This window comes from Pseudomonas sp. DVZ6 (assembly GCF_024259445.1).
Lineage (GTDB): Bacteria > Pseudomonadota > Gammaproteobacteria > Pseudomonadales > Pseudomonadaceae > Aquipseudomonas > Aquipseudomonas peradeniyensis.
The window spans coordinates 168332-223537 of sequence record NZ_JANCLM010000002.1; the positions used below are offsets into that span (position 1 = coordinate 168332).

56 protein-coding genes (2 of these 56 only partly in view) are annotated in these 55206 nt (G+C 65.5%); 30 read left to right on the top strand and 26 right to left on the bottom strand.

The window, feature by feature from the left end; all coding sequences use genetic code 11:
• Positions 1–339 carry the 3' portion of an START domain-containing protein gene (locus NMG10_RS02140; protein ID WP_203646493.1) on the top strand. 267 nt of this gene lie to the left of the window's left edge, so 339 of the gene's 606 nt are visible here — the last part of the coding sequence; its start codon lies beyond the left edge, outside the window; it ends in the stop codon at positions 337–339.
• A gap of 3 nt (positions 340–342) precedes the next feature.
• Here the strand turns inward: NMG10_RS02140 and NMG10_RS02145 are convergent, their stop codons facing one another.
• The 5 genes from NMG10_RS02145 to NMG10_RS02165 form a co-directional block, all read right to left on the bottom strand.
• Positions 343–1851 (bottom strand): MDR family MFS transporter, encoded by a 1509-nt coding sequence (locus NMG10_RS02145; protein WP_234561173.1) that lies wholly within the window; start codon positions 1849–1851, stop codon positions 343–345.
• Positions 1841–2977 (bottom strand): HlyD family secretion protein, encoded by a 1137-nt coding sequence (locus NMG10_RS02150; protein WP_254463711.1) that lies wholly within the window; start codon positions 2975–2977, stop codon positions 1841–1843. The genes NMG10_RS02145 and NMG10_RS02150 overlap by 11 nt, the downstream gene beginning before the upstream one ends.
• A 240-nt stretch (positions 2978–3217) precedes the next feature.
• Positions 3218–4090, bottom strand: a complete 873-nt coding sequence (locus tag NMG10_RS02155; RefSeq protein ID WP_254463713.1) for an alpha/beta fold hydrolase — start codon at positions 4088–4090, stop codon at positions 3218–3220.
• A gap of 18 nt (positions 4091–4108) precedes the next feature.
• A complete protein-coding gene (locus tag NMG10_RS02160; protein WP_203646499.1) occupies positions 4109–4729 on the bottom strand; it encodes a LysE family translocator in 621 nt (206 codons plus the stop codon).
• A 444-nt stretch (positions 4730–5173) separates the two neighbouring features.
• Positions 5174–5608, bottom strand: a complete 435-nt coding sequence (locus tag NMG10_RS02165) for a general secretion pathway protein GspC (RefSeq protein WP_234561170.1) — start codon at positions 5606–5608, stop codon at positions 5174–5176.
• A 115-nt stretch (positions 5609–5723) separates the two neighbouring features.
• On the opposite strand from NMG10_RS02165, the gene NMG10_RS02170 reads away from it, so the two are divergent.
• Together NMG10_RS02170 and NMG10_RS02175 are read left to right on the top strand one after the other, a co-directional pair.
• Entirely contained in the window at positions 5724–6158 is a 435-nt protein-coding gene (locus NMG10_RS02170; RefSeq protein ID WP_254463715.1) for a GspH/FimT family pseudopilin, read from the top strand.
• Positions 6155–6748 (top strand): type II secretion system protein J, encoded by a 594-nt coding sequence (locus NMG10_RS02175; protein WP_232856253.1) that lies wholly within the window; start codon positions 6155–6157, stop codon positions 6746–6748. The genes NMG10_RS02170 and NMG10_RS02175 overlap by 4 nt, the downstream gene beginning before the upstream one ends.
• On the opposite strand, the gene NMG10_RS02180 is transcribed toward NMG10_RS02175, so the two are convergent.
• The 3 genes from NMG10_RS02180 to NMG10_RS02190 are packed head-to-tail and all read right to left on the bottom strand — an operon-like array spanning position 6741 to position 8856.
• Positions 6741–7643, bottom strand: coding sequence for a FecR family protein (locus tag NMG10_RS02180; protein WP_254463717.1), 903 nt, complete (start codon positions 7641–7643; stop codon positions 6741–6743). The two genes, NMG10_RS02175 and NMG10_RS02180, sit on opposite strands and share 8 nt — an antisense overlap.
• A 29-nt stretch (positions 7644–7672) precedes the next feature.
• A complete protein-coding gene (locus NMG10_RS02185) occupies positions 7673–8215 on the bottom strand; it encodes an RNA polymerase sigma factor (RefSeq protein ID WP_254463719.1) in 543 nt (180 codons plus the stop codon).
• Entirely contained in the window at positions 8212–8856 is a 645-nt protein-coding gene (locus NMG10_RS02190; RefSeq protein ID WP_254463721.1) for an STN domain-containing protein, read from the bottom strand. The genes NMG10_RS02185 and NMG10_RS02190 overlap by 4 nt, the downstream gene beginning before the upstream one ends.
• A gap of 160 nt (positions 8857–9016) precedes the next feature.
• On the opposite strand from NMG10_RS02190, the gene NMG10_RS02195 reads away from it, so the two are divergent.
• Positions 9017–9331 (top strand): hypothetical protein, encoded by a 315-nt coding sequence (locus tag NMG10_RS02195; protein ID WP_232856256.1) that lies wholly within the window; start codon positions 9017–9019, stop codon positions 9329–9331.
• A gap of 73 nt (positions 9332–9404) precedes the next feature.
• Here NMG10_RS02195 and cobF read toward each other — a convergent pair whose 3' ends face one another.
• Complete coding sequence (gene cobF, locus NMG10_RS02200) at positions 9405–10157, bottom strand: precorrin-6A synthase (deacetylating) (RefSeq protein ID WP_254463723.1); 753 nt, start codon at positions 10155–10157, stop codon at positions 9405–9407.
• A gap of 64 nt (positions 10158–10221) precedes the next feature.
• Positions 10222–11511 (bottom strand): OprD family porin, encoded by a 1290-nt coding sequence (locus tag NMG10_RS02205; RefSeq protein ID WP_254463725.1) that lies wholly within the window; start codon positions 11509–11511, stop codon positions 10222–10224.
• Between the two features lie 346 nt (positions 11512–11857).
• Between NMG10_RS02205 and NMG10_RS02210 the strand changes: the two genes are divergently transcribed.
• From NMG10_RS02210 to NMG10_RS02220, 3 genes are all read left to right on the top strand, one after another.
• Complete coding sequence (locus NMG10_RS02210; RefSeq protein WP_186713382.1) at positions 11858–12214, top strand: histone-like nucleoid-structuring protein, MvaT/MvaU family; 357 nt, start codon at positions 11858–11860, stop codon at positions 12212–12214.
• A gap of 206 nt (positions 12215–12420) precedes the next feature.
• Positions 12421–12948: a lactoylglutathione lyase gene (gene gloA / locus NMG10_RS02215; RefSeq protein ID WP_254463726.1), complete on the top strand. Its 528-nt coding sequence runs from the start codon at positions 12421–12423 to the stop codon at positions 12946–12948.
• Between the two features lie 97 nt (positions 12949–13045).
• On the top strand, positions 13046–13291 hold the full coding sequence (locus NMG10_RS02220; RefSeq protein WP_203646509.1) for a hypothetical protein: 246 nt from the start codon (positions 13046–13048) through the stop codon (positions 13289–13291).
• Between the two features lie 115 nt (positions 13292–13406).
• On the opposite strand, the gene mnxG is transcribed toward NMG10_RS02220, so the two are convergent.
• The gene (gene mnxG, locus NMG10_RS02225; protein ID WP_254463728.1) at positions 13407–19256 is read right to left on the bottom strand and encodes a manganese-oxidizing multicopper oxidase MnxG; all 5850 of its coding nucleotides are present in this window, start codon (positions 19254–19256) and stop codon (positions 13407–13409) included.
• Positions 19257–20098: 842 nt separating this feature from the next.
• Here mnxG and NMG10_RS02230 point away from each other — a divergent pair.
• The 11 genes from NMG10_RS02230 to NMG10_RS02280 all read left to right on the top strand — a co-directional run bounded on the left by NMG10_RS02230 (position 20099) and on the right by NMG10_RS02280 (position 34607).
• On the top strand, positions 20099–21160 hold the full coding sequence (locus NMG10_RS02230; RefSeq protein ID WP_234561164.1) for a 3-deoxy-7-phosphoheptulonate synthase: 1062 nt from the start codon (positions 20099–20101) through the stop codon (positions 21158–21160).
• A gap of 79 nt (positions 21161–21239) precedes the next feature.
• The gene (locus tag NMG10_RS02235) at positions 21240–21521 is read left to right on the top strand and encodes a peptidylprolyl isomerase (protein ID WP_232857613.1); all 282 of its coding nucleotides are present in this window, start codon (positions 21240–21242) and stop codon (positions 21519–21521) included.
• Positions 21522–21534: 13 nt separating this feature from the next.
• Positions 21535–23460 (top strand): extracellular solute-binding protein, encoded by a 1926-nt coding sequence (locus tag NMG10_RS02240; protein WP_254463730.1) that lies wholly within the window; start codon positions 21535–21537, stop codon positions 23458–23460.
• Positions 23457–24515 (top strand): microcin C ABC transporter permease YejB, encoded by a 1059-nt coding sequence (locus tag NMG10_RS02245; RefSeq protein ID WP_028688956.1) that lies wholly within the window; start codon positions 23457–23459, stop codon positions 24513–24515. Before NMG10_RS02240 ends, NMG10_RS02245 begins: the two co-directional genes overlap by 4 nt.
• Positions 24515–25531 carry an ABC transporter permease gene (locus NMG10_RS02250; protein ID WP_232857615.1) on the top strand — a complete coding sequence of 339 codons (1017 nt, stop codon included), beginning with the start codon at positions 24515–24517 and terminating at the stop codon, positions 25529–25531. Before NMG10_RS02245 ends, NMG10_RS02250 begins: the two co-directional genes overlap by 1 nt.
• A gap of 162 nt (positions 25532–25693) precedes the next feature.
• Positions 25694–27079, top strand: coding sequence for a sigma-54-dependent Fis family transcriptional regulator (locus NMG10_RS02255; RefSeq protein WP_232857617.1), 1386 nt, complete (start codon positions 25694–25696; stop codon positions 27077–27079).
• Positions 27080–27357: 278 nt separating this feature from the next.
• Positions 27358–28749 (top strand): GntP family permease, encoded by a 1392-nt coding sequence (locus NMG10_RS02260; protein ID WP_203646518.1) that lies wholly within the window; start codon positions 27358–27360, stop codon positions 28747–28749.
• Between the two features lie 11 nt (positions 28750–28760).
• Positions 28761–29531, top strand: coding sequence for a 3-hydroxybutyrate dehydrogenase (gene hbdH, locus NMG10_RS02265; protein WP_254463732.1), 771 nt, complete (start codon positions 28761–28763; stop codon positions 29529–29531).
• 212 nt (positions 29532–29743) lie between these two features.
• Positions 29744–31693: an acetoacetate--CoA ligase gene (locus NMG10_RS02270; protein WP_232857621.1), complete on the top strand. Its 1950-nt coding sequence runs from the start codon at positions 29744–29746 to the stop codon at positions 31691–31693.
• 88 nt (positions 31694–31781) lie between these two features.
• Positions 31782–32057, top strand: a complete 276-nt coding sequence (locus NMG10_RS02275) for a peptidylprolyl isomerase (protein ID WP_008095636.1) — start codon at positions 31782–31784, stop codon at positions 32055–32057.
• A gap of 120 nt (positions 32058–32177) precedes the next feature.
• A complete protein-coding gene (locus NMG10_RS02280) occupies positions 32178–34607 on the top strand; it encodes an autotransporter outer membrane beta-barrel domain-containing protein (protein WP_254463734.1) in 2430 nt (809 codons plus the stop codon).
• Here the strand turns inward: NMG10_RS02280 and NMG10_RS02285 are convergent.
• Positions 34604–35227, bottom strand: a complete 624-nt coding sequence (locus tag NMG10_RS02285; RefSeq protein ID WP_232857624.1) for a LysE family translocator — start codon at positions 35225–35227, stop codon at positions 34604–34606. The two genes, NMG10_RS02280 and NMG10_RS02285, sit on opposite strands and share 4 nt — an antisense overlap.
• 136 nt (positions 35228–35363) lie before the next feature.
• Between NMG10_RS02285 and NMG10_RS02290 the strand changes: the two genes are divergently transcribed.
• Together NMG10_RS02290 and NMG10_RS02295 are read left to right on the top strand one after the other, a co-directional pair.
• Entirely contained in the window at positions 35364–36179 is an 816-nt protein-coding gene (locus NMG10_RS02290) for an AraC family transcriptional regulator (RefSeq protein WP_254463735.1), read from the top strand.
• Positions 36180–36242: 63 nt separating this feature from the next.
• On the top strand, positions 36243–36863 hold the full coding sequence (locus NMG10_RS02295; protein ID WP_254463737.1) for a LysE family translocator: 621 nt from the start codon (positions 36243–36245) through the stop codon (positions 36861–36863).
• On the opposite strand, the gene NMG10_RS02300 is transcribed toward NMG10_RS02295, so the two are convergent.
• The gene (locus tag NMG10_RS02300; RefSeq protein ID WP_254463739.1) at positions 36841–37536 is read right to left on the bottom strand and encodes a metallophosphoesterase; all 696 of its coding nucleotides are present in this window, start codon (positions 37534–37536) and stop codon (positions 36841–36843) included. The genes NMG10_RS02295 and NMG10_RS02300 overlap by 23 nt on opposite strands.
• A 74-nt stretch (positions 37537–37610) precedes the next feature.
• Between NMG10_RS02300 and NMG10_RS02305 the strand changes: the two genes are divergently transcribed.
• Positions 37611–38117 carry a DUF3016 domain-containing protein gene (locus tag NMG10_RS02305; protein WP_254463741.1) on the top strand — a complete coding sequence of 169 codons (507 nt, stop codon included), beginning with the start codon at positions 37611–37613 and terminating at the stop codon, positions 38115–38117.
• Positions 38118–38120: 3 nt separating this feature from the next.
• Here the strand turns inward: NMG10_RS02305 and NMG10_RS02310 are convergent, their stop codons facing one another.
• Complete coding sequence (locus NMG10_RS02310; protein ID WP_254463742.1) at positions 38121–38645, bottom strand: DUF2867 domain-containing protein; 525 nt, start codon at positions 38643–38645, stop codon at positions 38121–38123.
• A 141-nt stretch (positions 38646–38786) separates the two neighbouring features.
• On the opposite strand from NMG10_RS02310, the gene NMG10_RS02315 reads away from it, so the two are divergent.
• Complete coding sequence (locus tag NMG10_RS02315) at positions 38787–39029, top strand: hypothetical protein (protein ID WP_203646606.1); 243 nt, start codon at positions 38787–38789, stop codon at positions 39027–39029.
• A 3-nt stretch (positions 39030–39032) separates the two neighbouring features.
• On the opposite strand, the gene NMG10_RS02320 is transcribed toward NMG10_RS02315, so the two are convergent.
• Entirely contained in the window at positions 39033–39533 is a 501-nt protein-coding gene (locus NMG10_RS02320) for a methylated-DNA--[protein]-cysteine S-methyltransferase (protein ID WP_254463744.1), read from the bottom strand.
• A 150-nt stretch (positions 39534–39683) separates the two neighbouring features.
• On the opposite strand from NMG10_RS02320, the gene NMG10_RS02325 reads away from it, so the two are divergent.
• Positions 39684–40193, top strand: a complete 510-nt coding sequence (locus NMG10_RS02325) for a GNAT family N-acetyltransferase (RefSeq protein WP_254463746.1) — start codon at positions 39684–39686, stop codon at positions 40191–40193.
• Here NMG10_RS02325 and fos read toward each other — a convergent pair.
• The 7 genes from fos to NMG10_RS02360 form a co-directional block, all read right to left on the bottom strand.
• Entirely contained in the window at positions 40184–40594 is a 411-nt protein-coding gene (gene fos / locus NMG10_RS02330; protein ID WP_254463748.1) for a fosfomycin resistance glutathione transferase, read from the bottom strand. The genes NMG10_RS02325 and fos overlap by 10 nt on opposite strands.
• A gap of 79 nt (positions 40595–40673) precedes the next feature.
• Positions 40674–41021 carry a hypothetical protein gene (locus NMG10_RS02335; protein ID WP_232857654.1) on the bottom strand — a complete coding sequence of 116 codons (348 nt, stop codon included), beginning with the start codon at positions 41019–41021 and terminating at the stop codon, positions 40674–40676.
• A gap of 137 nt (positions 41022–41158) precedes the next feature.
• Entirely contained in the window at positions 41159–41698 is a 540-nt protein-coding gene (locus NMG10_RS02340) for a GNAT family N-acetyltransferase (protein ID WP_203646612.1), read from the bottom strand.
• 166 nt (positions 41699–41864) lie between these two features.
• Positions 41865–42035 (bottom strand): hypothetical protein, encoded by a 171-nt coding sequence (locus NMG10_RS02345; RefSeq protein WP_254463751.1) that lies wholly within the window; start codon positions 42033–42035, stop codon positions 41865–41867.
• Between the two features lie 91 nt (positions 42036–42126).
• Positions 42127–42324, bottom strand: a complete 198-nt coding sequence (locus NMG10_RS02350) for a hypothetical protein (protein WP_203646616.1) — start codon at positions 42322–42324, stop codon at positions 42127–42129.
• Between the two features lie 847 nt (positions 42325–43171).
• Positions 43172–43588 carry a hypothetical protein gene (locus NMG10_RS02355; RefSeq protein ID WP_254463752.1) on the bottom strand — a complete coding sequence of 139 codons (417 nt, stop codon included), beginning with the start codon at positions 43586–43588 and terminating at the stop codon, positions 43172–43174.
• Positions 43589–43699: 111 nt separating this feature from the next.
• Positions 43700–44416 carry a hypothetical protein gene (locus NMG10_RS02360; protein ID WP_254463754.1) on the bottom strand — a complete coding sequence of 239 codons (717 nt, stop codon included), beginning with the start codon at positions 44414–44416 and terminating at the stop codon, positions 43700–43702.
• Positions 44417–44896: 480 nt separating this feature from the next.
• Here NMG10_RS02360 and NMG10_RS02365 point away from each other — a divergent pair, with 480 nt between their 5' ends.
• Positions 44897–45562, top strand: a complete 666-nt coding sequence (locus NMG10_RS02365; protein WP_254463756.1) for an SOS response-associated peptidase — start codon at positions 44897–44899, stop codon at positions 45560–45562.
• 24 nt (positions 45563–45586) lie between these two features.
• On the opposite strand, the gene NMG10_RS02370 is transcribed toward NMG10_RS02365, so the two are convergent.
• Entirely contained in the window at positions 45587–45943 is a 357-nt protein-coding gene (locus NMG10_RS02370) for a VOC family protein (protein ID WP_254463758.1), read from the bottom strand.
• Between the two features lie 301 nt (positions 45944–46244).
• Here NMG10_RS02370 and NMG10_RS02375 point away from each other — a divergent pair, with 301 nt between their 5' ends.
• From NMG10_RS02375 to NMG10_RS02385, 3 genes are all read left to right on the top strand, one after another.
• Positions 46245–46520: a hypothetical protein gene (locus NMG10_RS02375; RefSeq protein WP_110738875.1), complete on the top strand. Its 276-nt coding sequence runs from the start codon at positions 46245–46247 to the stop codon at positions 46518–46520.
• 592 nt (positions 46521–47112) lie between these two features.
• Positions 47113–48699 (top strand): ABC-F family ATPase, encoded by a 1587-nt coding sequence (locus tag NMG10_RS02380; RefSeq protein WP_232857669.1) that lies wholly within the window; start codon positions 47113–47115, stop codon positions 48697–48699.
• Between the two features lie 357 nt (positions 48700–49056).
• Positions 49057–50223: an MFS transporter gene (locus tag NMG10_RS02385; RefSeq protein WP_203646628.1), complete on the top strand. Its 1167-nt coding sequence runs from the start codon at positions 49057–49059 to the stop codon at positions 50221–50223.
• Here NMG10_RS02385 and NMG10_RS02390 read toward each other — a convergent pair.
• Positions 50182–51231 (bottom strand): dienelactone hydrolase, encoded by a 1050-nt coding sequence (locus tag NMG10_RS02390; protein WP_203646630.1) that lies wholly within the window; start codon positions 51229–51231, stop codon positions 50182–50184. The two genes, NMG10_RS02385 and NMG10_RS02390, sit on opposite strands and share 42 nt — an antisense overlap.
• Positions 51232–51379: 148 nt before the next feature.
• Complete coding sequence (locus NMG10_RS02395; RefSeq protein ID WP_062363121.1) at positions 51380–51991, bottom strand: FMN-dependent NADH-azoreductase; 612 nt, start codon at positions 51989–51991, stop codon at positions 51380–51382.
• A gap of 133 nt (positions 51992–52124) precedes the next feature.
• Between NMG10_RS02395 and NMG10_RS02400 the strand changes: the two genes are divergently transcribed.
• Both NMG10_RS02400 and NMG10_RS02405 read left to right on the top strand, forming a co-directional pair.
• The gene (locus NMG10_RS02400; protein ID WP_232857674.1) at positions 52125–53027 is read left to right on the top strand and encodes a LysR substrate-binding domain-containing protein; all 903 of its coding nucleotides are present in this window, start codon (positions 52125–52127) and stop codon (positions 53025–53027) included.
• Positions 53020–53397 carry an MmcQ/YjbR family DNA-binding protein gene (locus NMG10_RS02405; RefSeq protein WP_232857676.1) on the top strand — a complete coding sequence of 126 codons (378 nt, stop codon included), beginning with the start codon at positions 53020–53022 and terminating at the stop codon, positions 53395–53397. The genes NMG10_RS02400 and NMG10_RS02405 overlap by 8 nt, the downstream gene beginning before the upstream one ends.
• A gap of 327 nt (positions 53398–53724) precedes the next feature.
• Here the strand turns inward: NMG10_RS02405 and NMG10_RS02410 are convergent, their stop codons facing one another.
• On the bottom strand, positions 53725–54147 hold the full coding sequence (locus NMG10_RS02410) for a VOC family protein (protein ID WP_203646423.1): 423 nt from the start codon (positions 54145–54147) through the stop codon (positions 53725–53727).
• Positions 54148–54369: 222 nt separating this feature from the next.
• Between NMG10_RS02410 and NMG10_RS02415 the strand changes: the two genes are divergently transcribed.
• Positions 54370–55206, top strand: the 5' portion of a protein-coding gene (locus NMG10_RS02415) for a DUF6543 domain-containing protein (protein WP_254463759.1). Its footprint extends 4164 nt past the window's final position; the window shows 837 of its 5001 coding nt (coding positions 1–837); its start codon is at positions 54370–54372; the stop codon falls past the right edge of the window.

Genomic DNA, 55206 nt, shown 5'->3' on the forward strand with positions numbered 1-55206 from the left:
ACCACCTGGGTCTACCTCACCACCGCCCTGCCCTGGCCGGCCAAGCCCCGCGACATGGTGCTCAAGGTACGCACCGAGCGCCTTGACGACGACACCCTGGTCCGCCACCTGAGCGCCGAACCCGGGCGGGTGCCGGCAACACCTGGGCTGATCCGCGTGCGCCGGCTCAGCGGCGAGTGGATCATGCGCCCGCTGGGCGAGCGCGAGACCGAGGTCACCTATCAGCTGCGCGCCGACCCGGCCGGCGATGTGCCGGGCTGGCTGGCCAACCGCTTCGTCGTCGATGCGCCGATGGTCACCCTGAAGACCCTGCGGGCGGTGGCCGAGCGTCAGCCGTAATCGCTAGCGACTGCGCAGCAGCAGGGACGCCAGCGCACAACCGAGCAACGCCACGCACGACAGGTAGAACGCATCCGAGTAGGCCATCAGGTAGGCCTGCTCGCGCACGCTCTGGTCGATCAATGCCAACGTCTGCATCACCTGCGGCGACTGCGGGTCGACCATGCCGCCGGGCAGGCGTTGCTGCAGCGCTCCGTCGAACAGCGTCAGCCCTTCGCCCACTCGCACCGAATGAAAGCGCTCGCGCTGCGACACCAGTTGCGTCAGCAGCGCCGTGCCCAGCGCACCACCAAGGTTGCGCAGCATCGAGATAAGCGCCGAGGCGGAGCCTGCCTGGGCCTTGTCCAGGCCCTTCACCGCCAGCACCGACAACGCCACCATGATCAACGGCTGGCCGATGCCGCGCACCACCGTCGAGGGGATGATCACGTTGCTGCCCGAGTCCACCGTCAGCGTCGACCCCAGCCAGCAGCCCAGGGCCATGATGGCGAAGCCGCTGGCCACCAGCAGCTTGGCATTGAGCCAGCGCATCAGCCGTGGCAGCAACGGCGCCAGCAGTAGTTGGACCATGCCGTAGGCGATCAGGCTCTTGCCGATCTCGCTGGCGCTGTAGCCCTGCACCAGCGACAGGTAGTTGGGCACCAGGAACACCAGGCCGAAGGTGGCCGCGCCGAACACTGCCATGGCCAGGCTCGACACGCCGAAGTTGTAGCTACCCAGCAGACGCAGGTTGATGAATGGTCGCGCGCCCCACAGTTGGCGCTGGATGAACAGCGCCAGGGCGATCACCGCGACGAGGCTGAAGCCGACGATGAAGCGCGATTCGAACCAATCCTTGCGCCCGCCCTCCTCCAGCACCACCTGCAACGCCCCCAGCCCCAGCGCCATGGCGACGATGCCCAGCCAGTCCGCCTGGCGCAAGGCGCTGCGATCACCGGCCTGGCCCTTGATCGACCAGGCCACCGCCGCCAGCAGGGCCATGCCCGGTGGCAGTTGCAGCAGGAAGATCCAGCGCCAGGAGTACATGTCGGTGAGCCAGCCACCGATCGACGGCCCGGCGGCCTGGGCCACGCTGTTGGACAGGCTGAACAGTGCCATGCCCAGCGCCAGGCGGCTGGCCGGCAGCTCGGTGATGATCAGCTGCATCGATAGCGGGATCAGCACCGCGCCGGAGGCGCCCTGGATCACCCGCAGGCTGATCATCGCCTCCAGGCTGCCGGCCATGGCGCAGCTCACCGAACTGACCAGGAACACCGCCGAGCCCACCAGCATGACCCGGCGCAGGGAGAACACCTGCACCAGCCAGGCCGTCAGCGGGATCATGCTGATCTCGGCCACCAGGTAGGCGGTGGATATCCACGAACCCTCCTCGAAGCTGGCCCCCAGCGCGCCCTCGATCTCGGGCAAGGCGGCGCTGGTGACATGCACGTTCATGCCGGCCATGAAGCAACCGAACAGGCCACCGATCACCGCCACCCAGGCGCGCAGCGAGACTTTGTCCTCAGCGCTCATGGCGGGCCTGCCGGGTGTCGACGGTGGCAATCACCGACATGCCGGGCAGCAGTCGTGGGCTGTCGTCGGCCTCCGGGTCGAGGTGGATGCGCACCGGAAAGCGCTGGACGATCTTGGTGAAGTTGCCGGTGGCGTTGTCCGGCGGCAGCAGCGCGAACACTGCGCCGGAGCCTGGGGAGACGCTGTCCACCGTGCCGCGCCAGTGCTGGCCGAAGGTGTCCACCTCAAGGGTCACCGGCTGGCCGGGGCGCATCTGCGCCAGCTGGGTTTCCTTGAAGTTGGCCACCACGTAGGCCTGTGCCACCGGCACCACCGCCAGCAGCGGCAGGCCGGGGGTGACGTACTGCTGCTGACGCACCTTGCGCTGGCCGACCACGCCGTCGAACGGCGCGCGGATCTCAGTGTCGGCCAGGGCGCTGCGGGCCAGATCGGCCTCGGCGCGGGCCTGGTCGAGGTCGGCCTGGCGTTGCAGCAGTTCGGCTTCCAGTTGCTTGCCCTGCTGTTCCAGCATCGCCTTGCGTGCATGCTGGCGGGCCAGTTCGGCGTCGGCGGCGCGCTGCATGGCCTGGGCCTGGATGCGGGTGGCGCGGGCCTGCTCCATGCGCTGCACACTGGCCGCCTGCCATTGCGCCAGGTGCTGGTAACGCTGCCAGTCGGCCTCGGCCCGCTGCGCCTCGCCGCGGCTGCCACCGCGTTCGGCGTCGGCGCGGGCGATGGCGTGGGCCTGCTCGTCCTGCTCGGCGACGAAGGCGCGCAGGCGCATGCGCTGCACCTGCAGCGCCGCCTCGCTCACTGCCAGCTGCGCCTCGGCCTTGCGCAGGCGGTCGCGAAAGTCTCGTTCGTCCAGGCGCACCAACAGGTCGCCGGCCTTGACCGTGGCGTTGTCCGCCACCGCCACCTCGGCCACATAGCCACTGACCCGGGCACTGATCGGCGCCCAGTCGGCGCGCACGTAAGCGTCGTCGGTCTGCTCCAGGTAACGGCCGTCAAGCCACCAGTAGCCGCCATAGGCCGCCACCAGCAGCCCCAGTCCCCCGGCCAGGCCGAAGCGCAGCAGGCGCTGACGACGCCGGGCGCGGGTTTGCTCGAGGGTGTGCTGGGGATCTGGGCTGACCGCCTGGTTCATGCTGGGCTCCATCCGTTGGGGGGGAGCGACAGGGTACGGAATCTGAGATTGTCGTTCGCTCGCGAATCGGCAAGCAATCGTCGCGAAATAGACAGCAGATCAGCGAATAGAGGTCCTGTAGGAGCGGCCTTGTGCCGCGAAAGGGCCGCAAGGCGGCCCCGGCGATCTTTGCGTACAGGCTGACATCCTGGAGCCGTTGCACGGCCCTTTTGCGGCGCAAGGCCGCTCCTACAGGAATGCTCAATCCTGCAGGAACGCCAGCACCTGCTCCGTGGCCATCGGCGGGTCTTCCTGCATGAAACAGTGCCCACCGGCCACCTGCTGCGCGCTCACCTGGGCATTGAGCCCCGCCAGGCGCTGTACCGAATGTGGCACGAAGGGATAGGTCTGCTCGCCGTACAGGATCCGCGTCGGCGTCTGGATACTGCCCAGGTGCTGCCACATGCGCTCTGGGAACGAACTGAAGATCTCCACCTCACGGCTGGGCCGGCACTTGAGTACCACGCCTTCGCCGCAATCGCCGATGGCGTGTTCCACATAGGCCTGCAAGGCGGCGTCGGCCCAGCCCTTGAAGATCCCGCGCCCTTGCAGCGAGGCCTGCGCCGCCTCGCGGTCGGGCCAGTGGCTGCGGCGGGTGGCGGCCTTGCGCGCCAGGGCGTGGCGCCGGTGCAGGCCGACCATGGCGGCGGCGCCCATTACCCCGATCATGCGCCGGCTGAACAGCACCGGATCCAGCAGCACGGCGCGCTGGAACAATTTCGGCTCGCTGGCCAGGATCAGCCCGGTGAGCACGCCGCCGAAACTGTGGCCCAGGGCGTAACGCGGGACATCGCCATACTCGCCGCGCCCGGCCTCGAACGCCTCCACCGCCAGAGCCGCGCTGCGGTTCCAACCGCAAAAGGCGCCGCCGTGGTCACTGTCGCCATGGCCCTGCACATCGCTCAGCCACAGGTCGAAATGCTCGCCCAGGCGCATGAGCATCGGTTGGTAAACCAGGCTGCAGAAGCCGTTGCCATGCAGAAAGTGCAGCAGCGGCTTGCCGCTGGCGGGGGTTCGCCATCCACGCAGGCTAAAGCCTTCTGCGCATTCATGGGACCAGGGAATCAACTCCATCGACGGCACTCATCGGCTCTATGAAAACGCCGATTCTACAAACAGCAGCGGATACAGTGAAATCACCAGCAGCACGGCCATCAGGACATTGAACAGCACCACCGCGCGCGGATTGCGCAGCAAGTTGCGCAAGGCGCTGCCGAACATCACCCAGACACCGACACTGGGCAGGTTCACCAGGGCGAACACGGTGGCGATGACGATCACGTTGAATACGTAACCCTGGGCCGGCGTATAGGTGGTGATCGCCCCGATCGCCATCACCCAGGCCTTCGGGTTGACCCACTGGAACGCCGCGGCGCCCCAGAACCCGAGCGGCTTGCGGCTGGCGGCGCTGTCGCCGGACATCGGCCCGGAGGTGGCGATCTTCCAGGCCAGGTACAGCAGGTACGCCGCGCCCGCGTAGCGCAGGATGCTGTACAGCGGCGGCCAGGCCTTGAACACCTCGCCCAGCCCGAGGCCCACCGCCAACACCATCACCATGAAACCGACACTGATGCCCAGGGCGTGGGGAATGGTGCGGCGCACGCCGAAGTTGACCCCCGAGGCCAGCAGCATGGTGTTGTTCGGACCGGGGGTGATGGAAGAGACGAAGGCGAACAGGACGAACGCACTGAGCAGATCGAGGGAGGCAAGCATGGCGGCGGTTTCCGGCTTTTCTGATTATCGAAAGGCCACAGTAGCGGAGGGTTGGGGGGAATGACCGGTACAGTTGGGAGAAATTGAGTGGATACACATTTCTGAGCTGGTTGTATGGCCTCCGGGTGCATGCCTTCAGGCTTGTATCGTCCTTGAGATCGAGCGCCGCCCGCGCGGCGCATCGCGGCACAAGGCCGCTCCCACATCTGTTTCGGGCCAGTTTTTCCTGTGCCATTACCTGGTCCGCCCTGTTAGTACGACGCGGTTTCAGCGTGGTCGCTACCGCTGCCCCACATGTCTCAAGACATGCACCAAGGCGGGCAACCATGGCCTTACAGGTTAGGCACGTTGCAACAGATGTGGGAGCGGGCTTGTCCCGCGATGCGCCGCGCGGGCGGCGCTCGATCTCATAGGCGCTGCAAGTCTTCCGACAAACCACCAGCTCTATTGATCGCGAGGCGCCTCGCCCCAGAACGACGCCTGCGTGAGCACCGGCACCTCGACGCGGCTGCGCTGACCGCCGCGCTCGATCACCAGGCCGCGGCCTTCGATGGCGACCAGGCGCACCCCACGGGCCAGCTCCTCGCCGCTGCGCACGGCACGTGCCGGGGCACCGTCGACACTGACGATGGCCACCGCGCCCTGGCTGCCGGCCATCACGCCGCTGACCTGGATCTGCACCTGCAACGGCAGGTCGGCAAACCAGCGCCCGGCCGGTGTTTCACTCGGTACCTGGGCCTCAGCCGGCTGCTGCAAGGCCCCGCCCGGCGAAGGCTTCAGCAGCAGGCTGGCCCAGGTTGCCAGGCCGGCGATAAGGGCCAACACCCCCAGCCCCTGCAACAGCAGGCCGGGGGAAAGGTTGGGAAGGGCAATACGCATGGTCACGCGCTCCTTGTGTGCCTGCGACCGAGCATACCGACCTATTCTCACGGTTTTGTTTCACACGGCGATCATCTTGCGCAGGCAATCTGCCTGGCAGGACAAGGAGCGCCCCGTGAACGGACAACGTGGTTTCACCCTGATCGAACTGATGGTGGTGCTGGTGATCGTCGGTATCGCCAGCGCCGCCATCAGCCTGAACATCCGCCCCGACCCGGGCAAGCACCTGCGCGCCGACGCCGAGCGCCTGGCACGCCTGCTTGAACTGGCGCAGAGCGAGGTCCAGGCCGACGGCCAGCCGCTGCGCTGGCAAAGCGATCGCGACGGTTACCGATTCGTGCGCGCCGATGGCCAGATGCTCGTCGATGGCCCGCTCAAGCCGCGCCGCTGGCAGGCCGAGGCGGTCAAGGTGCAAAGCGAGCCCCGTGGCGCGGTGTGGCTCGACGGCGAGTGGATCGGCACGCCGCTGACCCTGCGCCTGCGTAGCGGCGCGCTGCGGGTGGAACTGGCGCGCAACGCCGCCGGCCAGGTGCGGGTGAGCCAGCCATGAACCGGCAAACAGGCTTCACCCTGATCGAAGTGATGATCGCCATCCTGCTGATGGCGGTGGTCAGCCTGATCGCCTGGCGTGGGCTGGACAGCGTCAGCCGCGCCGACCGCCATGTGCGTGAGGCCAGCGAAGACCAACAGGCGATCCTGCGAGTGTTCCAGCAACTGGAGCGCGACCTGGCCCTGCGCGCCACCGTCGAACTGGTCGAGCCGCCTCTGCCCGGCCGCGAACCGCCCGGGAAACCGTTGCTGCCTGCGGTGCGCGCCCGTGCCGATCGACTTGAACTGGTGCGCTCCGGCGCCGTCTCCGGCAGCGGCTTGCAACGGGTTCGCTGGTACCTGCGCGACGGTACCCTGTACCGCGCAGCCGCGCCCCTGCGCGAGCGCTTTCCACTGCCCGCGCCCAAGGCCGCGGTGGCTGTACTGGACAACGTCAGCGCCTTCGACCTGCGCAGCTGGCAAGCCAAGGGCGGCTGGCGCTCACCGGCCAGCGAGGCCGACGACAACCCCGCCGGACTTGAGGTACGCCTGACCCGGCGCGGCCCCCAAGGCGAGGAGCGTTACCGCCAGGTGCTGGGCCCGTTCAACTGACCAGCACCACGCCGCCCGGCAACTCCAGGCAGCGTGCGCCATAGGCGACGCGGATCAGTTCGGCGGCCTGGCGCAACTGGTCGAAACTGAACCGCGCCTGTACCCGCCGGCGCCCCAGCGTGGGGTTGAGCAGCACCAGGCGTCCCGGGCGGTAGCGGTTGATCTCGTCGATCACCCGGGCCAACGGCGCGTCGCGGAACACCAGCATGCGCTCACGCCAGGCCATCACCTGGCCCGGGTCGAACGACTCCGGCATACCGATGCCTTGCGCGCCATAGCGCAGTTGGCGACCCGCCGGGAGCACCTCTACCCGATCATGGACGGCCACGCGCAACTCACCGCCCAGACAGGTGACGCAGACCCCCTCATCGTCCTCGCGCACGTTGAACCGGGCCTGCTCGGTGCTGATCACCCCATCCTGCGCCCGCACCTGAAGGGGCTGGCCGGCCTGCACCTCGATCTCGCCGGCGAGCAGGGCGATACCCTCGGCCTCGCGGCTGACCCGGGTGCGCACGTTCAGCTCAAGCTCGATCCCGGGCGTCAGCACTACCCGTTGCTGCTCGCCGATATCGGTGGCAAACGCCGGTGCCGGCGCCATGGCCTCCTCTAGCAGGCCGCCACGCCAGGCCAGCAGCGCCACCGACGCCGCCAGCGCGCCGCCCAGCAACGCCCGGCGACCGAGCAGCGGCGCGCCCTGCCCGGCTTGTCGTGCTGCTGGGCCGAGCAGGTGCCAGAGCTGGCGGGCCTGGGCAAAGGCCTCGGCATGCGCCGGGCTGCGCGCGCACCACTGGCGCAGGGCTTGGGCATCGGCCTGGGTGGCCTGGCCGGACGTCAGCCGCAGCAGCCAGTCCTGGGCCTGGCGCTGCAAGTCGGAATCGGGCGGAATCTGGGACATGGGGCTCACATGAAGAGGTCGACTATCGTTCAAGACGGTTTTCCCGCGCCGGGACCGAACCGCTGAAACACTTTTCTGTCCAGGCGCATCGCGCAATGCCCCAGCGCCGCCTTGAGTTCCTTCTCCACCGTGCGCGTGGAGATGCCGAAGCGCTGGGAGATTTCCAGGTGCGAGGCTTCCTCCAGGCGGGCTGCGATGAAGATCCGACGACGCCGGGCCGGCAGCTCGTAGAGGGCGCCCAGCAGGTTCTGGATCTCGCGCTGGCCGCCGACGATGCGCGCCGGGTCCTGGTCTTCGGCCACCTGCAGCAGCGCTTCGATCTCGGCGCCAGTGAGCAGCCGGGCGTCGGCCTCGCGGCGGTCGGCGGCGACGTTCAGGGCCATGCGGTACAGGTAGGCGCCGGGACGCTGCAGGTCGTGCGTCGCATCCATGCGGTCCACCCGCAGGTAGGTTTCCTGCAGCACGTCGTTGGCCAGGTCGTCAGAACCGAGCCGGCGCCTAAGGCGTACCCTGAAGGCGTCGTAGGAGGTCAGAAACAGCTTGACCAGCGCACTGTCCCGAGATTTGTTCATGCCGCCGCAGCTCCTTGCGAAAGTGGGCAATCCATAGGTTCCGGACGCAACAGCAGGGTCAGCGGCTGCGCCAGGGATGTCGGCGGCGCCTGTTCCAGGCGCACCGTGCGCAGGCGCTCGACCAGCGCGGCGTCGCGGGCGAAGTCGCCGGTCGAGGCCAGCAGGCGGCTCTGCACCAGTTGGCCGCCGGCATCGATCCACACCTGCAAGGCCGCCCGGTAAGCGCCTGGCCGGGTCAGCGGCGAGGCGCACAGGGCGCGTTCGACCGCGTGTTGCAGCGCCAGCGCATAACTGCCCGACGACAGGCCGCCGTTGCGCCCACGCCCAGCCGTGCCGCGCAGGCGCAGCGGTTGCAGGGTGAAGCCGCCGCCACTGTAGTGCGCCTGCAAGCCGGTGCCCTGCAACAGTCGCTGCAGGCCTTCACGTGCCGGGTAACGGCCCAGGACCTGGCTGGAGCGCTGACCGGCGAGCAACGCCTGGTCGACCAGCACCGCCAGGCCGCTCTGCCGAGCGAAGCTGTCCAGCGCCCGGTCCAGCGCCTGGGCCGGGATATCCAGGGTCAGCAGTGGCTGGCCACGCAGACCGGGGGCCGCCAGCAACCAGGCCAGCATCAGCGCGCCGACCACGAGCAATGCACGCACAGATATCCGGGCCTCCTTGCTGGCCGCCGTCGCCGGGGAAACGTCATCCTGGGGCCTGTGTATGACGCTGTGGTGACAGCCTGCGGCAACCAAAACTTCACCTCGATTGCGGCCTGCGAGGGCTAGACTGCGCCGAGGAACGATTGCCCGGAGACCCGCCATGGCCCGCCTGACCCTGACTGCCCTGCCCTTGCTGCTGACCTGCGCCCTGCCGGCCTACGCGGAACCGCCCAAGGGCGGCCAGGGTTGCATCGATGTGCAGGTGGGCCAGTCACGGGCCCTGGCCTATGACTGCCTGACCCAGCAGCTGCAAGGCACTGATCCGCGCGCCGCCAAAGGGCTGCGCGAACAGCTGGATCCGGCGCGGCAGATGCAGCGCAAGGCGCCGAACCAGATGGGGTTGGCGACGCCGGCGGCGACGTCGACGCGCATGGGTAATAGTTTTGGCAGTTCGGTGGTGCCGCAGCGGCCCTGATGGGGTTGGCGGTGGATCGGCGGCGCTCGATCTCATAGGCGCTGCAACTCTCCTGTCAAACATCAACCAACCACTACTCCCCCTCCCTGCGCAACAGATAGGTATCCATGATCCACCCCTTGCGCCGCCGCGCTTCCTCGCGCAACTGCACGATGCGCGCCTTCACCGCCAGCAACGGCCCGCTGACCAGCAGCTCGTCCGGCGTGCCCAGGTAGGCGCCCCAATAGATCACCAGTTGCGGGTCGTCCAGGGCAGCAAAGGCGCACTGGCCGTCGAGCATCACCAGCACGTTGTCGATCCGCGCCTGTTCGCCCAGGCGTCGACCCGGCAGCACGGTCAGCGGCTCGCCGATGCGGTTGAGAGGGATCTGGTGGCGGGCGGCCAGGGCCTGGATGCTGCTGATGCCGGGAATCACCTGCAAGGCCAGCGCCACGCCTCGTTGGCGCACCAGGTCGAGAATGCGCAAGGTACTGTCGTACAGCCCGGGCTCGCCCCAGAGCAGGAAGGCGCCGATGTCATCGGCGCCCAGTTCATCTTCGATCAAGCGGGCATACAGCGCGGCGCGCTGGACGTGCCAGTCCTGCACGGCACCGACATAGTCCAGCGCCCGGCCGTCCCGGCGCGGGTCTTCGACCTGCACCAGCCGGTAGCCGCCCTCGGGCCGGTAGCGCTCGAGGATGGCCCGGCGCAGGCGCACCAGTTCATCCTTGTCGCTGCCCTTGTAGAGGACGAAGAACACCGTGGCGCGGCGCAATGCCTCCACCGCCTCATAGGTGACCTGGCGCGGATCGCCCGGCCCGATGCCGATCAGAAGAAGCTGTTTCATCGCCTGCCCTGCCTGGTTGCCGATGGTCATTGTCGACCGACCACCGGCCCTTTGGCAAAGCGGCTCAGAAGATCGAGAAGTTGTAGCTGACGATGACCCGGGTCTCGTCCATGTCACGCGCCCACTTCTCGTAGTTGCTGCGGTAGGTGGAGTTGCGCAGGCGCACGCTGACGTCCTTGAAGGTGCCGGACTGCACCTGGTACTTCAGCTCGCTGTCGCGTTCCCATTCCTTGCCTTCGGCATTGCTGCCCGGGACCTTGACGTTGTTGCCGTTGATGTAGCGGGTGAAGAAGGTCAGGCCGGGCACGCCCAGGGCCTTGAAGTCGTAGTCGTAGCGCACCTGCCAGGAGCGTTCCTGGGCGGCGGCGAAGTCGTTGACCTGGGCGTAGTTGACCAGGTACGGGTTGGTACCGTCGAGGTACGGCATGGCGCTGTCGCCGTACATGCGCTGCCAGCCGGCGCTGAGCTTGTGGCCACCGAGGCTGTAGCCGAGCATGCCGCTGAAGGCACGGTGGTCGATGTGCCCGGCGCGGGCGTTGCCGATATCGTCGCTCTTGATCAGCCGCAGGTCGGCCGACAGCGTGCCGACCTCCAGGGGCTGGCTGGCGACCAGGCCGAGGAAGTGCTGGCGGTAGATGTTGTCGAGCTTGGAAACCTGGTACTGGGCGCTGACCCGCTCGTTGACGCGGTAGTCGACACCGGCCAGGTCGAAGTGGTCAGCCTCGATGTCGCAGGCGTAGCGCTTGTTCTTGCAATGCACGCGGATGTCCTGGCGATCGGTGGAATCCCGCGCGGTGTACTGGTTCAGGCGCGCCAGGGTGAACTTGAGGTCGCGCACTTCCTCGGAGGTCAGCCAGGCACCGTGGAACATGGTCGGCAGCAGGCGGCCGTCGTTGTACTTGAGCAGCGGCACGTCCGGCATCATCGAACCGTACTTGAGCACGGTGTTGGACACTTTCACCTTGCCGGCGACGCCCATCTTGGCGTACTGGTCGGCAGAGTGACGCGGATCGTGGCCGGAAGACGGCAACAGGCCGCTATTGCTGTCGGCGGGGCTGGAGTCGAGTTTGAAACCGACCATGCCCAAGGCATCCACACCAAAGCCGACCGGGCCCTGGGTATAACCGGACTGGACATTGAGGATAAAGCCCTGCGCCCACTCTTCGCGTTTCGACGCGCCCTGTTTGGAACTGCTGTGGCCGTCACGGAAGTCCCGATTGAAATAGACATTGCGTGCTTCGACCTTGGCACTGCTGTCTTCAAGAAAACCGGCGGCCTGGGCGTTGACACCGGCACACAGGAAGAACAGGCCGGCAACTCGGCGCCCGGGGGCGAGGGGGAAAGGGGCAAACATGCGAGGGAACATCCAAAAGAAAGGCGAAAAACCATCCGGGCAGTCATCTGCACCGGCACTACGCGATGAACGAATACACTTCGACCATCATCCATAATTTTCCGACAATGGCTCTAGCCCGCGCCATGGGACCATGGTCTAAGGCGTTTGGCAGGGTCTTTTCGAGCAGCGCGCAAAAAACCGGCAAAGTTCCCGACTAATTGATTGAAAGTTTGCTGTTTACCCCCTTGCGAGCGACTACTACACTCTCGCTTAGCGAACAGCTTCACCCATCCCCGTGGCCGGCGTTCAGTCTGGTTTCATGTTCGTCACGTCCCGCCACGACAGACTTACAGGAGTGATGACAGTGTCCAGACTTGCAGAGTTTCGTGCTGCCGAAAAAGCGCTCAAGGAACAGATGGCACAACTGGAAGCGCTGAAAAAGGATGCCGGCCTTAAACGCGAAATCGAATTCGAGCAGAAACTAGTCGGCCTGATGAAAAGCTATGACAAGAACCTGCGCGACATCATCGCCATCCTCGATCCGAAGGCCGTGAGCCGCGCTCCGGCCCAGGTCAAGCAGCAGCGTCGACCACGGGTGGTGAAGGTCTACCAGAACCCGCATACCGGCGAGCGGATCGAAACCAAGGGCGGCAACCACCGTGGGCTGAAAGCCTGGAAGGAACAGTACGGTGCGCAGACGGTGGAAAGTTGGGTGCGCTGATGAAACCTCGACACCCGCTTCACACTTTTTTCACATGCGCAGGCCCAGTATCGAACCAGCTAAAGGACTAGCGACCCCATCACGCGCCCGCACATGCGGGCCTCTAATTCCGGCGCCCCGCACTCGTGCGGGGCGCTTTCATTTGCGCTGAAGGCTGACTTCCGTATCATGGTCCGCCTGTTTTAGGCCCCGATTCTGGAGTACCCATGAGCCTGCACGATCTGCAAACCCTGCCCGGCGTTACCGCCCAGCCGGACACCGCCACCGCCCAATTCGTATTCAACCACACCATGCTGCGGGTCAAGGACATCGAGAAGTCCCTGGACTTCTACACCCGCGTCCTCGGCTTCCGCCTGGTGGACAAGCGCGACTTCCCCGAGGCGGCCTTCAGCCTTTACTTCCTGGCCCTGGTCGACCCGGCGAAGATTCCGGCCGACGACGCCGAGCGCCACCAGTGGATGAAATCCATCCCCGGCGTGCTCGAGCTGACCCACAACCACGGCACCGAGAACGATCCCGAGTTCGCCTACCACAATGGCAACACCGACCCGCGTGGTTTCGGCCACATCTGCATTTCGGTACCGGACGTACGTGTTGCCTGCGCCCGCTTCGAGGCGCTGGACGTACCGTTCCAAAAACGCCTGGAGGATGGCCGCATGAACCACCTGGCCTTCGTCAAGGATCCGGACGGCTACTGGGTCGAGATCATCCAGCCGACCGCACTCAAGGACTGACCTTCGTCGGGTCGCGCTCGTCGGGCCGGGAACTCCCGGCCCCTCGCTGTGGTATCTAGAAGGAACGTCTGTTCCCAGCCACAGCGAGGTAAGGACGATGCAAACCCTTCACTGTGAATACCGCGACCACACCATCACCGCCAGCGTGATGCCCCACCCCGACTCGCCCCTGCCCTACGCGGCCGGCTGCGTGATCACCGATCCCGCAGGCCATAGCAGTCGACGAATCTCGATACCGATGAAGTTCTTCGCCGACCTGGACAATGCCCAGCATGTGTCCCTGGCCCATGGCCGGGCGCTGGTTGACCGGCAACTGGACCAGGCTGACCAGCGAGTGTTCTGAGTTGGGGTCACCCGCGTCCCTTTGAATCGCGTTGCGTCACGCCAGCGTCTGGCGCTGTAACCCTACCGGCAAATACCGGGTGGCCTCCCTGTTGCCAAGAGGCCACCCGGTTCATTCACTGCGCCGGCGCCGTGGCCGGCGGCGCTTCGTTGGTCACCCGCAGGATCCCCCACAACCCCGAGGCATTGCCATAGGCGGCATAGTCGCGGAACAGGTAATCCCCCGGCACCGCGTTGGCGCCCCCGGCGCTGGGCAGCATAAAACTGAAGTGCGCCGCCGGCAGCACGCTCTCCTGCGCACCCACGTACATCGCCATCGGGTTGTAGCCGTAACGCACCGAGCCGATGCCTGGCAAGCCCATGGGGTAGCCGTGCACATCGCTCTTCTCGGCCTGGTAGTTGTGCAGCGGCCACAGGTGCCCGTCGAGCTGGTAGGTGATGCCGCGGCTGCCGCCGCTGGGCATCAGCACATGGCTACGCGCAGGCTGGCCCGGCCTGGCCCAGAGCACCGGGGTCTGCGGATCACCTCCAACCAGGGCGTTGCTGTAGGCCATGTGGGCGTTGGGCACGTCGGCGAAGCCGAAGCCATCGGCATGGCCGAACGGCGCGTCCGGCGCCAGGCCGAAGCGCAGCCACAGCGGCTCGGTCTTGTAGTTCATCGCCATGTTGCCGTTGTCCTTCGGATCACCGGGCACGCCATTGCCCTCGGTGGCGATACCCTCCACCGGCCGGCCATCGGCCCAGCGCATATTCAGCGAACGCTGCCACACGGTGACGAAGTCGCGGTAGTCTGGCTGGCCGCTGACTTTCACCGTGGCCTGGGCGCGGCTGGCGTTGTCCTCGGTCCAGGTCGCGCTCTGCGCCAATACGCTCATGGCGCCCACCAGACCCTTTTGCGGCTGCTTGATGACATCCGCCGGGGTCAGGTTGAGGCCGCCAAACTCGATGGCCGTGGTGTTGATGTTGTCCACCGTGCGGCCCAGTTGCAGCACCGGCTTGCCTTCACGCTCCAGATGCCCGGCGTAGTACTGGTACACCCGGCTCGGGTAGGCGCCGCTGGTGCCGGCGCGCGGCGGCACGGTCTGCACCGGGTTGAGGCCGACGTTGACGCCATCCGACTTGGTGATGTCGTAGGCCAGCAGCTGCGCATGCAGGCCGACGTGGCTGGACGGGCGCATCAGGTTGTTGTTGAACGCCGTGGAGCCCTCGCCGCCGGCCCGGTCGCGCTTGACCACGTTCTGCATCACCGCGGTGCTGGGCAGGTCCGGCATCATCAGCGGCAAACGGTTCTCCAGGGTGATGCTGATGCAGTCGCCGGCATTGGCGCGCAGCACCAGGGGCTCGACCGGCACGCCAGCCTTGAGCTTGCCGGTACTCGTATCGAGGTCGGCCTTGCGCACGTAGAGCACCGCGGTCGGGTCGTGCAATGGCGAGCTATGACCACCGACGGTGAAGGTCGCGCCGTCCTCCTCGTCGGTGACCGTGGCCATGGGGATATCGACCTTGCGGCTGTTGAACACCAAGGTGCCGCCATTGGCCTTGAGCGCGCCGCCCACGTGCTGGCCGATCCCGGCCGGGTCGCTGATGCTGACCCCGTGGCGATTCTCGAGGATGTCGTTGGCCAGGGCCGCGACGATCTCGTAGCTGCGCTTGACCGTAGGCCGGGTGCCGATGCCATTGGCGTTGGCCGTGGTTTTCGGGCAGATGCCGTCGAAGTTGACGGTGTTGCGCATGGCCACCGGCTGCGGGTTGTTGGGCAGGGCGAACAGGTCGGCGCGCTGGGCGGTGTAGTTGCGCATGATGCCCCAGATGCCGTTCCAGTAGCCTTCCAGCGCGGCGTCCAGCGAGTACAGGTAGTCGCCATTGGTGGCGGCGGAGCTCGAGATCATCGACACCGGCGCCATGAACCCGAGCTGCTCGGAGATGCCCACCATCTGCGACGATTTCCACCCCGAGTTGGAGCTGTTGCCGAAGCCTGAACCGTTCTGCAGCCACTTCACGCCGTGCAGGGTGACGTTGTGCTCCTCCTCATGGCCACCGGCGTGCATGCGCAGGCGCACGTTGTCGCCGGAGTAGGTGCGCAGCAACGGCGTGAACGGGTCACCCGGCTCGCTGCCCTTGTTCACGTGCGGCGGGAACAGCGTGGTGCCGCCGGTGGGGCCGGTGGCCTGGGTGATCGCCGAAGGCGCCAGGTTCATCGCCGGGATGGCGCGGTCGGTGCGGCTCTGCATGGCATAGGCCAGGTCGCCGCCCAGGCCGTCGGCCTGCATGCCGCGCTTGCCGTCCGGGCCGACCTTGTTCGGGTCGAACACGCGCAGGGCCAGCGGCTCGTTGCGGTAGTTGACGACGAACATGCCCGGGTCATCCACCGAGATCGCCTGCGGGCACGGCCGCGTCGGGCAGCCCGGGCTCAGCCCGCCACGGGACTCGACCACCGATTCGAGCAGCGTCGAGGCTTTCTGCCGCACCGGCGGGTTGATCGCGTAGCGGAAGCTGTCGGCGGTGGCCGGGTAAGCCTGGCCATCCGGTATGCCGTTGGGGCCGGCCCCCACATACACACCAGCCTCGTAGGCATGCTGGAAGTCGCTGTACTCGAGGAAGAACTCACGGTAGCTGTCGTTTTTGCCGTCGCCGTCATGGTCGCCGGTCTGGATCACCGCCTGCCACGAGGTCGGGCCACCGTCCTGACGGGTGGCCGGGTTGTACAGCTGCTCGCCGGTCTCGGCGTGGTACCAGGTGGAACCGGCGGGCTCGGCCAGCACGGTCGCGTACAGCCCCAGTTGCTGGTGGGTCGATGGGCCGAGGTGGTCATGGGTGAAGATGGTGCCCAGGCCACGGTCGACGTTGTGCACGTTCACCAGCGGGTCGGCGAACCAGCGCTGCATGGCGCTGCGCGCGCCGAGCCAGTCGGCCCGGCCGAAGCGCCCGAAGTACGGATGCTGTTTGGCTTTCGGGCACGCGGCGCTGCCGTCGCGGGTATCGCCCTCGGTGCAGTTGTTGAAGCTGCGGATGGCATGCACGCGCTCGACCACGCTACCGGGCGAGAGGATGCCGTCCTCGTAGTTCCAGCCATTGGCCGAACCGTCGGCGGCGGTCAGGTCCCACTTGGGCAGGTGGATATGCTGGCCGATCACGTCGGTCGGCGTGCGCACCTGGTAGTCGTCCATCTCGTAGAACGACGGAATCAGGTTGGTGTGCACGTACTGGGTGCAGTCGAAGGTGTTCATGCGCATCACCAGCGGCTCCGGCGGACGCTGCTTGGTGATCACCGGCCAGGCGTCCTCCCACAGGGCGAGGATGCGCGCCTGCGGGAAGTGGTAGCCGACCTTGTTGTACACCGCGTCGAACTGGATGTTGGCGGCCTTGTAGATACGCGGGCGGTCGGCGGTGAAGGTGGACGAACCGCGGAAACTCATGCCGCTGAGGTTCTCACCGCTGAAGAACTCGCCGATGCCCGAGGACTGGGTCAGGCGCTTGCCACGGTCATCCATGCACGGCTCGTAGAACGGCGCCCCTGCCGTGGGCAGCGCGCCGTTGGTGCGGAAGGCCTTGGCCACCGGCGCGCTGCCGGGGATCAGGGCAAAGCTCGGGTGCTCGGCCTTGGCGTGGAACTGCATGGCGGCCTGCTCGACCTCGGTGCCCTCCTCGGGCAGGTAGATCGGCTTGGCCTTGTGCACCACCTTGGAGAAATCCAGCTTGGTGGTGGTGGTCACCGCTTCACCGCCGGCCGATACGCCGTCCAGCGCGTGACGACCGAGGCCACCGTCCCAGCCGTCGACCTGGTTGGGGTCGAGGTTGGCCCACAGGGCCTTGCCACTGTCCTTGAGCTGGCGAGCCAGGGCCGGGTCGAGCATGTCCAGCGGCGGGGTTGGTGGGCGCTGGCCGACGCTGCTTTCCATGCCGCCGATCCAGAACGGGTAACCAGGGTTCTTCAGGCTGCCGTCGGCGTTGCGGTTGGTCTCGCTGCGGTCGACCAGGGCCAGGGAGCCGACCGCGCGCGGGGTGGCTGGCACGTGCGGATGGTCGTCGCCCTCCTCCTCTTCGTCGTCATCTGCATGCCCGGCGACCAGGGTCTCGGACAGCTTGGGCACCACGGTGACCTTGCCCGGCATAGGCGCCATGGCCTTGCCCGGCAGCGGCACGATGGCCGGGATCGGCGTGCCGGCAATGATCTCGCCGTCCGGCAGCGCCCGGGCGCCTTGGGCCGGCTTGCCATTGCGCAGGGCGAATGGCGTGCTGTGGAAGCCGTTGGCACCCTCGCCGCTGACTTCCAGGCGGGTACCCGGCTCGAACACATCGTGCACCCGCCACATGGCCCACATGCCCTGGGCGAAGTGCGGGTAGAAGTGGCAGTGATAGATGGCGTCGCCCGCCACCCGATTGCGGTTGCCCGAGCCACCGTTGGCGATCTCGTAGGTGTAGCCCACCCCCGGGCCGATGCCCTGGGCGTCGATGTAGTCGGAGTTGTCGTCGTTGGGGTTGAACAGCCACTGGTGCCCGTGCAGGTGGAAGATGTGCTGCTCGTGGCCGTTGTGGGTGTTGCGGAACTTGGTGAAGTCGCCGATGTAGCTGTGGTGCACGTTGGCGGGCTCGGCCGGGTACAGGGCCATGGTCGCCTTGACCCCGGTAGCGCTGGCCGGCGGCGTCTGGCCAGGGCGGATGTTCTCCAGCCCGACGTTGGCCGGGATATCCACCAGGGTGCCGATATCGCCCACGGTGTGGGCACTGAGGAAGAACTCCTCATAGGCGCACGACAGGCAGTCGTGCATCGGCCCCACGCCCAGGCGGTTGGACACCACCTCGGCGCCCATGCCACCGGAGCCGTAGTTGATCATGAACGAATCGCGGGTCGGCTCGAGCACATGGCCCATGACCGGGTCCGCCCAGTAGGCGGGGAACGCCTGGGTCGCGGCCACCTCGTCGGCGAATTGCGAGGCGAAGTCGCGGAAGGCCTCCAACCGATTGGGCAGCGCCGGGTTGCGCTTGCCAACGCTTTCCAATGGGTAGGTGCTGGCCGGGAAGCTGCCGTCGGGGTTGGGGCCCATGACGATGGCGTCGGTCTCGCTGCTGAGGATCTCGTTACCATCGAGCATGGCGATGATCGGCTTGCCGGCCTTGCCCTCGGCGATCCACGGCTCGGCGTTGGGGTAGCGGGCCTGGTAGTCGATCACCGGCTGGCCGGTGGCCGTGCGCCCCGTGGTGGCCAGGCGCATCTCTTCCTCGGTCAAGGTGTTGCGGTAGGTACGCCCGGCCTTGGGCACCACCACCACCTGGCCGAACAGGCCGTTGGCGACGTTGCCGGCGCCGCCCTGGCCGCCGAAGGTGGCGCCCTGGCTGGTGACGGCGAACGCGCCTTCGCGCTCGGCGTACAGGGTGTAGCTGCGGGTGCCACCCGGGGCAACCAGGAAGTTGCCGTTGCGCCCGGTGTTGGCGGCGATGTCGCCGATGCTGTTGACCGCCTGCAGGCCGTTGACCTGGAAGCCGACATGGCGGTCGGTGACTTGCTCGTCGGCAACGAAGTGTTCGTCACCCTCGTTCTCGACCTCGGCGCCCTCTTCTTCCTCGCCTTCGACTTCGGTTTCGTCGTGGTCGATGCCGTGCTTGTTGGGGTTAGCCTGGTAGGCCAGCAGGTTGGTCAGGTTGACCGTCAGGCAGTCACCGGCGGCGACCCGCAGCACGATCGGCCGCGGGCGCTTGTCCGGGCGCAGGGTGACCTTGCCCGGTACCGCGGCGCCGCCCTTGCTCAAAGGCACCCGGTGCTCGTCCACCACATCGTGGCGCAGGGCGTACATCATGCCGTTGGCGTTCTGCGCACCGAGGCGGTTGAACATCAGTGGCTGATCCAGCGCCACCACGTTGGCCACCAGCGTGCGCTGGCACTGCACCGCGGCTTCGCTGGAGACCTGCCAGCCCAGCAGGGCCAGCAGGAAGGTGGACAGGACCGGGCCTTTGCGAGGGGTCGACATGGGGCACCTCCGGGGACACAGGGATACTGCGGGGAGGTGAGCAAGGCTTGTGCCATGAATTTAATTGTTGTTTATCAAGTGCTTGAGAGAAATAGAAAGGATGAGCTGGGCGCTTTCACCCTTAATTGGGGGGCTTTGCCGGAACAGCGTGGGAGCAAGATCTCTGTAGGAGCGGCCTTGTGCCGCGAAAGGGCTGCACCGCAGCCCCGGCGTTCTTTGCAACAACGCTGAAATCCCGGGGCCGCTTCGCACCCCTTTCGCGGCACAAGGCCGCTCCTACAGGTTGGCGTGGTACCTGTGTGCCGCTCCCACGCAATCGAATCGATAGCATTTAGTGATTGAACACGCGCGCAAAGGTGCAGTAAGCTCGGACCCAATCACTGGAGAGCAACATGTCGAAACAAACCCGCAACCACGCCAACCACACCGGTCGCTCCGCGCACCGCGTGCTGGCCGTTGCCGGTCGTAACGCCGTTGCCAGCTTTTATTTTGGGTATTGGTTTAGCCACTAGGCGCCGATGACCCATCCGGCGCCCACCTTCGAGGGGCCGCCGAACATGAGAATACTCAAACCCCCGGTCGGCTCCCCGACCGGGGGTTTTGCTTTTCCGGGCCCACGAAACACACCGATTACCTTGAGGACAGCGTCATGAACTACACCACCTACTACCGCACCTATGCATGGCGATTTAGCCAGTTCCGTTCGGGCCAGCCTGCCGCCTCCGTTCGGTCGATTTCCGGTGGCAATGCCGCACAGACACCCCATTTGACGATCAGTCGAACACCTCGATAGGGCCGACGACGCGGGCCAGAACCCGCCGTCCGCCCAGGGAAAAAACGCCATGCAAGCCTCGAACCTCGCCCTGCCCCTGACCCAGCCGCACGCTGCCAACACCACCGTCAGCCAGCGCCTGCCCAGCCCGCACCTGCTCAAGCAGCAGATGCCGCTGTCCAGCGAACTCACCCAGCAAGTCCACGCGCACCGCCAGGCGATCCGGGCCATCCTCGAAGGCCGCGACGAACGTCTGCTGGTGGTGGTCGGCCCCTGCTCGATCCATGACCCGCGCTCGGCCCTCGAATACGCCGACCGCCTGGCCGCGCTCAGCCGCGAAGTCGACGACAAGCTGCTGCTGGTGATGCGCGCCTACGTAGAGAAGCCGCGCACCACCGTGGGTTGGAAAGGCCTGGCCTACGATCCGCACCTCGATGGCAGCGACGACATGCACGCCGGCATCGCCCTGTCCCGCGGCCTGATGCTGGGCATGCTCGAACGCGGCCTGCCGATCGCCACCGAGTTGCTGCAGCCGATGGCCGCCGGCTACTTCGACGACCTGCTGGGCTGGGCCGCCATCGGCGCACGCACCACCGAATCGCAGATCCACCGCGAGATGGTCAGCGGCCTGGAGCTGCCGGTCGGCTTCAAGAACGGCACCGACGGCGGTATCGGCATCGCCTGCGACGCCATGCGCAGCGCCGCCCACCCGCACCGCCACTTCGGCATGGACGCCCAGGGCCACCCGGCGATCATCGAGACGTTGGGCAACCCCGATACCCACCTGGTGCTGCGCGGCGGGCACAAGGGTCCGAACTACGACGCCCAGAGCATCGCCCTGGCCCGCCAGGGGCTGGCCAAGGCAGGTCTGGCGCCACGGATCATGGTCGACTGCAGCCACGCCAACAGCGGCAAGGACCCGGCGCGCCAGCCGGCGGTGTTCGAGGATGTGCTGGCCCAGCGCCTGGCCGGCGACCGTTCGCTGGTCGGGGTGATGCTCGAAGGTCACCTGTTCGATGGTTGCCAGGCCCTGGGCAAAGGCGCGCTGAAGTACGGCGTGTCGATCACCGACGGCTGCCTGGGCTGGGAGGCGACCGAGGCCCTGCTGCGCGAGGCTGCCGCACGCCTGTAAGCCTGCATGGCAAGCCTTGCGAGACACGGCACGAACAAGTGCGCTAGGCTTGCCTTTTTGATCCCAAGGAGCAGTACCCATGGCCCGAGCCACCGCCCGCCACATCCTGGTTGCCAGCGAAGAGAAGTGCAACGAACTCAAAGCGCAGATCGAAGCCGGCGCCGACTTCGCCGAAGTCGCCAAGGCCAACTCCACCTGCCCGTCCAGCCGCCAAGGCGGCGACCTGGGCTCGTTCGGCCCGGGCCAGATGGTCAAGGAATTCGACACCGTGGTCTTCAGCGCGCCGCTGAATGTCGTCCAGGGTCCGGTGAAGACCCAGTTCGGCTACCACCTGCTGGAAGTGACCAGCCGTCAGGACTAAGTCATCGCAGGCGATGATGTCCCCTGTGGGAGCGGGTTTACCCGCGAATGCGCCCGTACATGCAACATCGTTGCCTGAGCTGACGCATTCGCGGGTAAACCCGCTCCCACAGGTGCTGTGTTGCATGATCCTGTGGTGCTCGCTCTCGTTAGCCCACGCCGCCCCCACCCACGCCCTCACCGTCTACGCCGAAGCCCCGCGCTACCCTGCGAACTTCCGCCATTTCGACTACGTCAACCCCGACGCCCCCAAGGGCGGCAGCCTGCGCCGCTCGGCCATCGAGATCGGCAATTTCGACCATATCCTGCCCTACATCGACAAAGGCATCGGCGTCAGCCAGGTCGATGGCTGGCTGTACGCACCGCTGGCCGTGCGCTCACTCGATGAACCCTACACCGTCTATGGCCTGATCGCCCAGCGCATGGAACGCGGCCCCGACGACGCCTGGCTGCGCTTCTACCTCGACCCCCGCGCCACCTTCGCCGACGGCAAGCCGGTACGGGCCGAGGACGTACGCTTCAGTTACGAATTGCTGATGAACCAGGGCAGCCTCAAGTTTCGCACCCAGTTCGCCGATGTCGCCGCGGTGGCGGTCGAAGGCCCGCGCCAGGTGCGCTTCGACTTCAAGCAACCCCATGGCCGTACCCTGGCCCTTGAACTGGCCGGCCTGCCGGTGCTGCCCGAGCACGACTGGCAGCAACGCGACTTCGCCAACGGTGCCGGTTTCGACAAGCCAGTGGGTAGCGGTCCGTACCGCATCGGCAGGATCGATAACGGCCGCAGCATCACCTTCGAGCGCGATGCGAGCTGGTGGGCCCGGGACCTGCCGGTCACCCGCGGGCTGTACAACTTCGCGCGTATCGGCGTCGAATTCTTCGGCGACACCGAAGTGGCCCGTCAGGTACTTAAGGGCGGGGGCTACGACTACAACCGCGAGTACTCCGCTACCGCCTACACCCTCGGCTACAAGGGTGCGCCTCTGGATGACGGGCGCCTACAACGGGCCCACCTCGCCCCGGCCAAGCCGCAGATCGCCCAGGGCTTCGTGTTCAACCTGGACAAGCCGCAATTCAAGGACCGCCGCGTGCGCCAGGCCCTTGGCATGCTCTGGGACTTCGAGTGGAGCAACCGGCAGATGATGCGCAACATGTACATCCGCCAGCAGAGCCTCTACTCCAATACGCCTCTGGCCGCCCGCGCCCTGCCCGACGCCGAGGAGCTCAAGCTGCTCGAGCCACTGCGCAGCCAAGTGCCGGACGAAGTGTTCAGCCGGGTGTTCAGCGCGCCGGTCACCGACGGCTCCGGCATCATCCGCCAGCAGCAACTGCAGGCCCTGGCCTTGCTGCAGGACGCCGGCTGGCATCCCCAGGGCGATCGGCTGGTCAACGCCCAGGGCCAGCCGCTGAGCTTCACCTTCCTCAATGGCCAGTCGGGCCTGGAGCGCCTGCTGCTGCCGTGGAAGCGCAACCTCGCACAGATCGGCGTCGAGCTGAACATCCGCAACGTCGACTCCGCCCAGTACGTCAACCGGGTGATGGCCCGCGACTACGACATGATCGTCACCGGCTACCCGGTGACCCTGTCCCCGGGCAGCGAGCAGTACAACTACTTCGGCTCCGCCGCGGCCAACGATCCGGGCTCGAACAACCTGATGGTGCTCAAGGACCCGGCGGTGGACCGCCTGCTCGACGGCCTGGTGCGCGCCACCAGCCAGGCCGACATGCTGCGCCACGCCCGCGCCCTGGACCGGGTGCTGCAATGGAACTACTACTGGATTCCCAACTACTACCCGCCGGGCAGCTCGACGGTGTGGTGGAACCGCTTCGGCCTGCCCAAGGTACAGCCGGCCTATGACGAGGGCCTGGACACCTGGTGGGAAGTCAGCCCCCGGGCACTGACCAACCCGCAGATGGCCGAACGGCTGCGGAGCGCGCCATGACCACCTACATCCTGCGCCGCCTGCTGCTGATCATCCCCACCTTGCTGGCGATCCTGCTGGTGAACTTCGCCATCGTCCAGGCCGCGCCCGGCGGGCCGGTGGAACAGGCCGTGGCGCGCCTGCAGGGCATCGGCGGCGGCGCGCCGGGCGCCCGCGTCGAGGCGGTACAGGGCGAGTCGCGCGCGACCCGCGGCCTGGACCCGAAGCTGATCGAGGAGATCAAGCGCCAGTACGGTTTCGACAAGTCCGCGCCCGAACGGCTGTGGCTGATGCTCGGCCAGTACGCACGGCTGGATTTCGGCCAGAGCTTCTTCCGCGGCGCCACGGTCACCGAGCTGATCGTGCAGAAGCTGCCGGTGACCCTGTCGCTGGGCTTCTGGGCCACGCTGATCACCTACCTGGTGTCGATCCCGCTGGGCATCCGCAAGGCGGTACGCCATGGCAGCCGTTTCGACGCCTGGAGCAGCGCGTTGATCGTGATCGGCTACGCCCTGCCCTCGTTCCTGTTCGCCCTGCTGTTGATCGTGTTGTTCGCCGGCGGCACCTCGCTCAACTGGTTCCCGGTGCGCGGCCTGGTCTCGGAGGACTTCGACCAGCTCAGCCTGCTGGGCAAGGTCGCCGACTACTTCTGGCACCTGGTGCTGCCGGTCGGCGCCCTGGTGATCGGCGGCTTCGCCACCCTGACCCTGCTGACCAAGAACGCCTTCCTCGACGAGATCGCCCGCCAGTACGTGGTCACCGCCCGGGCCAAGGGCCTGAGCGAGCGCCGGGTGCTGTACGGCCATGTGCTGCGCAATGCCATGCTGCTGGTGGTGGCCGGCCTGCCCCAGGCGCTGATCACGGTGTTCTTCGCAGGTTCCCTGTTGATCGAGGTGATCTTCTCCCTCGACGGCCTCGGGCGCATGAGCTACGAGGCGGCGGTGTCGCGGGACTACCCGGTGGTGTTCGGCACGTTGTTCATCTTCACCCTGGCCGGGCTGCTGATCCGCCTGCTGGGCGACCTGTGCTACACGGTGCTCGACCCGCGCATCGATTTCGACGCGAGGGGCCGCTGATGTTTTCGCCCATCGCCCGGCGGCGTCTGCGGCGTTTTCGCGACAACCGCCGTGGCTGGATCTCGCTGTGGTTGTTCGCCGGACTGTTGCTGCTGAGCCTGGGCGCGGAGCTGGTGGCCAACGACAAGCCGTTGCTGCTCGGCTACCAGGGTGAGCTGTACACCCCGGCGCTCAAGCGCTACACCGAGCAGCAGTTTGGCGGGCAGCTGCCGTTCCAGCCTGACTACCGCAGCCAGTACGTGCGCCAACTGATCGAGGGCCAGGGCGGCTGGATGCTGTTCGCGCCGATCCCGTTCAGCGCCGATACCCCCAACTATGACCTGCAGGTGCCCACCCCCAGCCCGCCGAGCGCGAGCAACTGGCTGGGCACCGACGATCAGGGCCGCGACGTGCTGGCACGGGTGCTGTATGGCACGCGGATCTCGCTGTTGTTCGCCTTCGCCCTGACCCTGATCAGCGTGCTGATCGGCGTGACCGCCGGCGCCCTGCAGGGCTACCACGGCGGCTGGGTCGATCTGCTCGGCCAGCGCCTGCTGGAGGTGTGGTCGGGGTTGCCGGTGCTGTACCTGCTGATCATCCTGTCGGGGTTCGTCGAACCGGATTTCTGGTGGTTGCTGGGGATCATGGCGCTGTTCTCCTGGCTGGCCCTGGTCGATGTGGTGCGCGCCGAATTCCTCCGCGGGCGCAACCTGGAGTACGTCAAGGCGGCACGGGCGCTGGGGCTTTCAGACACCCAGGTGATGCTGCGGCATATCCTGCCCAATGCCCTGAACGCGACCCTGACCTATGTGCCGTTCATGCTCACCGGGGCGATCACCACCCTCACCGCGCTGGATTTTCTCGGCTTCGGCATGCCCGCCGGCAGTGCCTCGCTGGGCGAGCTGGTGACCCAGGGCAAACAGCACCTCGAGGCGCCTTGGCTGGGCTTTACCGCATTCTTTGCCCTGGCGTTGATCCTGTCGTTGCTGGTATTCATCGGCGATGCGCTGCGCGAGGCGTTTGATCCTCGCATGTAGGAGCGGCCTTGCCGAGGCGTCGGACCGGCCGGAAAGGGCCGCAGAGCGGCCCCGGGATTTCAGTGGCGACGCAAAGATCGCTGGGGCCGCTTTGCGGCCCTATCGCGGCACAAGGCCGCTCCTACACGTTCGGCATATATTTCGATTACGGGTATCCCTTCCATGCACGACAACCTCAAGGACTACCCCCAGGTCCGCCAACTGGCCATCCGCTCGCTGTTCGAGATCATCGAGCAGTCCAGCGAAGGCACGGTGATCGTCGACCGCCAGGCGCGCATCGTCTGGATGAACGAGCGCTATGCCCGCCGTTTCGGCCTGCAGGATGCCGCCAGCGCCATCGGCCAGCCCTGCGAGGCGGTGATCCCCGGCAGCCTGATGCGCGAGGTGGTGAGCAACGGCAAGCCGATCCTGCTGGACATGCTCGACACGCCGAACGAGCCGCTGGTGGTGATGCGCCTGCCGATCCACGACGGCCAGGGCGCGCTGATCGGTGCCATCGGCTTTGCCCTGTTCGACGAACTGCGCAGCCTGTCGCCGCTGCTCAAGCGCTATGCCAGCATGCAGCAGGAACTGGCCTCGACCCGCTCGCAGCTGCGTGCGCGCCAGGCCCGCTACAGCTTCGCCCAGTTCGTCGGCAGCAGCCCTGCCTGCCTAGAGGCCAAGCGCCGCGCCCGCCGCGGCGCGACCAGCGACTCGCCGGTGCTGCTGCTCGGCGAGACCGGCACCGGCAAGGAGCTGCTGGCCCACGCCATCCATGCCGCCTCGGCGCGGGCGCACAAGGCGTTTGTCAGCATCAACAGCGCGGCGATCCCCGAAGCATTGCTGGAGGCCGAGTTCTTCGGCACCGCCCCCGGCGCCTTCACCGGCGCCGACCGCAAGGGCCGCAGCGGCAAGCTGCAACTGGCCGAAGGCGGCACCTTGTTCCTCGACGAGATCGGCGACATGCCCCTGGCCCTGCAGAGCAAATTGTTGCGTGTGCTGCAGGAGAAGGAATACGAGCCGGTGGGCAGCAACCAGATGCTGCGCAGCGACGTGCGGATCATTGCCGCCACCTCCATCGACCTGCAGGCGGCCATGGCCCGGGGGGCGTTTCGTGCCGACCTGTACTACCGGCTGAACGTGCTGCCGGTGCAGGTGCCACCGCTGCGCGAACGCCTGGAAGACCTGCCGGCGCTGTGCGAGGCGATCCTCGCCGAGTTGGGCAGCCAATATGAGCTGGAGGCCGAGGCCCAGGCATTGTTGGGGCGGCATGCCTGGCCCGGGAATATCCGAGAACTGCGTAATGTGCTGGAACGGGCGACCTTGCTGGCGGATCAGCCGCGCTTGAATGTGTCGGACTTGGTCAGTGCATTGGGGCCGTTGAGCCCGGTGGCCGAGACAGCGCCGCAATTGGGGTACCGGGAGGCCTGCGCGCAGTTTGAACGCGGGCTGATTGTGCAGGCCTTGGCACGCAGTGGCGGGAATGTGCCGGAGGCGGCAAAGGCATTGGGATTGGGGCGCTCGACGCTGTACAAGAAAATGGTGGTGCTGGGGATATTGTCTCAATAAAGAGATTTAAGTTTCATAATAGAGACTGTTGCGAGGGCTTCGCCCTCGATCGCGGGGCAAGCCCGCTCCTACAGGGATTGGTGATACTCGCAAATACACCGCCCCCTGTAGGAGCGGGCTTGTCCCGCGATGGCCTTCAGCCCATATGCATCTCTAAACAGAGACAAAAAAATCAGCAAAAGAACATTTATTCAATAAAATCAATTAGTTATAAACATGGCACGATTCCCGCTATCTCCCCGGCAACCATAAAAACAACACCCTGGAGATCCCCCTCGATGACCGTGCTCATCGCCCTCGCTGCCCTGGCCCTGCTGATGCTCGCCGCCTACCGCGGCTACAGCGTGATCCTCTTCGCCCCCATCGCCGCCCTCGGCGCCGTGCTGCTCACCGACCCTGCCGCCGTGGCCCCGGCCTTTACCGGGGTGTTCATGGAGAAAATGGTCGGCTTCATCAAGCTGTACTTCCCGGTGTTCCTGCTCGGCGCCGTGTTCGGCAAGCTGATCGAACTGTCGGGCTTCTCGCGCTCGATCGTCGCCGCCGCCATCCGCCTGCTCGGCACCCGCCAGGCCATGCTGGTGATCGTGCTGGTCTGCGCCCTGCTCACCTACGGCGGTGTGTCGCTGTTCGTGGTGGTGTTTGCGGTGTACCCGTTCGCCGCCGAGATGTTCCGCCAGAGCAACATCCCCAAACGGCTGATCCCGGCGACCATCGCCCTGGGTGCGTTCTCCTTCACCATGGACGCCCTGCCCGGCACCCCGCAGATCCAGAACATCATTCCCAGCACCTTCTTCAACACCACCGCCTGGGCCGCGCCCTGGCTGGGGCTGATCGGCACGCTGTTCGTGTTCTGCGCCGGCATGCTCTACCTGCAACGCCAGCGCAACAAGGCCCAGCGCAAAGGCGAAGGCTACGGCAGCAACCTGCGCAACGAGCCGGAAACCGCCGACGATATCGCCCTGCCCAACCCCTGGCTGGCCCTGGCGCCACTGCTGCTGGTGGGGGTGATGAACCTGCTGTTCACCCACTGGATCCCGCAGTGGTACGGGACCAGTCATACCCTGCAACTGCCAGGCATGGCCACGCCGGTGCACAGCGACGTGGCCAAGCTCACGGCGATCTGGGCGGTGCAGGCGGCTCTGCTGGTGGGCATCCTGATGGTGCTGGTGTGTGCCTTCGGCACCATTCGCCAGCGCCTGGCTGAAGGCACCAAGAGCGCGGTGAGCGGCGCCCTGCTGGCGGCGATGAACACCGCCTCGGAATACGGTTTCGGCGCGGTGATCGCCTCGCTGCCGGGCTTCCTGGTCCTGGCCGACGCCCTGCGCGGCATCCCCAACCCGCTGGTCAACGAAGCCATCACCGTCACCCTGCTGGCCGGCATCACCGGCTCCGCCTCCGGCGGCATGAGCATCGCCCTGGCGGCCATGAGCGACAGTTTCATCGCCGCCGCCAACGCGGCGAACATCCCGCTGGAGGTGCTGCACCGGGTCGCCGCCATGGCCAGCGGCGGCATGGACACCCTGCCGCACAACGGTGCGGTGATCACCCTGCTGGCGGTTACCGGGCTGACCCACCGCGAGGCCTACAAGGACATCTTCGGTATTACCCTGATCAAGACCCTGGCCGTGTTCGTGGTCATCGCCACGTTCTACGCTACCGGCATCGTATGAAGGAGAACGGCATGACGCTCAAAGGCAAGACCGCATTGGTCACCGGTTCCACCAGCGGCATCGGCTTAGGAGTAGCCCAGGTGCTGGCCGAGGCCGGCGCCAACATCCTGCTCAACGGCTTTGGCGACCCGGCGGCTGCCATTGCCGAGATCAGGCAGCACGGGGTCAAGGTGGCCCACCACCCCGCCGACCTGTCCGACGTGGCGCAGATCGAGCAGATGTTCACCCTGGCCGAACGCGAGTTCGGCGCGGTCGACATCCTGGTCAACAACGCCGGCATCCAGCATGTGGCACCGGTCGAACAGTTTCCGGTGGAGGCCTGGGACAAGATCATCGCGCTGAACCTGTCGGCGGTGTTCCACGGCAGCCGTCTGGCGCTGCCGGGCATGCGCGCGCGGGGCTGGGGGCGGATCATCAACATCGCCTCGGTGCACGGCCTGGTGGGCTCCACCGGCAAGGCCGCCTACGTCGCCGCCAAGCATGGCGTGGTCGGCCTGACCAAGGTCATCGGCCTGGAGACCGCCACCAGCAACGTCACCTGCAACGCCATCTGCCCGGGCTGGGTGCTGACCCCGCTGGTGCAGAAGCAGATCGACGACCGTGCCGCCAACGGTGGCAACGCGCAGCAGGCGCAGCACGACCTGCTGGCCGAGAAGCAGCCTTCGCTGGCCTTCGTCACGCCCCGGCATCTCGGCGAGCTGGTGTTGTTCCTGTGCAGCGAGGCCGGCAGCCAGGTGCGTGGTGCCGCCTGGAACGTCGATGGCGGCTGGCTGGCCCAGTAAGCGTCTAGAATGATGGTCGGGGTTGCGCATTCTCTGTGTGTAGGAGCGGCCTTGCGCCGCGAAAGGGCCGCAAAGCGGCCCCGGCGATCGATGATGTGACACCAATGGTTGGGGGGCTGCGATGCAGCCCTTTCGCGGCACAAGGCCGCTCCTACAGGGGGAGCGCAAGCCCTGAAGAGGCGAGTGGATCAGCAATCACCGAGGGTCCCGGCATGAACGACGTACTCTGGCGCCCCTCCACCTCCCGCATCGAAGCGAGCCGGATGGAAGCCTTCCGCCGCCGGGTCAACCGGCGCTTCAATCTCCAGCTCGACAGCTACGCCGCCCTGCACCGCTGGAGCATCGAGCAGCGCCCGCAGTTCTGGCAGGCCCTGGCCGAGTACTTCCATGTGCGCTGGCACACGCCACCGACGAGCATCCTCGAGGAAGGCGAGCACATGGCCGACGCTCGCTGGTTCCGCGGCGCCACCCTGAACGTCGCCGAGCATCTGCTGCAACGCCGCGACGACCGTCCCGCCGTGGTGGCCGTGCGCGAGGACGGCACTCGCCACCGCCTCACCCACAACCAGCTGGCCGGCCAGGTCGCCGGACTGCAACAGGCCTTCAGGCAGGCTGGCATCCAGCCCGGCGACCGTATCGCCGCGGTAATGCCCAATACCTGGGAAACCCTGGTGGCCATGCTCGCCGCCACCAGCCTCGGCGCGGTCTGGTCCAGCTGTTCACCGGAGTTCGGCAGCCACGGCATCATCGACCGTTTCGGCCAGATCGCGCCCAGGCTGCTGGTGGCCTGCGCCGGTTATCAATATGCCGGGAAGGTCATCGACCAGGTGGAGAAAATCAACCAGGTCGTGGCCCAGCTACCAAGCGTCAAGCAGTTGCTGGTGGTGCCGCATACCCGACCGCAGACCCGCGCCGATGAGTTCATCGGCGCGCCGACGAGCCTGTGGGCCGATTACTTCACGCCCGGCGGGACGCCGATCTTCACCGCGCTACCCTTCGATCATCCGCTCTATATCCTGTACTCCAGCGGCACCACCGGCGTGCCCAAGTGCATCGTCCACCGTGCCGGCGGCGTGCTGCTGCAACACCTCAAGGAACATGGCCTGCACAACGACCTCAAGGCCGACGACGTGCTGTTCTACTACACCACTTGCGGCTGGATGATGTGGAACTGGCTGGCCAGCGGCCTGGCGGTCGGCGCCACCCTGCTGCTGTACGACGGCTCGCCGTTCCACCCAGGCCCCGCGCGCCTGCTCGACCTGATCGACGCCGAAGGGATCCACGCCTTCGGCACCAGCGCCAAATACCTTGCCGCCCTGGAACAGGCCGGTGTCGAACCGGCCAAGTCCCACCGCCTCGACAGCCTGCGGCTGATTCTCTCCACCGGCTCGCCCCTGTCACCGCACAGCTACGACTATGTCTATGCCAAGGTGAAGCCCGACGTGTGCCTGGCGTCCATGTCCGGTGGCACCGATATCGTCGCCTGCTTCGTGCTCGGCAACCCGCTGCTGCCGGTGCGCCGTGGGGAAATCGCCGGCAAGGGCCTGGGCATGGCGGTGGATGTTTGGAACGAACAGCGACAGTCGATTACTGGCGAGAAAGGCGAGCTGGTCTGTACCCAGCCCTTCCCTTCGATGCCGCTTGGCTTCTGGGGCGACGACGATGGCAGCCGCTACCATGAGGCGTATTTCAGCCAGTTCGAGGGCATCTGGTGCCAGGGCGACTATGCCGAGCAGATACCCGGCGGTGGCCTGGTGATCCACGGCCGTTCCGACGCCGTGCTCAACCCCGGCGGCGTGCGCATCGGCACCGCGGAGATCTATCGCCAGGTGGAAAAGGTCGAGGAGGTGCTGGAGAGCGTGGCCATCGGCCAGGACTGGCACGGCGACGTGCGCGTGGTGCTGTTCGTGCGCCTGCGCGACGGCCTGCAACTGGACGATGCCCTGCGCCAGCGTATCCGCCAGGTGATCCGCCAGTACACCACGCCGCGCCATGTGCCGGCGGTAATCGCCCAGGTCGACGACATCCCGCGCACCCTCAGCGGCAAGCTGGTGGAACTGGCGATCCGCAATGTGGTGCATGGCCTGCCGGTGAAGAACACCGATGCCCTGGCCAACCCCGAGGCGCTGGAGCAGTTCCGCGACCGTGCGGAATTAAGGTAACTGGAGAACCTCGTGGGAGCCGCGCTGCCCCAGGTTCTCCGACATCAGGCATAATGTCGGCTTTTTGCCCTGAAGCACAGGTACCCCAATGAAAGCCCAAGCCCGCCATATCCTGGTCAAGACCGCTGACGAAGCCGAAAAGCTCAAGCAGCGCATCGCCAACGGCGAGGCCTTCGACGTGCTGGCGAAGAAATTCTCCACCTGCCCGTCCGGCAAGCGCGGCGGCGACCTGGGCGAAGTGCGCCCGGGCCAGCTGGTAGGCGCCATCGACCAGGTGATCTTCAAGAAGCCCCTGCGCGTGGTGCACGGGCCGATCAAGAGCAAGTTCGGTTATCACCTGGTGCAGACGTTCTACCGCGACTGACAGGCGGCGGCCACTGGCCACCTGACATTTCTGCCAGTTGTGCCCCTCTCCCAGACCTCTATACAACCGGGTTGAGCCTGCATGCGCTGCGGGCCTTCCCGGAACCATGGAGGTCTACCCATGCGAACGCGCCTGCTGCTGACTCTCGCCACCCTGCCCCTGCTGAACGTGCCCACCGCCCAGGCGGCCTGCAGCTTCACCGCCGGAGCAGGTGACGATACGTACATCTGCGACAGCGGCACAGCAGCCACGTTGATTGACACCAATGGCAACAACAGCCTGAGCATGCCAGTCGGTGGGACAGGCCTCATCAGTGGCGATGTGACCTTCGGCGCCGGTACGGACCCTATCGACATGGCCTCCGGCAGCATCGGCGGCAACGTCGACCAGGGTTCGGGCATCGACGACTTCAAGATCAGCGGTGGCGTAATCGAGGGCAACCTCAACCAGGGCGATGGCCTGGATACCTTCCGCATGACCGGTGGCTGGATCAAAGGCACCTTCGACAGCGGCGACCATGCCGAAATGAACGCCGGGCGAATCGGCAACGTCAACATGCGCCTGGACGAAAACACCTTCATCATGCGCGGCGGCGTGATCGACCGGAACATCATCACGGCCTTCGACAAGGACTATGTGGAGATCTTCGACGGCGCCGTGGGTGGCAATATCAGCGTCAGTGGCGGCGACGACCGGGTGCTGGTGCATGGCGGCCGGATAGGCGGTGATGTGTTGCTCAGCACGGGCAACGACACGTTCACCTGGGACGGTGGACGTATTGCCGGTCGCGTTGACCTTGGGCCTGGCGATGATCAGGCCCTGCTCAAGCGCCTGGACCAGGATGCACTGTCCATCCCCCTCGACGGCGGCGCAGGCGACGATGCGTTGACCTTCAACGCCAGCCGGAGCACCGGGGGCGGCCAGTACCTGAACTGGGAGCGGATTGCGCTGAACGCGGGTAGCCACCTGGAGCTGACCGACACCTTGCGCCTCGGCGATGCGGATACCGGTCGTGGCACATTGAGCATCGATGCCGACAGCACCCTCGTTTCCCGGCAAGGCATCATCTCTGCCGTTGCCACAGGCCAGCCGGCGACTGTGAGCAATGCCGGCACCATTGACCTCGGCACGGGCCAGAACAAGCTCGGCACGTTGACGATCCAAGGCAACTACGAAGGCGCCAACGGCACCCTGCGCCTCAACAGCCAGCTGGCTGGGGACGATGCGGCTTCCGACCGTCTGGTGGTCAGCCAGGGCGCCATCACCGGCAGCACCCGGTTGCTCGTCAACAACCTCGGTGGCACCGGCGCCGCCACCACCCAGAACGGCATCCAGGTGGTCGAGGCCCGCGACGGTGCCACCAGCAGCGCCAACGCCTTCGTGCAGACCCAGACACTCTCGGCCGGCGCCTACGACTACCGCCTGTTCAAAGGCGGCGTGACTGCGGGCAGCGAGAACAGCTGGTACCTGCGCTCGACACTGGTCGCGCCACCTGCGCCCGCGCCGGGTGAGCCGCCCGTTACACCGCCCGTGCCGGCGCCGGCGCCCGGTCAACCCGATCTTCCCGACCCGGTGGCCGGCGAGAGCGTGCCGCTGTACCGCCCGGAAGTGCCCGTGTATGCCGCTGCCCCTCGAGGCGCCGCGATCATCGCCCGCCAGGCCCTGGGCACCTTCCACCAGCGCCAGGGCGACCAGCAGCTTCTGGCGGGCCAGGGCGCATTGCCGGCCAGTTGGGGCCAGGCCTATGGCGGCGCCTTGCGCCAGCACTGGAGCGGTACCGTCAGCCCGAGCCTGGATGGCGACCTGCAGGGCTTCAAGGTGGGCCAGGACCTCTATGCCACGGTCAGTGACAATGGCTATCGCCAGCAGATGGGCGTGTACGTCGGCCACAGCCGGCTGGACGCAGACGTCAAAGGCTTTGCCCTGGCCGTGGAAGACCGCCGCGTCGGCGACCTGGTGCTCGATGGCAAGAGCGTCGGCGTCTACTGGACGCTGGTCGCGCCGCAAGGCGGGTACCTCGACACGGTCGTCCAGTACACCGACCTCGATGGCCGGGCGCGCTCGGACCGCGGCGGCAAGCTGGAGCTTGACGGCCATGCCTGGAGCGCGTCGGTTGAGTCCGGCTTGCCGATTGCCTTGTTCGAGCGCTGGACCCTGGAGCCGCAAGCGCAGCTGATCGCCCAGAAGACCTCACTGGACAGCGCCAGCGACGGCGTCTCACGCATCAGCCATGACGCCCAGGTGGAACTGACCGGTCGCCTTGGCGTGCGCCTGGAAGGCACTTTCAAGGTCAGCGGCGATCGCCTGCTACAACCTTACGCACAACTAAACCTGTGGCATGGCGACGGCGGTCGCGACACCTTGACCTTCGATGGCGTGGACAGGATCAAGACCGACTACCGTTACACCTCGGCGCAACTCGAAGGCGGCCTGGTGGCCCAGGTCAACCGGGCCTTGAGCCTGCACGGCGGCATGCAATACACCAGCAACCTGGATAGCCGCCAGCAGGAAGCCAGCGGCGTGAACCTGGGCGTACGCTGGCAGTTCTAGCGCCGTGCGGCGAGCAGGCCGATACCGGCGCAGCCCAGCAGCGACGCGCTGATCCGGTTGAACAGCCGCCGTGGCCCGGGCCGTTCGAACCAGCGTTGCAGGTAGGCGCCGAGCCCTGCGTAAATGGCGATGGCCGCCCACTCCAGCAACAGGAACAGCACGCCCAGTTGCAGGAACTGTTCGCTCACCGGCGTGGCGCTGCCCATCGAGACGAACTGCGGCAGGAAGGCGGTGAAGATCAGAATGGCCTTGGGGTTGCCCGCCGCCACCCAGAACTCCTGGCGCGCCAGTTTCCAGGTGCCGCGCGGCTGCTCGCCAGCCACCGCCGTCTCGCCGACCGGCGCCCGCCACAGCTGCCAGGCGATATAGAACAGATAGCCCGCGCCCAGCACCTTGATCGCCAGGAACAGGTACTCGCTGGTGTGCAGCACCACGGCCAGGCCCATGGCCGCCAGGGCGATCATGCCGCTGAAGGCGAGCAGGCGCCCGCCGCCGGCCACGCAGGCGGTGCGCAGGCCATAGCGGCTGGCGTTGTGCAGGGACAGCAGGTTGTTGGGGCCCGGCGCCATGTTCAGGGCGAAACAGGCGGGGATGAACAGCAGCAGGCTCGACAGGTCCATTATTCTTCTCCAGCGGGGACCGTCGCAGCGTCGCGTCTGGCGGGCGTGCGCGTCAAGCACAGCGGCGCGGCAAATGGCCGGAACAGTAGGTAGACGCTAGACTGGCGCCCTGCGTCCATTTCCAGGCTCCCTCGACATGCCCCTTCCGAGCAGCGAAATCTGGCACGATCCGGCCTTGCCCTATGTCGAGAGCCGACGCGCCTGCCACAGCCGCGCCTGCTACAAGGCCCACAGCCACCCAAGCTTTTCCATCGGCGCGGTGGATGCCGGCCAGAGCCGCTTCACCGGGGCTGGCGACGGACAGGTGCGCCTGACGCCTGGCACCCTGGTGTTCGTGCCGGCCCAGCGGGTGCACGCCTGCAATCCCGAACCTGGGCAGGCCTGGAGCTACCAGATGCTGCACCTGGACGCCGACTGGCTGCGCTGCCTGTGCCTGGAGTCGGGGATCGCCGCCGACCAGCCCGGCGCAGCGGCCCGGATCAGCCGCTCGGCAGCGCTGTACCGGCAGTTCTGCGCGCTGAACACCCTGCTGTTTTCCAGGGCGACGGCGTTCGAGAAAGAGGCGGCACTGGTGGCTTTTCTTGGCGACAACGACTTCTCCATCCATCCGGACCTGCCACCTGCGCCACCCATGCCGCCTTCGACACTGCGCGACCTGCTGGCCCATGCCGAGGAGCAGGCGTTGGCCGAACTAAGCCTTGATGGCCTGGCACGGCTGGCGGGCATGGGGCGCTATCAATTGATCCGCGCCTTCAACATCGCCACCGGCATGACACCCCATGCCTACCTGCTCAACGCCCGGATAAACAAGGCCCGGCAACTGTTGCGCCAAGGCCGGCCGCTGGCTGAAGTCGCGTATCGCCTGGGCTTTGCCGACCAGAGTCACTTCCAGCGAGTGTTCAAGGCGCATGCGGGGGTAACGCCGGGGGCATACCGCGCAGCCTTGCAATAATCTTCAATACCCGCCCTATTGCCCGGTCACAGACTACGGTTTCCTCGTTCTGGAAGCCCGCCCATGCAACTGTTCCTGCTCATCGCCACCGCCCACTTCCTCGCCCTGCTCTCCCCGGGTCCGGACTTCTTCCTGGTGGCCCGGACCTCGGCCAGCGCCGGTTGGCGGGTGGCCAGTGGCGCCTGCGCAGGCATCGCCCTGGCCAATGGCGTGTTCATCGGCGCGGCGTTCGCCGGGGTGTCGTTTCTGCGCGACGGCAGCCCGCTGTTCGTCGCCTTGCAACTGGCCGGCTGCGGCTACCTGCTGTACATCGGGCAACTGTTCCTGCGCCATGCTGGAAAGAGCGGCCTGACGGGGGCCTGCACCAACACTTCATCGCGCGCCAGAGGCTGGCTGAACAGCCTGGGCATGGGCTTCGCCTCGGGCATCCTCAACCCGAAGAACGCGCTGTTCTACGCCAGCCTGGCGAGCATGATCGCCAGCAGCAGCACCTTGGCCAAGCTGGCCTACGGCACCTGGATGTTCGCCATCGTCCTGGCCTGGGACCTGCTGGTGGCCGTGGCCATCGGCAATCAGCGGGTGCTGCGCCGCTTCGCCCGCGCCCTGCCCTGGCTGGAACGCGCCTCGGGGGTGATGCTGATCCTGCTCGCCAGCGGCGTGCTCATGCACCTGGCCCTGGGCTGAGCAACGTCAGCCCCCGCAGTTCGAGCAGGCTGAAATGGCCACGGCTCCAGCCGCCGGTGTCCAGGTGCCAGACATTGCCCAGCACCTTCACCTCCAGCACCGGCGTATGCCCGACCAGCAAGGCCCGCAGGCCCTTCACCGGCCGGCTGTCGCCCTCCTTCAGGCGCCGTCGCGACCACTGGCACACCTCGCGCACCTCGGGGTCATCCCCGGCCTGCAGGTTCACGCACAAACGCTCCCAGTCGTCGAACGGGCTGTCGGCGTGCAGCAGCCCAACCGGACCGTCGGGTGTGTCGACCTGCAACGCGATCGGCAACCGCTCGAACACCTCGACGAATCGCGCTTGCTCAGTTTTCGGCAGGTCGAGGAACCAGCCGCCGCCGGCCGCCCGGTACATGTCCAGGTCGACCCGACCACCGCGCAGGTGATTGACCGCCAGCGACTCGTGGTTGCCCTGCACCGCGTGGAACCAGGGCTTGGCCAGCCATTCCAGCGCCTGCGGGCTGGCCGGCCCGCGGTCGACCAGATCGCCGACGCTGAACAGGCGGTCGACCGCTGGATCGAATTCGACAGCTTCGAGGCATACTTGCAAGCGCTCGAAGTGCCCGTGAATATCGCCCACGGCCAGGTCACGCCCGCGGGTATTGGCGGTTATCCGCCGAAAAGCGCTCATTGCATCAGTCCTCTGCTTATGCCCCGTACCGGCGTAAAATAGGCCGGCAAGCCGCCCCACCCCGGAGGTGCATCATGCGTACCACCCTGGCCAGCGCCCTGTTGCTGGTGCTGGCATTCGACAGCATGGCACAGGGCACCCCGACCGCGCAGGTCGAGGTGCGTTTCGACCACCCGGAAAAATTCCGCGATGCCAGCCTCGACAACCGCGGCTACCCCCAGGGCGCCGACCCGCAGGTGATGAAGGCCATCACCCAGCACCTGCAGAAGCTCGGCCAGCGCTACCTGCGGCCAGGCCAGCAACTGGTCATCGACATCCGTGACATCGACCTGGCCGGGCGTTTCGAGCCGTGGCACAGCCAGGCCTATGATGTGCGCTTCATGCGCGAGGTCACCTGGCCCAGCATCGACCTCGACTACACCCTCCAGCAGCCCGGGCAACCCGCGCTCAAAGCCCAGGAACACCTGAGCGACAAGATGTACCTCAGCCGCCCGGGACGTCTGGGCAACAACGACCGGCTGTATGCGGAAAAGGCCATGCTTGGTGATTGGTTCCGTCAACGCTTCGCGCCGCCATCCTGATCGTTACAACGCCAGCCGGCGCAGGGCGATGGGCGCGATCAGCCGATGGAACGGCGCCACCGGCAGCATGTACAGGCGGCCCAGCCAGTTGTGCGTGCGCACCACGGTGCTGACCAGCACCTCGCACCGCCCGGGGGCTGTCGGGCGACGCATCAGGGCAATATGTACGTCCAAGTGGTGATCGCAATCGGCCAGCAGCACCTCATGCTCGCTGTTGTGGATCAAAGTAAAGATGCCCACCCGCTCTCCGGTTTGGTAGCTGTCCGGGGCGCGGGCCGGGTCGATGGCAGTCAACCGCCCCAGGTTCTTCAGCCCGAACAGCCCGACCAGGCGGTTGCGCAACACCATCATGTCGTCGATCCAGCCAGGCATGCTCGCCATCAGGCGCAGGAAGTGCGCCATGGCGGGCTGCCCATCGTCCGCCAGGTCGATTGCCCGGCAATGACGAAAGCCCGCCTGCGCGGCATGGGGGGCGATCAGCGAGTCGGCGGGGATGGCTGCGGCATGGGTCATTGTGGTCTCGTCCATGAAATCGACACATCGGCGCTGGGAGTCTGCGCCCGTCGATTGTATCCTCGTCAATCGACGACATGCCAAGGACGGATGCACCATGAGGACCTGCACACTGCGATCGGCGCCACAGACGGGCACTGCCGGGTTATCGGCCATATGAAATACGTGCTGGTGATCCTGGCCAGCTATGCCAGCGTCTGGTACCTGGTGGGCACCCTGATTCGCGGGCGCCTGGCCGATATCGCCGAAGGCCTTCGCCATCGCCCGGACGCCCCACCTCCAGGCCAGTACCTGCGAGAGGTCGAAGCCCACGCCCGCCGCGCCCACCGCCACTACAGCCTGTTCGCTGGCACGCTGCTGGCCCTCGCGTTGGCGCTGCTCTGCTTCTGGCTCGGCTGACGCCTAGAAATCTAGCGCCAGGCTCTGCCGCCCTTCCAGTGCCAGCAGGAACTGCTTGGCCGGCAGGCCGCCGGCGAAACCGGTGAGGCTACCCGAGGCACCAATCACCCGGTGGCATGGCGCGATGATCGAGATCGGGTTGCGCCCGTTGGCCGCGCCCACCGCTCGGACCGCATCAGGCTTGCCGATCTGCCTCGCGATCTCACCGTAGCTGCGGGTCTGGCCGAAGGGAATGGTCAACAACGCGGCCCAGACCTCACGCTGGAACTCGGTGCCGGCGAAATCCAGTTCCAGCTCGAAACGCTGGCGTTGCCCGGCAAAGTACTCGCCCAGCTGGCGGGCAGTCTCGCGCAGCACGCCGTGCTGGTCATCACGGTGCAGGTCGCCCAGGCGCACCCGGTTTTCCCGCTCGTGCTCCCACAGCACGGCGGCCAGCCGCTCGCCCCGCGCCACCAGGGTCAGGGTGCCGACAGGCGATTGCATGAGGGTGAAGGCACAGGACATGACAGGCTCCGGCAGGACGACGATCACTGCACTGTACCCATCGTGGCGCGCCGGCGCATCCGCTTTCTTGCCAGGTCATCGCCACTGGCCAGCCTGGGCCTGCGCCCCGTACACTCAGGCGCCACTCGTTTTTCAAAGGATGGAAACACAGTGACCGACGCATCGCCCGACATCGTCATCGAACGGTTTGCCGAGCGGCACTTGCAGGGCATCGCCGCGCTCTACAATGAACCGGCCGTGTGCCGCCAGGTGCTGCAGATGCCCTACCAGTCCGTCGAAGTCTGGCGCGAGCGCCTGGCCGCCTACCACGAACGCCAGGTCCGCCTGGTGGCGGTGCACAAGGGCCAGGTGATCGGCAATATCGGCCTCGACCAGAGCACACGCATCCGCCAGGCGCACCTGGGCGAGCTGCTCATGGGCGTTGCCCAGGCCTGGCAAGGCAAGGGCGTCGGCTCGCGGCTGATGACGGCCATCCTCGACATTGCCGACAACTGGATGAACCTGCGCCGGGTCCAGCTCACCGTCTACGCCGACAATGAACCGGCGCTGGCGCTGTATCGCAAGTTCGACTTCGAGACCGAAGGCCGGCTGCGCGATTACGGCGTGCGTGACGGGGTGTACGTCGATGCGCTGTGCATGGCGCGGATGCGTCAGTCGTAGAACACCATGCCCGCATAGGGTTTGACCCGACAGGCAGCCAGCCGCGACTGCAGATCGCCGACATGGGCTTCGAGCTGGTGGCCGTCCGGGTCGAGGAAGTACAGTGAGTCGCCCTCGCTGCTGTCCTGTTTCCACAGGCTCACAGCATGCTCATGCAAGCGCTGGGCAAATGCCGCGAAATCGGTCTGGCGGATGGAAAATGCGTAGTGGGTGTAGTTGCGCTGCAAGTCGCCCGCCTCGATCTGGTCGACCGACAGGCACAGCCAAAGGTCGCCCAGACTCAGGTAGGCACCACGGTCCCAGCGTGCATCGAGCTTGAAGCCCAAGATCTGCTGATAGAAGACGATGCTGTCTGGCAGGTTCGAAACCGCCAGGGTGAGATGGTTGAGTCCGTTCAACATGAGAGGCACCTTGAGGTGAAGTGGGGCGGGATCGCTTCACGAGGCGCGATGGAAACTGGCGCGCCCCGCTAAGCTGCGATCATACCCGCGAACACATCAGCGCGGCATCGAGCAGGCGCCCCTTGTCATACCAGGCATCCCGCTGATACGCCGAGAACTGCTGCCGCCCGGCGGAGCCTTGAACCTTGACCAGCCCCTCGGCCTTGTTCGGGTCAGTGCTGGCGACAAATAGCTCCAGGGCGTCCTGGTTCTGCACGACATAGGTCGTGGCCGTGTCGGGAAGCTCGGCCTTGACGCAGTTCAGGTACTCCGGCGGGCTTTTCGCGGTCATGCCGAAGGTGTTGTCGCGGCCCGCACGGATATCGGGATCGTGTGCGCAGCCCACCAGCAACAGGCTGGCGGCCACTGCCATCATCAAACGGCTCATACAGACTCCAACCACCCCAGCAGGAAGCCCTGGACAGGGTCAGACACCTACCACCCTTTTTAATAGTCTGCTTACGATCTACAAGACTAGCTCCGGGTGATGGGCGCGGTAGGCCGGTTCGCTATATCGCATCGCTTTCAGGCCGGCCTGTGGATTCGGTAGAGCACGTGCGGCCGCAATGCATTGCCTTCAGGCACCGTCGGGTCGGGGAAGTCCTCCGCCGGATCCGAACGCATACCCAACCGCTCCATCAAAGCCCGCGACGGGGTGTTGATGCTGGAGGTGTAGCCGATGACCTGCCTTAGCCCAAGCGTTGACCACGCGTGCTCCAGACACGCGCTGGCCGCCTCGAAGGCGTACCCCTGCCGCCAGTGGCTGCGCCCGAGGATCCAGCCGATTTCGACCTGCGGGCCGCCCGGTATCTCATCCCCGGTCAGGGACAGGCCAAGCCCGCCGACCAGCGCGCCATCGACCTTGCGTTCGACGGCGACGAAACCGAAACCATGGACCTGCAGATGGTGATCGCAGTCCGCGAGCATCGACCGGGTTTCATCGGGAGACAGTATCGCGGGATAGTAGTAGCGCCTGACTTCGGGGTCGGCATTGACGAGGGCAAAAGCCTCTATGTCCCGCTCGGCCCAGGGGCGCAGGACAAGACGCGGTGTTTCGATGAACATGGGTAAACTGAAACTCCCTTCTACCATGCACTCCTCGCATCGCCCCGAGCAAAAAACCACCCGTTCGATGCCTGCAAGGCGAAGGAATCTAGCACAGTCACAGGATTGCAGACGCAAGACTCCGGTCATCGATCGACCGGAGTCCATGCAGGTCAAGCGAACCCGATCAAGGTTTTCCGAACACGTAGAAACTCAGGTTGGCCGAACTCTTGCCGGCGGCGAACAAACCACGCAGATTGCTCATCGAAACGCTGCGAATGTTGAAGGTCTCCTGGGCGGAGTAGTTCGCATCGATACTGACGTACTGCAGGTTCTTGTCGCTGCCACCCCATGCCAAACAAGAAGGTTGCAGGAAGCAAAGCTACAGGCATCACCAGCGTGGGAGCGGGCTTGCCCCGCGATGCAGTGCATGGCACCACGAAGGTCACTCAGGGTCGTTTGTTGATCCGGACTGTCACGGCGCCGAAGAACATGAGCATCGAACCGACATACAGAAACACAAGATCAACGCCGGGGAACGCGGCCGTTCCTGCAAGCCAGGCGACCAACAGGCCCGCACCGACAATGCAGCGTTGCCGAGCGGTGAATCGCTCACTCGTGGCTTTTACACGGTCCATCCACGCCATCCACAGACTCCCGATCAGGTAAGCGGCGCAGCATATCACCCTGGCCACGCGCTACCACCTCGAGGTGAGCGCTAATCAATCAACCCTGAACCGAACGACCGCCGTGCGCCTGGCCCCGATTCAGGGGGCTGATCCCCAGGATTGGGATCAGGCACTGGCTTGCAGGAACATGAAGATCGCCACCACATCCACAGCCAGCACGGCAGCCACGACGAAGCTCATGAAATAGAAGTCATCCTGGAACATGTCAACTCTCCCCGCATGATCGGTTTCCTGGGATCAAGCAACTCCCATTCCAGCCTGCCTGCGCCAGAATCACGTCCATTGGTCAGGCAAGACGGGCATTTCGGGCAAACAGGCGCTTACTGATAGTCGTGCCCTCCGGCTCTCGCAAGGATGCCCATCAAGGTGTGCCCCGATGAGACGCATCCAGAAGATCATCCAGCAGCGCCGTCGGCAGCTGCATGTCCACATTCCGCCCAGCGAATTAAAGGGAATGCAGTGTGGCGATGGGCCCGGCGCGGCGACACCGTTGCCGCCGCGAGAGGTTCGCCAGGCAGTAATGAGAAGAGCCGCGCTTGAGGGATCGACCACTGACTGAACAGACCCTGCTCAAGCTGTTAGAGTGAGCCAGATCCAGTGAGGTCTGTTTACCAGGTTGGCGATAGACACCTGCCCGACCCAGACAGGCGATGCCAGGAGGCAATCAATGCAGCCGATCACTTTGCGCAAAGCGCTCCCTCAGGGTGCGCTGTGTCTTGCCGCACTGGGTATTCGCGGGAGTGCCATGGTCGTGGCGTACCAAGCCCAAACCAGGACTGCCCGATAAAGCCCCATGGCACTGTCACTACTCGATACGGGTCAGCCGAAGACTTCCATCGGAAGGAAGCAGTATCCGGTAAGCCTCATGTGCGCCTGGCTTGAGTTCGGAGTTTTGCGAGGTCGCAATGTTCGGACACATGCCGGCACCGGTCTCCAGGCGGAAGAAATAGGATCCTGGTGCGAGGTGGATGCGAATACCCTCGCCGGACCTGATGGCGAAGGCCTTGCGGTTGTTCACATAGACAACATGGCTGCAGCCCGAGCCGTAGAACCCTTCGTCGCGCAGGAAGGTCACCGTCGACTCATCTGCCGACACTTTACGGGTAACCGCCTGGTCGTAAATCCGTTCAGCCGGAACCTGCTTGGCGCTTCCCTCGGAAATGGGCGTCGTGGAACACCCTGCCAGCAGGACCAACGACGCCAGGCCAATCAATATGCGCATACCACTCTCCTTGTTCGGGCCCGAAATCTAACACAACAGGGTCCGGGTCGGTGCCCCTGGTAGAACGCAACAAAAAAGCCCGACACGATGGTCGGGCTCCAGGTTCGAGAGTTACAACCTTCCAGGCTCCGCCGATGCATTCACGGCAAGTTTGCTGGCCGGGTCAAAAGTGCAGGCGTACTTGTGTCTCAGGAACGTTCCGAAACCGTTCTGGAACTTGACCTCATCACCCAGGTAGATGATCTCTCCACGCTTCTGATCACCCCAGGCAAGCTTCGTGAAAATAGGCGTAGTCATGCCGTCGGTCCATTCATAATCGAATTTTGCGAGCTGTTGGATGGCTGGTTGGCAGGCCATTATCGCGTCGAACTGGTTTTTCTCAGCCCAGCACTGAAGATCGTGTCTGCACGCGCTGGCTACTTTCGCCTTGGTAGCCTCGGCCTGCTCGACCTTCTGCTTCTCGGCTGCGGCGATTTCGTCCTTGTGTCTGGCATAGCCCGCCGCATCAAGACCCAGTGCACTGGCCGCCTGGTGTTCCTCGACACTGGCGAAACCCTGCTTGGTCGCTTGCCTGATGTCGCCACCCTTGACCACCGCCACCCCTGTGCCGACAAAAAAAGCTACGAAAGCGATGAGAAGACATGCGCCTACGTGCACTTTCGGCTCTGAGGTCCTGGGGATCACCTTCCATATGAGCGGACAGAAGAATGCTGTCGCGACTATGCCCAGCAAGCCTGCGATGACACTGGTAGAGAACCATGCAATGCTCACGAAGCCTGCAATGATGACCAGGAACCAGCAAACGACCTTTCCTATTACTTTCCCCATGGGGCACTCCTTTGTTGAGGCGTCATGGTAAATCAAAGTGCCAGTACCGGAAACCTGCAAAACCGATGAAAGCCGCATAGTCAGGGGCTCGGGAACGCAACAGTGCGTCAGGCAGTCCTGCACATTCTTGTCCAGTGCCCCCCATACAACTGTCGTCGCACCCATGCGACAATAGGCGCAATGTCTGGCCTCAACTCCCGCATTTTTCACCCAACAGCTGGGTCACAGCGTGCGAATGCTGCTGTCGACGCATGCGCGTTGGCTCAACTCAAGCTCCGACTGGAGCGAGCTGGACACGCTCAGGATTGGTATCAGATCGGTATCAGCTGAAAATCCAGCCGCGTAATGAGCTCTGTGGCGCGCCCATCCGGATCTGTGGCCAGGGCCGACTGGTCGCCCAGTTCATCAAGCCACGGCTATGGATTGCCAGACCAGTACCGCCCGGCGGGCTATGCTTTGGCTCAAGCAGGAGAACGGGACATGTGCGGAAGGCTAAGCCAGTACCGCGGGATCCATGACTTCGTTGCGACCCTGAGCATGCCGGAGACCTGGCGCAACAACGTCGGTGACCAGGACCTGGGGCGGTACAACGTTGCGCCGACCACGCAGGTCGCCGTGCTCCGAGTAGATGACGCAGGTCCGCGTGCGGACCTGGTGAGGTGGGGATGGCGGCCACACTGGGCGCAAGACCGTGCCGCGCCTATCAATGCCCGCGTCGAGAAGGTCGCGCACGGCCCGTTTTTCAGGGCGATCTGGCCGCATCGAGCGATCACACCGGTAGATGGCTGGTATGAGTGGCTGGACGAAGGTGGGCCGAAGAAGCAGCCCTACTACATCCGCCGGCGGGATGGACGCCCTGCCCTGTGCGCAGCGGTTGGTCAGTTCACCGGTGCCGAGCATGACGGGTTCGTGATCATCACCGCCGATGCCCAGGGCGGCCTGGTCGACGTGCACGACCGGCGACCGGTGGTGCTGTCATCTGGCCTGGCGATCGAATGGATGTCCGCCCCTTTATCCAGCGATCACGCCGAGCAGTTGCTGCTCAACCTGGGCGAGCCGGCGGAGACGTTCAAGTGGCACCGGGTGGGCGCTGAAGTGGGTAACGCACGCAACCAAGGGCAGGAGCTGATCAAGCCGGTTCAGTGAAGGATACAGATGGCTCGTTCCATCTCAATCTGCAGCTGTCCATATAGCCAGCTCATAGCCATCTAGGTCGATGAAATGGAATCGCTTTCCACCTGGGAACGAAAACACTTCCCGGCTGATCTTGCCGCCCGCCGCCACTACAGTGTTCTCGGCCTTGGCAAGATCGTCTGCGTACAGGATGACCAAAGGCCCTCCTGGCCTGACCGGCTCGCCCGTGGTGAAGCCGCCGGTAAGCCGACCATCACTGAACTCGGTGTATGTCGGACCGTAATCCATGAAGGTCCAACCGAACACCGCGCCGTAAAAATCCTTGCTGCGCTTGATGTCGCTGACGTTGAACTCGATGTTGTCGATCTGACGATCCTTCCCTCGATTGCTCATTGGCACCTCCCTGTTGGAGGCAGGAATCTACCATGGTTTGTCTGCGACCGGCTTCGATGTCAGCGCACGACCACCAGGAAGGCATGGCCTGCAACGACCTCTATACCGACACTGGCCAGATTGGGGAAAACCCTGGAACTACTTGCTTTAATTATTCCATGGTCTTAACTGCGTAACACAATTATCCAAGTTAGCCACCCATGAGCTAACCTAACTACTAGTCACAAGTAGCAGTGGCAAGTCTGCAAATTGTAAATAGGGAGCCAACTCATGGAATCTATAACCCAAAGGGATTTAAAACATGAAACTCACGATCACAAACGGCGCAAGCACATCCATTGACGTTGCAGTCAGTACATGGCGCAACGACGGCAATGACAGTTACTACTCAATCGCGCAGGCGGAGTCTGATACCTGGGACCGCAGCGACGCACGAGGGTACTTGATGGCCGTGAAAATGAACGCCCAAGTGAAAACCTACTATATCTCCCAAACCAGCAAGATCGTTGTTGAAGACAACCTTGTAAAGGACCATGGCCAAACGCTCAATCCGCTATATGCAGTAAATAACATGTAACACCCGCAGCCGTTACCAACTGCAGAATGACTGGCACGCTGTCCAGTGCTGGTCATTCTGTATGGCCCCGTACCGTAGCTACTCGATGAATAAATAGAATGAAAAGGATGCTCGCAATGAGGTCCTTTCCATCCGTACGTTCAAATTTGGAATGATCAAGCGCTCAACACCACAAAAAAAGGCGCGGCGCCTGGCAGGCTTTCGACCAATGGCCTAGAAGCCCTGCGACCCCACAAGCCCATTTGTGTTCCAGCCGAGCAAAGGTGGGCTGTGGATCAGCGAACCAAGTGTTACAATCCGCCACTTCAAATCAGCGCCCAAGGCGCTGGACATCCGTGAACGCCGGCAGTAAGACACCCGCCACACCTACGCAACCATGTGCCTGATAGCAGGGATGAACCGAAGCGTTCATCGCGAACCCGCTCGGCCATGGCGTCGAGATGTTGCTCTCTACCTACGCGAAATGGATCAGCTCCTCCTCGGACTGGAGGGAGCTGGAGAAGCTGCCGCCCCGAGTCGAATTGGCCAAGAACTGGCCAAAAACTGACGAGAGGGCCTAAATACACCTCTGGAACCCCCGCAGGACAAGCACTTGATTTCTACCGCCAACATCACCATGCAGTTCGGCTCCAAGCCCCTGTTCGAAAACGTCTCGGTCAAATTCAACAACGGCAACCGCTACGGCCTGATCGGCGCCAACGGTTGCGGCAAGTCGACCTTCATGAAGATCCTCGGCGGCGACCTGGAGCCGTCCGGCGGCCAGGTGATGCTCGAACCCAACACCCGCCTGGGCAAGCTGCGCCAGGATCAGTTCGCCTACGAAGAGTTCGCCGTGATCGACACGGTGATCATGGGCCACGAGCAGCTGTGGAAGGTCAAGGCCGAGCGCGACCGCATCTATTCGCTGCCGGAGATGAGCGAGGAAGACGGCATGGCCGTCGCCGAGCTGGAAACCGAATTCGCCGAGATGGACGGCTACACCGCCGAATCCCGCGCCGGCGAGCTGCTGCTGGGCCTGGGTATCCCGCTGGAACAGCACTTCGGCCCGATGAGCGAAGTGGCCCCGGGCTGGAAGCTGCGCGTGCTGCTGGCCCAGGCGCTGTTCTCCGATCCGGACGTGCTGCTGCTCGACGAACCGACCAACCACCTGGACATCAACACCATCCGCTGGCTGGAAACGATCCTCACGGCGCGTAACAGCACCATGATCATCATTTCCCACGACCGTCACTTCCTCAACAGCGTCTGCACCCACATGGCCGACCTGGACTACGGTGAGCTGCGCCTGTTCCCGGGCAACTACGACGAGTACATGACCGCCGCGACCCAGTCCCGCGAGCAGCTGCTGTCGGACAACGCCAAGAAGAAAGCCCAGATCGCCGAACTGCAGACCTTCGTCAGCCGCTTCTCGGCCAACGCCTCGAAAGCCAAGCAGGCCACCTCGCGCGCCAAGCAGATCGACAAGATCCAGCTGGCCGAGGTCAAGCCGTCGAGCCGGGTCAGCCCGTTCATCCGCTTCGAGCAGACCAAGAAACTGCACCGCCAGGCAGTGATCGTCGACAAGATGGCCAAGGCCTTCGACGACAAGGTGCTGTTCAAGGACTTCAGCTTCACCATCGAAGCCGGCGAGCGCGTGGCCATCATCGGCCCCAACGGTATCGGCAAGACCACCCTGCTGCGCACCCTGGTCGGTGAGATGACCCCGGACAAGGGCGAAGTGAAGTGGACCGACAGCGCCGAGGTGGGCTATTACGCCCAGGATCACGCCCACGACTTCGAAGACGACGTGACCCTGTTCGACTGGATGGGCCAGTGGACCAGCGGCGAGCAGGTGATTCGCGGCACCCTGGGGCGCATGCTGTTCTCCAACGATGAGATCCTCAAGTCGGTGAAGGTGATCTCCGGTGGTGAGCAGGGCCGCATGCTGTTCGGCAAGCTGATCCTGCAAAAACCCAACGTGCTGGTGATGGACGAACCGACCAACCACCTGGACATGGAATCGATCGAGGCGCTGAACCTGGCGCTGGAGAACTATCCGGGCACCCTGCTGTTCGTCAGCCACGACCGTGAGTTCGTGTCGTCGCTGGCCACCCGCATCATCGAGCTGACGGCCGATGGCGTGGTGGACTTCAGCGGCACCTACGACGACTACCTGCGCAGCCAGGGTGTGGTGGTCTGAGCCAACGCTGAGTAACCTTCATCGCGGGGCGAGTCCGCTCTCATAACCCGCCCTTTCAAGTGTCGATAATTGGCGCCCGACTTGGATTTGCCAGGGCTGCTTTGCAGCCCTTTCGCGGCACAAGGCCGCTCCTACAGGGCGTGTGGTCTCCTGTAGGAGCGGCCTTGTGCCGCGAAAGGGTCGCAAAGCGACCCCGGCACAAAACCTTGAAAGGGCTGGCTCTCACAACGGTATTTGACATGCTTGTGGGAGCAACTGTCTTGCACTGCCTGCGGCCAATTAGTTAGCCTGCTTTCTTTTCCGTCGCGCAGCGGCCATGATGGGCACAGCCCCACCGCCCGCCCGCGAACGAGCCCCATGACCGCGCCACACGCCTCCAGCGTCACCCTGCAGATCCTCTCGATCGTCTTCTACACCTTCATCGCCTTCCTCTGCATCGGCCTGCCAATCGCGGTGCTGCCTGGGCATGTGCACGACCAGCTGGGCTTCGGCGCGGTGATCGCCGGCCTGACCATCGGCCTGCAGTACCTGGCCACCCTGCTCAGCCGGCCCTTCGCCGGACGGGTGGCGGACACCCTCGGCGGCAAGCGCGCGATCCGCTACGGCCTGTACGGCATCGCCGGCTGTGGCGTGCTGACCCTGCTGTCGGCCTGGACCTTGACCCTGCCCTGGCTGAGCCTGGCACTGCTGCTGGGCGGCCGGCTGTTGCTGGGCATCGCCCAGGGGTTGATCGGCGTCGCGACGCTGAGCTGGGGGATCGGCCAGGTTGGGCCGGAACATACTGCCCAGGTCATTTCCTGGAACGGCATCGCCTCCTATGGCGCCATCGCCATCGGCGCGCCCGCCGGCGTGCTGCTGGTGGGTGGCCTGAGCTTCGCCGTGCTCGGTCCGGCACTGCTGGGCTTGGCGCTGCTGGCCCTGTTGGTGCTGCGCACCCGGCCGGACGTGGTGGTGGTGCGCGGCGAACGGTTGCCGTTCTGGTCGGCGTTCGGCCGCGTCGCGCCCTGCGGCGTGGGACTGACCCTGGCGTCGATCGGCTACGGCACCCTGACCACCTTCGTCACCCTGTACTACCTCGAGCGTGGCTGGGTTGGCGCCGCCTGGTGCCTGAGCGCCTTCGGCCTGTGCTTCATCCTGTCGCGGCTGCTGTTCGTCAATGCGGTCAACCGCTTCGGCGGCTACAACGTGGCCATCGTCTGCATGGCCACCGAGGTGCTCGGGCTGACCTTGCTATGGCTGGCGCCGTCGCCTTTGTGGGCGATGGTCGGTGCCGGGCTGACCGGCTTCGGCCTGTCGCTGGTGTACCCGGCCCTGGGCGTCGAGGCGATCCGCCAGGTGCCCAGCAGCAGTCGTGGCGCCGGGCTGGGCGCCTACGCGGTGTTCTTCGACCTGGCGCTGGCCATCGCCGGCCCGGTGATGGGCGCGGTGGCGGTGCACCTAGGCTATGCCTCGATCTTCTGCGTCGCCGCCCTGCTCGCCCTGTCAGGGGTGGGCCTGACCCTGCTGCTGGCCCGCCGCGGCTGAACGCTCGGCGGGCTCCGGCGCGCCCAGTGCCTGGCTGAAGAAGGCGGTGGTCTCGCTGCGCAGCGAACGATGGATATGCCGACGGTCGACGCCCTCGGCGTCCTTGCACAGCACTGGCATGCGCTGGTGCTGCTCGTCGTCGCACGGGGCCATGAACACGAAGTGTCCGGCACCGGCCAGCAGACGGTAGTCGGGCGTGACCGGCAGCTTGCGCGCCAGGGCATCGGCGTTATGCTCCAGGGCCAGGAGCTGGTCGTTGTCACCGCTGTAGATCAGTGCGGGCACCTGCACGCCAGCCAGGGCGTGGCGGCCGAACATCAGGCTCAACGGCGCCATCAGCATCACCGCGCCCACCCGGGGGTCGGCGCGGGGCGCCAGCTCGCTGTGATCGGCGATCAGCACGCCATGGGTCTTGCAGGCGTCAGCGTCAGTGGGGCGTTGCTCGCAATAGCGGCGCAGGCGTTCGAGGTCAGGACGTGCGCCGGACAGGATCAGCGCGGTCTCGCCGCCGGCGGAATAGCCGATCACCCCGACCTTGCCATCGTTCAGGTACGGCGCGAGCAGCCTGTCATTTCGCGCCGCGGTGATCGCGGCGCTGATTTGCAGCGGCCGGCCATAAAGGTTGCTGAGGGTACCCAAACGACTGTGGTCACGGTTGTTATCGCCGGGGTGGACCACCGCCACCACCACGAACCCCTGGCGGGCCAGGCCATTGGCCAGGTCATGCAAGGCCATCGGGCTGCCGGTATTGCCGTGGGAGATCACCAGCAGCGGGAACTGGCCCATGGCTACCGGCGCCTCTTCGGCGACACGGGTCTGATAGCCCTCGATGCGCTCCGGATGCGCCTCGCCGCTGGAGGGGTAGAACACCAACGCCTGCATGGGCCGGGCGTCCACCGGGTCGCTGAAGGTCAGGCGGTGCAAGCCGGCGGCCCACGGCGCCGCGTCGGCGCGGGCCAGCAGACCGCCCAGCAGCAACAGCGCCATCAGCATGCGGGTTCGCTTCATCGCAGGGCGCTCCTCGTCGCAAGGCACTGCGCGGTGCTCAGGTATGGGTGCCAGCATAGAACCCGGCGCGCCGGCGGCACATGAAAACTGGATGAAAAAAGCCGACTGGCGCGCTGGGCGGCAGTCGGCTTTAGGTGCGCAATGGCGATCAGGCGGCAGCGAACAGCTCACCTGCGATCTGCGCCTGGGCGGCGTCGATGGCCTTGGCACGGTGTTCCGGGCCGTAGGCCAGGCCATGGGCGCGAACGATTTCCAGGTCGGTGATGCCGATAAAGCCGAGGAACACCTTGAGGAAGTCTTCATGGCCGACGCCGGTAGGCTGGCCCTGATGCAGGCCGCCAGCGGTGGACACCAGGATCACCTTCTTGTCGCCGCACAGGCCTTCAGGGCCGGCCTCGGTGTAGCGGAAGGTCTTGCCGGCCACCGCCACGCGGTCGATCCAGGCCTTGAGCTGGGTCGGCACGGTGAAGTTGTACATCGGCGCGCCGATCACCACGGCGTCGGCGGCGAGGAATTCTTCCAGGGTCTCGGCGCTCAACTTGGCCTCGTGGGCCTGGGCAGCGTCGCGCATCTCTTCCGGGGTACCGGCGGCTACCAGAGTGGCGGCGGAGAAGTGGCTGATGGCGTCGGCGGCCAGGTCACGGTAAACCACTTCGAGGCTCGGGTCAGCAGCTTTCCAGGCCTCGACCACTTCGCGGCTCAGCTGGCGGGAGGCGGAATTGTCGCCCAGGATGCTCGAATCGATATGCAACAGTTTCATGGGACTCTCCTGTGAATGAAGACCGCGGCGGTGGGCGATCACGATGGGAGCAATCCTATAGGCACATCGAATAGCTGATAAGTCGGTAAAAACGCGTTAGTTTGTTCCACTGATGGAACAATGAGACAGCCAAATGCAAGACCTCAACGACCTCTTCTACTTCGCCCGGGTGGTCGAAGCCGGTGGTTTCGCCGCCGCCGGGCGCCAGCTGGGCATCCCCAAGTCACGCCTGTCGCGGCGCATCGCCGAGCTGGAGGAGCGCCTGGGCACCCGCCTGCTGCAGCGCACCACCCGGCAGCTCAAGCTCACCGCCGTGGGCGAGCGCTACCTGAACCATTGCCAGGCCATGCTGCTGGAGGCGGAAATGGCCGACGAGGTGGTGGCCAGCATGTCCAGCGAGCCCCGCGGCCGCCTGCGGGTGTCCTGCCCGGTGGCCCTGGCCCACGCCTTCCTGCCGGATGTGGTCAGCCGCTTTCTTGCCCAGTACCCCCTGGTGCAGCTGGACATGGTGCTGCTCAACCGCCGGGTCGACCTGATCTCCGAAGGCATCGACGTGGCCCTGCGGGTACGCGACCTGGGTGACGAGGACCCGGCGCTGGTCACCCGCCGCCTGCGCCAGGCGCAGATGCAGTTGGTGGCGGCGCCTGGCTTTGCCGACCATATCCGCGAACCCGCCGAGCTGGCCACCCTGCCAGTGCTAGGCGCGGCCGAGGCCGACCGCCTGGTGCACTTCCGTTTGCATGGGCCGCACGGGCGCCAGGAGGACGTTGCCCTGGAGCCGCGGCTGGCCATCGACGATTTCGTCGTGCGCAACGCCGCGGTACGCGCCGGGCTGGGCTTCACCGCCCTGCCGTCGATGTTCTGCGAGGAGGAACTGGCCCGTGGCGAACTGGTGCGCCTGCTGCCAGACTGGTCGCTGCCCGGCGGCTACCTGCAGGCGGTCTACCCGCACCGCCGCGGCCTGCTGCCGGCGGTACGCGCGTGGATCGATCACCTGGCGGTCTCGTTCGAGGCCTGTGGAGAGCGTTATGTCTGAGAAAAGGATGTCCGAGGATCAGGTGGCGGCGCTGTGCCTGGCCCTGCCCGGGGCGCGGGAAGACTATAAATGGGGCGGCATCCGGGTGTTCTCGGTGGCCGGCAACAAGATGTTCGCCGTGCAGGACCTGGGCGGCGCCGGCTTGTCGTTCAAGGTGGCCGACGAGCTGTTCCTCGGCTACTGCGACCGCCCCGGCATTCGCCCGGCGCCTTACCTGGCGCGGGCGAAATGGATCAGCATGCTGCCGCCCTACCCCATGGGCCGCGACGAGCTGAGCGACCTGCTGCGCCGGTCGCACCAATTGGTGGTGGGGCGGTTGCCCAAGGGCCAGCAGGTTGGGTTGTTGCTTGGGGCGGACGAGGTTCCTTAGGGTGATCGGCGTTGTAGTTGCAGCGCCTGTCAAATCGAGCGCCGCCCGCGCGGCGCATCGCGGCACAAGGCCGCTCCTACATCTGTTTCGGGCCAGTCAAACCTGTGCCATTACCTGGGCCGCCTTGTGGGCACTACTGCCGCCTAACCTGCACCAAGGCGGGCAACCATGGCCTGACAGGTTTGGCACGTTGCAACAAATGTAGGAGCGGCCTTGCGTCGCGATGCGCCGCGCGGGCGGCGCTCGATCTGATAGGCGCTGCAAGGGTTGCGGCGGACACCTGGTAGCCTCACTCGGTCAACGCCCAACAAACTTGACGGCCTGCCTCTAAAACTCCCTACCCAACGGCGGCCCCTTGAGTTCGACCCGATTGCCATCAGGGTCATAGCAATACAGCGAGACACCCTCGCCTTCAGCCCCGTAGCGTTTCTGCGCGGCCTCGACCCGTACCCCGGCATCGCGCAGCAGTGCGCTCAGCGACGGTTCGTCGAACGGCTCGATGCGCAGGCAGAAATGATCGACATTGTGCCCGGTCGGGCCGGGCTGCGCGCCGCCCTGGCGCCCCAGCGGGCCGTCGATCGCCACCAGGTCGATCAGGCCGTCGCCGGCCCCCAGGTGGATCATGCCCAGCGAATCCCGGCGTTTGCGCACCGGACAGCCAAGCAGTTCATGGTAGAAGGCCAGGCTGCGCTGCAGATCGCCGACGCGCAGGACCAGGTGGTCGATATGCAGGATGGTGAAAGCTGGCATGGCAGTGCTCCACGTTCAGGCTTTGTCTAGACCATAGCAGCGTCCCCGCCGACTGACCCTAGGCCGTCGCCGTCAATGGCCGACGGTGAGTCCGCCGCAGGTGCTGTGGGCCAAACGGTCTGGGGCGTGTCAGCCATCACCCTGGCGACGGCCCAATTATGTACCGCCCGAGACCTTGCCACCTGCACTTGAATGGCCGCTCCCCTTCATTGGAATGCGACCATGCATAGCATCGACCCGCCCTACCACCGGCAACAGATCCTGCGCAGCCTGCCAGGCTGGACCAGACAGCTGCAGCCAGCCCACGCTCAAAGGTTGTTGCGCCGCGCCCACCGGGAGCACGTCCAACCGGACGGGCAGCTCGCGGACTGGTTCGTCCTGGCGTCCCCTGTCCGACAAGCCGAATTGCGCCAAGCCATCAAGCAGCGTGCGGCCAGCAGCAAGGCACTGGCCAAGGCCTTGCAGGGCCTGCAGGGCATTACCGAGTTCTGCGAGCCTTTGCTGAAGGCGCGGTTGGGCGTTCAGGTTTCCCTCACGCAAGCGCAGTTCAGCCGTCAACCATTCACCCAGGGTCTGGAGGGCGAGTTCCCCGATCCGGATGCCTCCCATGACAGGCCTCGCCCTGCGATCCCGAGCGCACAACCGTCCGGCGCCGCCACCCTCACCAGCCTGCTCGAAGCCGCCCTGCACAACTTCGAAGGCATGGCCGAAGTCGGCCCCTTCAGCACCTTGCAGCTCAGCGTCGACGACACCACCCCGGTCCCAGGTCTGAGTACCAGCGCTTTTGTCGGCCACTGCCGTGCGCTCGACCTGGGCAAGCGCTATCAGCAGCACCTGCGAAGCTTCTATGGCGGTAGGCGAAAAAACGTGCTGCAACCGCTGTGGAGCCAGGCGCGGCGCGACGAACTCACCGCGCAGGCGCTGATCGCCCATATGCGTGGACACCTGACCGATGATGGTCTCCAGGCTTTGCTCCAGCTCTGCGCCAGCGACCAGGCGCCAGGTTACGGAGCGGCAACAGCCTCTGTGCGGACCTTGAGCATGCTGGGCACGCAACTG

What these genes read in the sequence shown, in the direction of transcription:
- NMG10_RS02270 (WP_232857621.1), top strand. Translation starts at nt 29,744, where the DNA reads ATGAACGACGTACTCTGGCGCCCCTCCACCTCCCGCATCGAAGCGAGC.
- NMG10_RS02155 (WP_254463713.1), bottom strand. Translation starts at nt 4,090, where the DNA reads ATGGAGTTGATTCCCTGGTCCCATGAATGCGCAGAAGGCTTTAGCCTG.
- gloA (WP_254463726.1), top strand. Translation starts at nt 12,421, where the DNA reads ATGAGCCTGCACGATCTGCAAACCCTGCCCGGCGTTACCGCCCAGCCG.
- NMG10_RS02315 (WP_203646606.1), top strand. Translation starts at nt 38,787, where the DNA reads ATGAAATACGTGCTGGTGATCCTGGCCAGCTATGCCAGCGTCTGGTAC.
- NMG10_RS02285 (WP_232857624.1), bottom strand. Translation starts at nt 35,227, where the DNA reads ATGGACCTGTCGAGCCTGCTGCTGTTCATCCCCGCCTGTTTCGCCCTG.
- NMG10_RS02335 (WP_232857654.1), bottom strand. Translation starts at nt 41,021, where the DNA reads ATGAGCCGTTTGATGATGGCAGTGGCCGCCAGCCTGTTGCTGGTGGGC.
- fos (WP_254463748.1), bottom strand. Translation starts at nt 40,594, where the DNA reads ATGTTGAACGGACTCAACCATCTCACCCTGGCGGTTTCGAACCTGCCA.
- NMG10_RS02165 (WP_234561170.1), bottom strand. Translation starts at nt 5,608, where the DNA reads ATGCGTATTGCCCTTCCCAACCTTTCCCCCGGCCTGCTGTTGCAGGGG.
- NMG10_RS02245 (WP_028688956.1), top strand. Translation starts at nt 23,457, where the DNA reads ATGACCACCTACATCCTGCGCCGCCTGCTGCTGATCATCCCCACCTTG.
- hbdH (WP_254463732.1), top strand. Translation starts at nt 28,761, where the DNA reads ATGACGCTCAAAGGCAAGACCGCATTGGTCACCGGTTCCACCAGCGGC.
- NMG10_RS02300 (WP_254463739.1), bottom strand. Translation starts at nt 37,536, where the DNA reads ATGAGCGCTTTTCGGCGGATAACCGCCAATACCCGCGGGCGTGACCTG.
- NMG10_RS02305 (WP_254463741.1), top strand. Translation starts at nt 37,611, where the DNA reads ATGCGTACCACCCTGGCCAGCGCCCTGTTGCTGGTGCTGGCATTCGAC.
- NMG10_RS02360 (WP_254463754.1), bottom strand. Translation starts at nt 44,416, where the DNA reads ATGGGGAAAGTAATAGGAAAGGTCGTTTGCTGGTTCCTGGTCATCATT.
- NMG10_RS02230 (WP_234561164.1), top strand. Translation starts at nt 20,099, where the DNA reads ATGCAAGCCTCGAACCTCGCCCTGCCCCTGACCCAGCCGCACGCTGCC.
- NMG10_RS02280 (WP_254463734.1), top strand. Translation starts at nt 32,178, where the DNA reads ATGCGAACGCGCCTGCTGCTGACTCTCGCCACCCTGCCCCTGCTGAAC.
- NMG10_RS02355 (WP_254463752.1), bottom strand. Translation starts at nt 43,588, where the DNA reads ATGCGCATATTGATTGGCCTGGCGTCGTTGGTCCTGCTGGCAGGGTGT.
- NMG10_RS02310 (WP_254463742.1), bottom strand. Translation starts at nt 38,645, where the DNA reads ATGGACGAGACCACAATGACCCATGCCGCAGCCATCCCCGCCGACTCG.
- NMG10_RS02150 (WP_254463711.1), bottom strand. Translation starts at nt 2,977, where the DNA reads ATGAACCAGGCGGTCAGCCCAGATCCCCAGCACACCCTCGAGCAAACC.
- NMG10_RS02410 (WP_203646423.1), bottom strand. Translation starts at nt 54,147, where the DNA reads ATGCCAGCTTTCACCATCCTGCATATCGACCACCTGGTCCTGCGCGTC.
- NMG10_RS02240 (WP_254463730.1), top strand. Translation starts at nt 21,535, where the DNA reads ATGATGTCCCCTGTGGGAGCGGGTTTACCCGCGAATGCGCCCGTACAT.
- NMG10_RS02350 (WP_203646616.1), bottom strand. Translation starts at nt 42,324, where the DNA reads ATGGCGTGGATGGACCGTGTAAAAGCCACGAGTGAGCGATTCACCGCT.
- NMG10_RS02340 (WP_203646612.1), bottom strand. Translation starts at nt 41,698, where the DNA reads ATGTTCATCGAAACACCGCGTCTTGTCCTGCGCCCCTGGGCCGAGCGG.
- cobF (WP_254463723.1), bottom strand. Translation starts at nt 10,157, where the DNA reads ATGAAACAGCTTCTTCTGATCGGCATCGGGCCGGGCGATCCGCGCCAG.
- NMG10_RS02395 (WP_062363121.1), bottom strand. Translation starts at nt 51,991, where the DNA reads ATGAAACTGTTGCATATCGATTCGAGCATCCTGGGCGACAATTCCGCC.
- NMG10_RS02375 (WP_110738875.1), top strand. Translation starts at nt 46,245, where the DNA reads ATGAAACTCACGATCACAAACGGCGCAAGCACATCCATTGACGTTGCA.
- NMG10_RS02385 (WP_203646628.1), top strand. Translation starts at nt 49,057, where the DNA reads ATGACCGCGCCACACGCCTCCAGCGTCACCCTGCAGATCCTCTCGATC.
- NMG10_RS02295 (WP_254463737.1), top strand. Translation starts at nt 36,243, where the DNA reads ATGCAACTGTTCCTGCTCATCGCCACCGCCCACTTCCTCGCCCTGCTC.
- NMG10_RS02175 (WP_232856253.1), top strand. Translation starts at nt 6,155, where the DNA reads ATGAACCGGCAAACAGGCTTCACCCTGATCGAAGTGATGATCGCCATC.
- mnxG (WP_254463728.1), bottom strand. Translation starts at nt 19,256, where the DNA reads ATGTCGACCCCTCGCAAAGGCCCGGTCCTGTCCACCTTCCTGCTGGCC.
- NMG10_RS02400 (WP_232857674.1), top strand. Translation starts at nt 52,125, where the DNA reads ATGCAAGACCTCAACGACCTCTTCTACTTCGCCCGGGTGGTCGAAGCC.
- NMG10_RS02195 (WP_232856256.1), top strand. Translation starts at nt 9,017, where the DNA reads ATGGCCCGCCTGACCCTGACTGCCCTGCCCTTGCTGCTGACCTGCGCC.
- NMG10_RS02390 (WP_203646630.1), bottom strand. Translation starts at nt 51,231, where the DNA reads ATGAAGCGAACCCGCATGCTGATGGCGCTGTTGCTGCTGGGCGGTCTG.
- NMG10_RS02145 (WP_234561173.1), bottom strand. Translation starts at nt 1,851, where the DNA reads ATGAGCGCTGAGGACAAAGTCTCGCTGCGCGCCTGGGTGGCGGTGATC.
- NMG10_RS02370 (WP_254463758.1), bottom strand. Translation starts at nt 45,943, where the DNA reads ATGAGCAATCGAGGGAAGGATCGTCAGATCGACAACATCGAGTTCAAC.
- NMG10_RS02205 (WP_254463725.1), bottom strand. Translation starts at nt 11,511, where the DNA reads ATGTTTGCCCCTTTCCCCCTCGCCCCCGGGCGCCGAGTTGCCGGCCTG.
- NMG10_RS02260 (WP_203646518.1), top strand. Translation starts at nt 27,358, where the DNA reads ATGACCGTGCTCATCGCCCTCGCTGCCCTGGCCCTGCTGATGCTCGCC.
- NMG10_RS02365 (WP_254463756.1), top strand. Translation starts at nt 44,897, where the DNA reads ATGTGCGGAAGGCTAAGCCAGTACCGCGGGATCCATGACTTCGTTGCG.
- NMG10_RS02405 (WP_232857676.1), top strand. Translation starts at nt 53,020, where the DNA reads ATGTCTGAGAAAAGGATGTCCGAGGATCAGGTGGCGGCGCTGTGCCTG.
- NMG10_RS02185 (WP_254463719.1), bottom strand. Translation starts at nt 8,215, where the DNA reads ATGAACAAATCTCGGGACAGTGCGCTGGTCAAGCTGTTTCTGACCTCC.
- NMG10_RS02275 (WP_008095636.1), top strand. Translation starts at nt 31,782, where the DNA reads ATGAAAGCCCAAGCCCGCCATATCCTGGTCAAGACCGCTGACGAAGCC.
- NMG10_RS02235 (WP_232857613.1), top strand. Translation starts at nt 21,240, where the DNA reads ATGGCCCGAGCCACCGCCCGCCACATCCTGGTTGCCAGCGAAGAGAAG.
- NMG10_RS02255 (WP_232857617.1), top strand. Translation starts at nt 25,694, where the DNA reads ATGCACGACAACCTCAAGGACTACCCCCAGGTCCGCCAACTGGCCATC.
- NMG10_RS02290 (WP_254463735.1), top strand. Translation starts at nt 35,364, where the DNA reads ATGCCCCTTCCGAGCAGCGAAATCTGGCACGATCCGGCCTTGCCCTAT.
- NMG10_RS02180 (WP_254463717.1), bottom strand. Translation starts at nt 7,643, where the DNA reads ATGTCCCAGATTCCGCCCGATTCCGACTTGCAGCGCCAGGCCCAGGAC.
- NMG10_RS02160 (WP_203646499.1), bottom strand. Translation starts at nt 4,729, where the DNA reads ATGCTTGCCTCCCTCGATCTGCTCAGTGCGTTCGTCCTGTTCGCCTTC.
- NMG10_RS02320 (WP_254463744.1), bottom strand. Translation starts at nt 39,533, where the DNA reads ATGTCCTGTGCCTTCACCCTCATGCAATCGCCTGTCGGCACCCTGACC.
- NMG10_RS02250 (WP_232857615.1), top strand. Translation starts at nt 24,515, where the DNA reads ATGTTTTCGCCCATCGCCCGGCGGCGTCTGCGGCGTTTTCGCGACAAC.
- NMG10_RS02220 (WP_203646509.1), top strand. Translation starts at nt 13,046, where the DNA reads ATGCAAACCCTTCACTGTGAATACCGCGACCACACCATCACCGCCAGC.